A 56,155-nucleotide genomic window follows, 5' to 3' on the forward strand; every position below is an offset into this window, starting at 1 on the left:
CGTCGTGATGACCGGCCCCGTTACGACCGTCCCCGTGAGGATCGTCCGCGTGACGACCGCCGTGACGATCGTGGTGGGTTCCGTCGTGATGACCGGCCCCGTTACGACCGTCCCCGTGAGGATCGTCCGCGTGACGACCGCCGTGACGATCGTGGTGGGTTCCGTCGTGATGACCGGCCGCGCTACGACCGTCCCCGCGACGACCGGCGGGACGACCGGCCCCGTGGGCCGCGGCGGGACGACGACCGTGGCGGCTACCGTCGCGATGACCGCAGGGACGAGCGTCCCCGCGGGCCGCGGCGGGAGGACGAGCGGGGCCAGGGCGGCGGGCGCCGGCCGTACGTGCAGGGGCGTGGGCGGTTCGAGAACACCCGCGGCCGTGACGAGCGCCGTGAGGAGCGGGAGCCCGTCAAGCGGCTGCCGATCCCGGACGACGTCACGGGCCAGGAGATCGACCCCAGCGTGCGTCAGGAGCTCATGAGCCTGCCGAAGACGCTCGCCGAGGACGTGGCGCGCAACCTCGTCATGGTGGCCCGGCTGCTGGACGAGGACCCGGAACTGGCCTACGGCTACTCCAGGGTCGCGCTGCGGCTCGCGTCCCGTGTCGCAGCCGTGCGTGAGGCGGCCGGGTTCGCCTCGTACGCCACGGAGCGGTACGCCGAGGCGCTGGCCGAGTTCCGTGCCTGCCGGCGGATGACGGGCACGGTCGACCTGTGGCCGGTCATGGCGGACTGTGAGCGCGGCATGGGCCGTCCGGAGCGTGCGCTGGAGATGGCGGGTGCGCCGGAGGTGCACAAGCTGGACCGCGCGGGCCAGGTGGAGATGCGGCTGGTGGCCGCCGGTGCCCGGCGTGACATGGGCCAGAACGACGCGGCCGTCGTCACCCTGCAGAGCCCCGAGCTGGCGTCCAACGCCGTGCACCCGTGGACGGCGCGGCTGCGTTACGCGTACGCCGACGCGCTGCTCGCGGCGGGTCGCGAGGACGAGGCCCGCGAGTGGTTCGCCAAGTCGCTGGAGGCGGACCAGAGCGGCACCACGGACGCCTCCGACCGGCTGGCGCAGCTGGACGGCGTGGCCTTCGTGGACGTGCTGGACGAGGAGTCGGCGGCGGATCGCGACGGCGTCGTCGCCGCGGACGCCCCGGAGGCCGCGGACTCCGACGCGACCGACGACGAGGACGACGAGGACGACGAGGACGACGACGCCCACCGGGGCGGCGAGGCGCGCGAGGCCGCCGGGGCCGGTGACGCCGGCGAGCCGGACGTCGATCTGACCGACGAGGCGGACCCGACGGCGTTCCTCGACGACCCGTTCAAGTCGCCCTCCGAGCGCACCGAGGGCTGATCGCCGGAACGAAGGGCGGCATCCGCGTCATGCGGATGCCGCCCTTCGTGGTGTCCGGGGCCGGGATCAGTCGCAGGTGCCGTCGAGTTCCAGGCTTCGCAGCACCAGGCCGGTCGCCGGCTTCGGGCCGAACGAGGTCGACTTGCGCGGCATCGTCACACCCTGCCTGGCGAGGTCGTGGACGACGCTCTCGCGCACCGGGTGGATGAGCACGGCCGTGCCGCCGAACTGCTCGGCCCGCTCGACCGCGGCCTCCGTGTCGTGGATGTAGTGGATGTGCTCGGGGGCGTCGGGCACTTCCCAGATCCGGTCCAGGAGCAGGCTGTGCAGCACGGTGGCGTCCAGCTGCCGCCACGCGTCGGGCCGGTCGCGCGGGATGGCCCGGTCGAGGGCACCGGGGTCCGGGCGGTCCAGGAGGTGGAAGCGGCCGTCGCCGGTGAGCAGGAACGCGTTGCCCTCGGCCGCGGCGGCCGCCAGGGCGGCCAGGGCCTCCGGCAGGGGGCCGGGCAGCTCCCGTACGCGGAAGGAGTCGCGGGCGGCCTCGACGGCCCGTGCGACGGGCAGTTGCGGCAGCACGCGGTGGATGGCGCGGACCCGCAGCGGGTAGCGGGTGGTGTCGACGAGCAGCACCAGGCCGTAGTCCCACGGGCTCGGGGCCTCGTGCTCGGCCTGCAGCAGCAGGTAGGTGGCCCAGCGGTGGTGGCCGTCGGCGATGACGGCCTGGTGGCGGGACAGGTCGGCATCGACCGCCGCGATCGCCGGCGGGTCGGTGATCGCCCACAGCCGGTGCTGTATGCCGTCCTCGGTCGTCGTCGCGAGCAAGGGCGGCTCCGCCACGGCGCGTTCGACGACCTCGGCCGCCTCCCCGTCGTTGCCCTGGTACGCCAGCAGCAGCGGCTCGAGGTTGGCGGCGGTGGCGCGCATGAGGGCCGCGCGGTCGGCGACCGGGCCCGGCATCACGTCCTCGTGCGGCAGCACGATCCGCTCCTCGGGCGGGGTCAGTCGCAGGGCGCCGATCAGGCCGCGTTGCACCTGATCGCCCTCGCGCTGCTCGTACACGTACAGGGCGGGCTTGGGGTCGAGGGCCAGGACGCCCTCCTCCTGCCATTGGAACAGCGCCCAGGCGGCCTTGCGGTGCCGCCCGTCCGGGGGCTCGGCGGTGGGCAGGATGAGCCGCACGACGTTGTGCGGGTCGGCTGTCTCCAGGTGCCGCTGTCCCTCGGGCCGGACGACGACGTCGTACGGTGGCGAGGTGACCGCGGCCAGGCTGCCGACCCGCTCGGGGACGTAGCGGAGCGCGCGGAACGGCGCCAGCCGCAGGCCCCGTACAGCGGGTCCGGAATCGTTCATCCGGGCATGCTACGCGGGTCATGTCCGCGAAGTGTGCCGAGTGATCGACGACATACGAGGAGAGACCGCCCGATGAACCACCGGACCGGCCCGGCCGGCAGCGAAAGCCCGCTTGATCAGGCGTACGACACGGCCCTGCTCGACCTCGACGGAGTGGTCTATGCGGGTGGTGACGCGATCGCGCACGCCGTCGAGTCGCTCGGCGCGGCGCGGGCGCACGGCATGCGGCTGGCGTACGTCACCAACAACGCTGCCCGCACGCCGCAGACCGTCGCCGAGCACCTGACGCGGCTCGGCGTGCCGGCCGAGGCCGGAGAGGTCGTCACCTCCGCGCAGGCGGTGGCGCGACTGATCGCGGATCAGGTCCCGGAGGGCGCGCGGGTGCTCGCGATCGGCGGTGAGGGACTCGTGGACGCGCTGCGCGAACGCGGGCTCCAGCCGGTCGACTCGGCCGACGACGACCCCGCCGCGGTGGTGCAGGGCTACTCGCCCGAGGTGGGCTGGGGGCAGCTCGCCGAGGCCGCGTACGCGGTCAACCGCGGTGTGCCGTGGTTCGCGTCCAACACCGATCTGACGATCCCGACCGCGCGCGGCACGGCACCGGGGAACGGCGCGCTCGTCGAGGTCGTGCGGATCGCGACCGGCGGCGACCCGCAGGTCGCGGGCAAGCCGCTGCCGCCCATGCACCGCGAGACGGTCATCAGGACCGGTGCGCGGCGGCCGCTGGTGGTCGGCGACCGCCTCGACACGGACATCGAGGGCGCCCACGCGGGCGGCGTCGACTCGCTGCTGGTGCTGACCGGGGTCACCACCCCGGCCCTGCTGCTCGCGGCCCCGCCGCAGCACCGGCCCACCTACGTGGACGCGGACCTGCGAGGGCTGCTCACCCCGCAGCCCGAGGTCACGGACGCCGGCGGGGGCGCGTACCGCTGCGGGGGCTGGACCGCCTCGGTGCGCGACGGGGCGCTGCTGCTCGACCGTGCCGGCGAGGGCGAGGGCGAGCGCCCGGGCGAACCCATGGACGGGCTGCGGGCGCTGTGCGCGGTGGCCTGGACCCGGGCCGGGGACGGCTCCTGCGACCTGGACGCGGGGAAGGCGCTGGACCGGCTGGGGCTCTAGGGGCAGGCCCTAGAGGAGCTTGCGCAGCCGCAGCAGGTCGCGGAAGCCCGCCTCCAGCTTGACCCGGCCGCTGCCCCAGGCCTTCGCGAAGTGCAGCCTGCCGTCGACGAGCGCGACTAGGTCGTCACCGGCCATGGTGAGCCTTATCTCGGCGCGTTCGGCCGGCGGGCCCTGCACGGTGACCACGTCCTGGATGCTGCCGTCCACCAGACGTCCCACGAAGGTGACGTCGAGGTCGGTGATGCGGCAGCTGAGCGACCGGTCGAGCGCGGCCGCGCTGCGCAGGTCCCCCTCGGTCCTGGCGAGGTTCTCGGACAGCCGCTCGAGCGCGCTGCGGCACTCCTCGATGGTCGCCATGGGCGGTGCGTCTCCCGTTCGGACGTCGGGTGGTGCTGGTGCTGATCGACGGTACCGCAGCCCACCGTCGGGGAGATGCGGCGCCATAGGCGGTAGCGTCGTGACCGACGAAGTCTGGGAACTGGCGAAGGCGAGGAGTGAGGCGTATGCGGGACGCGTTGCGGACCTGTCTGCAGATCGCGGGCGGCCTGACCGAGGCCACCCGGCGACGGGCGGTCGGAGCGGCGAGGGAACTGCTCGACCAGACCGGGATAGACGTCGACGCGGTCCAGCGGAGCATCGGCGAGCGCATCCCGCCCGAGGTGCAGTCGCTCGCGGACGAGCTGATGGCGTCGGGACGGGCCAACCGCGACCTGCTCGTGGGGCTCATCCGCGAGGAGATCGACAAGGCCATGAGCCGGGTCGGCCGGCTGGCGGACGAGGTCACCAAGGTCGGTGTCGTCCTGGAGGCCCTGGAGCGCCGCATCCGCAACCTGGAGGACGACGACCGGGAGCCGGCCGTAAAGGACCTGGCGGACGAGGAGCCGGACCCCGGTCTGTACGTGCCGCCGCAGCCGCCGGTGGAGCACGTGCCGGTCGACGGGTACGCGGCCGCGCCCGCGCCGGTCGCCCGTAAGAACGCCGCCCCGGGGAAGGCGCCCGCGACGCCTGAGGCCCCCGCGACTCCCGCGACTCCCGCGGCTCCGGAGGCGGCCGAGGCCGCGCCCGCCGTGCCCGTCGCCCGGAAGAACGCCGCTCCGGCGAAGGCACCTGCGGCGAAGAAGGCGGCGCCTGCCGCGAGGAAGACCGCCACCGCGAAGAAGACGGCCCCAGCGAAGAAGGCGACCGCCTCCGGCGGGGCGTCCACGGCGAAGAAGACCGCCCCGGCCGCGAAGAGCACGACCGCGGCCGCGCCCGCGAAGAAGACGACGGCCGCCAGGAAGGCCACCCCGGCCAAGAAGGCGGTCCCCGCGAAGAAGACGGCCGCGGCGTCCGGCACCGCTGCCGCCACCCCGGCCAAGAAGACGGCGGCCGCCAAGAAGGCCACCCCGGCCAAGAACGCGGCCCCGGCCAAGAAGGCCACCCCCGCCAAGAAGGCCGCGACCGCGAAGAAGGCCGCGACCGCGAAGAAGACGGCGGCCCCCCGCACGCAGGAGGCGAAGGGCCGTGACTGAGACGGGGCCCGAGGGCGCGGCACCCGCGCCCGGACCGGAGGTCGGGCCCGCGCCGGCGGCCCTCGCGGCGGAGGCCGCCGAAACGGGGCCGCGTCCGCTGGGGGTCGTGCTGGAGGCGACGGGGAATACCGAGGTGGACGCCGTCCTTGTCCGCCTGCAGGACGCCGACCTGCTTCCCACCGAGGACCACGTCGAGGTGTACGAGGATGTACACCGTGGGCTGCGCGACACGCTCACGAGACTCGACGACGACAACAGGAGCTGAACCTCACGTGGCACGACGCCGACTCGACGCCGAGCTGGTGCGCCGGAACCTCGCCCGCTCGCGGGAACACGCCGGGCAGCTGATCGCCGCCGGCCGGGTGACCGTGGGCGGGACGACCGCGACGAAGTCCGCCACGCAGGTGGAGACCAGCGCCGCGCTCGTCGTGACCAAGGACGAATCGGACCCGGACTACGTCTCCCGCGGCGGCCACAAGCTGGCCGGCGCGCTGGCGGCGTTCGTGCCCCGTGGGCTGCTCGTGGAGGGGCGCCGCGCGCTGGACGCCGGGGCCTCCACGGGCGGTTTCACCGACGTCCTGCTGCGCGGTGGCGCGGCGCGCGTCGTCGCCGTCGACGTCGGCTACGGGCAGCTCGCGTGGTCGCTGCAGAGCGATGAACGCGTCACCGTGAAGGACCGTACCAACGTGCGCGAGTTGACGCTCGAGCAGATCGACGACGAGCCGGTGGACCTTGTCGTCGGCGACCTGTCCTTCATCCCGCTCGGGCTCGTCCTGCCCGCCCTCGTACGCTGCGCCGCGCCCGACGCGGACCTGGTCCTGATGGTCAAGCCGCAGTTCGAGGTGGGCAAGGAGCGACTGGGCAGCGGCGGGGTCGTCCGCAGCCCCGAACTGCGCGCAGAGGCCGTACGACAGGTCGCCGGGCAGGCGGCCGGACTGGGACTGGGGGTGCTGGGCGTGACCGCGAGCCCGTTGCCGGGACCGTCGGGGAATGTGGAGTACTTTCTGTGGCTGCGCGCCGGGGCGCCCGAACTGGACCCGGCGGATGTCGACCGCGCTGTGGCGGAGGGGCCCCGTTGAGCGAGACGAACGAGACGCACGAGGTGCACGGGACGTCCGGACGCACCGTCTTCCTGCTGGCGCACACCGGGCGGCCGGCGGCCATCCGCAGCGCCGAGCGGGTGGTCCAGGGACTCAGGCGCTGCGGCATCGGCGTCCGCGTGCTGGCCGAGGAGGCCGAGGAGCTGACGCTGCCGGGGAACGGCGCGGTGCAGCGGGTGCAGGAGATCGGACCGGACACCGTCGCGGACTGCGAGCTGATCGTCGTCCTGGGCGGTGACGGCACGCTGCTGCGCGGCGCGGAGTTCGCCCGCGCCTCCGGGGTGCCGATGCTCGGGGTCAACCTGGGCCGGGTCGGCTTCCTCGCGGAGGCCGAGCGCGACGACCTGGACAAGGTCGTCGACCGGGTGGTCACCCGCGACTACGAGGTCGAGGAGCGCATGACGATCGACGTCCTGGTACGCAACGACGGCCGGGTCGTCCACACCGACTGGGCGCTGAACGAGGCGTCGGTGGAGAAGCAGGCGCGCGAGCGGCTGCTGGAGGTCGTGACGGAGGTCGACGGCCGCCCGGTCTCCCGCTTCGGCGGCGACGGGGTGGTGATGGCGACCCCGACGGGGTCGACCGCGTACGCCTTCTCGGCCGGCGGGCCGGTGGTCTGGCCCGAGGTCGAGGCGCTGCTGATGGTGCCGATCAGCGCGCACGCGCTCTTCGCGAAGCCGCTGGTGACCTCGCCGCGTTCGGTGCTGGCGGTGGAGGTGCAGCCGAAGACCCCGCACGGCGTGCTGTGGTGCGACGGGCGGCGCTCGGTGGACCTGCCGGCCGGGGCCCGCGTGGAGGTCCGGAAGGGGGCGGTGCCGGTCCGGCTGGCACGGCTCCACCACGCCTCCTTCACCGATCGGCTGGTCGCGAAGTTCGCGCTGCCGGTGGCGGGCTGGCGGGGCGCGCCGCACTGAGTTTCCCCTCAGGGGTGAGGCCCGTCGCGCGGCGGCCCGCAAACCTCGTATGGTCGTATCCGTGTTGGAGGAGATGCGGATCCGGTCGCTGGGAGTCATCGAGGACGCCGTGGTGGAGCTGTCGCCCGGCTTCACCGCGGTGACCGGTGAGACCGGCGCGGGCAAGACCATGGTCGTCACGAGCCTCGGGCTGCTGCTGGGCGGCCGTGCCGATCCCGGCCTGGTCCGGATCGGGACGAAATCGGCGTCCGTCGAAGGACGGATCACGCTGGACGCGGGCGCGCCCGCCGCGGTGCGGGCCGAGGAGGCCGGCGCCGAGCTGGACGACGGAGCACTGCTGCTCAGCCGTACCGTCTCGGCGGAGGGGCGTTCCAGGGCCTTCGTGGGCGGGCGCTCGGTCCCCGTGGGGCTGCTGGGCGAGCTGGCGGACGAGCTGGTGGCCGTCCACGGCCAGACCGACCAGCAGGGCCTGCTGCGGCCGGCCCGCCAGCGCGAGGCGCTGGACCGGTACGCGGGCGACGCCGTGGCCGTGCCGCTGGCCAAGTACGCGGCCGCCTACCGGCGGGTGCGCGAGGTCGCGGGCGAGCTGGACGAGCTGACCACGCGGGCCCGCGAGCGGGCCCAGGAGGCGGACCTGCTGCGCTTCGGCCTGGAGGAGGTCGCCGCCGCCGAGCCGCTGCCCGGCGAGGACGCCGACCTGGCCGCCGAGGCGGAGCGGCTGGGCCACGCCGAGGCGCTCGCCTCGGCCGCGACCCTGGCGCACGCCGCGCTCGCGGGGAACCCCGAGGACCCCGAGGGCGTCGACGCGGGCATGCTCGTCGCGGGCGCCCAGCGCGCGCTCGACGCCGTCCGCTCGCACGACCCGGCGCTGGCCGCGCTCGCGGACCGGATCGGGGAGATCGGCATCCTCCTCGGCGACGTCGCCGGGGAACTCGCCGGGTACGCCGACGACCTGGACGCCGATCCGCGGCGCCTCGCGGCGGTGGAGGAGCGGCGGGCCGTCCTCGCCCACCTCACCCGCAAGTACGGGGAGACGATCGACGCCGTCCTGGCCTGGGCCGAGCAGGGCGCGGCCCGGCTCGGCGAGCTGGACGGCGACGACGAGCGGATCGATGAGCTCACGGCCGAACGCGACGCGCTGCGCGCCGAGCTCGGCGACCTCGCCCAGGCCCTCACCGACGCGCGGACGGAGGCGGCGGAACGCTTCGCCGCGGCCGTCACGGCGGAGCTCGCGCAGCTCGCCATGCCGCACGCCCGCGTCAGCGTCGCCCTCCGGCAGACGGCGGACGAGGAGGGCATCGAGGTCGGCGGCCGGCGGGTGGCCTTCGGCGCGACCGGCGCGGACGAGGTCGAGCTGCAGCTCGCGCCGCACCCCGGCGCCCCGCCGCGGCCCATCGCCAAGGGCGCGTCCGGCGGTGAGCTATCCCGCGTGATGCTCGCCGTGGAGGTCGTCTTCGCGGGGTCGGACCCGGTGCCGACGTACCTGTTCGACGAGGTCGACGCGGGCGTCGGCGGCAAGGCGGCGGTCGAGGTCGGCCGGCGCCTGGCGAAGCTGGCGCGCAGCGCGCAGGTCGTGGTCGTCACGCACCTTCCGCAGGTGGCCGCGTTCGCGGACCGGCAGTTGCTGGTGGAGAAAACCAATGACGGGTCGGTGACGCGGAGCGGGGTGCGCGTGCTGGAGGGCGAGGAACGGGTGCGCGAGCTGTCGCGGATGCTCGCCGGCCTGGAGGACTCGGAACTCGGCCGCGCCCACGCGGAGGAACTGCTGGCGGCGGCCCGCGAAGCGCGCTGACGCGCGCTGCCGCGCCCCAGGACGGGGGTACGCCGCATCGTGCTCAGCCTCTGTGCCCTGAAGGCGTGCGCGGGCCGCGGTGCGGCTCCGTCGTCGGCGACGGGTGGGCGACCGCCGTCCCCGGTGTGACGGGGTGCCCGTCTGGTCGTCCGGGGGCTGCCGGAGGGGGTCCGGGTGCCGTCGTTGCCGGTCGGTCCGTGGCCGGTCCGCGGTAGGCCTCGCCGTTCTGAGGCGCGGCCGGGTGCGCGTGGATGCCGGGCCCGGTGACGGGTGGGCGACCGCCGTCCTCGGTTGTGACGGGGTGCCCGTCCGGGGTGCCGGAGGGGGTTCCGAGTGTCACCGTCGCCGGTCGGTCCAGTGGCCGGTCCGCGGTGGGCCTCGCCGTTCTGTGGTGCGGCCGCCGTGCCCCGGAGGGGGTTCCGGGTGCCACGGTCGCCGGGGTCCCGGGGATTGCGGGGGAGGCGGGCGTCGGCGTCGGCGGCCGGCCTGCGGTGGGCCTCGCCGTCCTGGGGTGCGCGCGGTGGCGGGTGGGTGGCCGCCGTGCCCGGAGGGGGTTCCGGGTGTCCGCGTGGGCGGGTGCGCCGGAGGCGCCGCCCCGGCGCGCGCGGATGCCACGGCCGACGGCGGGTACCCCGGCTTACGGGTGCGGGGTCGGCGTGATGGGGGAGCCGAGGGCACTCGTAAGGGTGGTCCCGCGTACGTGTGGCCGGGTGGGGGCGGGGCATCGCTCCCTGGATGGCCTATCGGCCTGGCATCCTTGAGGGAGCGGACCCGCCGCCCTTCCCACGATGCCCAGTCAGGAGTCCTACCCCGCGTGAGCAGTTCACCGAGCCCCTTGCACGGGCAGCTGCACGCCGTCCACGTGCTGGGCGAGACGGCGCGGGCCCATGTCGCCTCCGTGGCGGGTGGTTTGGTGGCGCGCGGTGTGCAGGTGACCGTCTGCGGGCCGGGCGAGGCCGAGGAGCGGTACGGATTCGGCGCGGCGGGCGCGAGGTTCGCCCCGGTCGAGATCACGCGGCGCTCGCAGCCGAGGGCGGACGCGGCCGTGGTGACGGCCCTGCGGGCGGCGTGCGCCGGAGCGGACGTGGTGCACGCGCACGGGCTGCGGGCCGGGCTGCTGGCCACGATGGCGCTGAGCGGGCGCCGTACGCCGCTGGTGGTGACCTGGCACGGCGCGGTGCTGGCCGAGGGCGCGCGCGGGCGGGTGCTGCGGCTGCTGGAGCGCCGGGTGGCGCGGGCGGCGGCGGTGGTGCTGGGCGCCTCCTCGGACCTGGTGGACCGGGCCCGTTCGGCGGGGGCCCGCGACGCCCGGCTCGGGCCGATCGGGGTGCCGGCTCCACCGAGGGTCGCGCCGTCCGCGGAGGCGGCGGCGGAGGCGGAGCGGCGCCGGCAGAAGTCCCGGGACGAATTCGCCGTGGGGGAGCGTCCGTTGCTGCTCGCGGTGGGCCGCCTGGAGCCGCGCAAGGGCTACCACCTGCTGCTGGACGCGGCCCACGGCTGGGCGGGGCTGGAGCCGGCGCCCCTGCTGATCGTCGCGGGCGAGGGCTCGCTGCGTACGGAGCTGCAGGAGCGGATCGACGCCGAGGAACTGCCGGTGCGGCTGCTCGGCCGCCGTGACGACGTGCCCGAACTCCTCGCCGCCGCCGACGTGGTGGTGCTGCCGTCGCGGTGGGAGGCGCGCTCGCTGACCGCGCAGGAGGCGCTGCACGCGGGGGCGCCGCTGGTGGCGACCTCCGTCGGCGGTACGGCCGAACTCGTCGGCGAGGCCGCGGTGCTGGTGCCGTACGGCAATCCGAAGACGCTCGCCGACACCGTCACGCGTCTGCTGGCGGACCCGGCGCGGCGTGCGGTGCTCGCCGTCGCCGGTCCCGCGCAGGCCGCCACCTGGCCGACCGAGGATGACACGGTCGCCCAAGTGCTCAGCATCTACGACGAGTTGACCTCCCGCTGAGGGCCGCCGGGGGCGGCGGCCCCGCCGTCAGCCGCCGTACGCGCCGCTCGCGGTGAGCCGCAGGGCCGTGTCGATCAGCGGCACATGGCTGAACGCCTGAGGGAAGTTGCCGACCTGCCGCTGCAGTCGCGGGTCCCACTCCTCGGCGAGCAGGCCGAGGTCGTTGCGGAGCGCGAGCAGCTTCTCGAAGAGCCTGCGGGCCTCGTCGACCCGGCCGATCATGGCGAGGTCGTCGGCGAGCCAGAACGAGCACGCGAGGAAGGCGCCCTCGTCACCGGGGAGGCCGTCGAGGTTCTCGCCGCCGGGAGGGGCGTCGGTCGGGTAACGCAGCACGAAGCCGTCCTCGGTGGACAGCTCCCGCTGGATCGCCTCGATGGTGCCGATCACGCGCTTGTCGTCCGGCGGCAGGAAGCCCACCTGGGGGATGAGCAGCAGGGAGGCGTCCAGCTCGCGCGAGCCGTAGGACTGCGTGAAGGTGTTGCGTTCCTTGTCGTAGCCCTTCTCGCACACGTCGCGGTGGATCTCGTCGCGCAGTTCGCGCCAGCGCTCCAGCGGCCCGTCGACCTCGCCGGACTCGATGAGCTTGACGGTGCGGTCGACGGCGACCCAGGCCATGACCTTGGAGTGGACGAAGTGCCGGCGCGGGCCGCGGACCTCCCAGATGCCCTCGTCCGGCTCGTCCCAGTGGTCCTCCAGGTACTGGATGAGCCGGATCTGCAGCAGCGAGGCGTAGTCGTTGCGGGCCAGGCCCGTCATGTGCGCCAGGTGCAGGGCCTCGGTGACCTCGCCGTAGACGTCGAGCTGCAGCTGGTGGGCCGCGCCGTTGCCGACCCGGACCGGGATCGAACCCTCGTAGCCGGGCAGCCAGTCCAGCTCGGTCTCGCCGAGCTCGCGCTCGCCGGCGATGCCGTACATGATCTGCAGGTTCTCGGGGTCGCCGGCGACCGCCCGCAGCAGCCACTCGCGCCAGGCGCGGGCCTCGTCCCGGTAGCCGGTGCGCAGCAGGGAGGACAGGGTGATCGCCGCGTCGCGGAGCCAGGTGAAGCGGTAGTCCCAGTTGCGGACGCCGCCGATGTCCTCCGGGAGGGAGGTGGTGGGGGCGGCGACGATGCCGCCGGTCGGCCCGTACGTCAGGGCCTTGAGCGTGATCAGGGAGCGGACCACGGCGTCCCGGTAGGGGCCGTGGTAGGTGCACTGGGCGACCCACTCGCGCCAGAAGTCCTCGGTGGCCTCCAGCGAGGCCTCGGGCTCGGCCAGCGGGGGCGGCTCCTTGTGCGAGGGCTGCCAGCTGATGGTGAAGGCGATGCGGTCGCCGGGCGACACCGTGAAGTCCGCGTAGGTGGTGAGGTCCTTGCCGTACGTCTCGACGTCGGTGTCGTGCCAGACGGAGTCGGGGCCGGCGACGGCGACGGTGCGCTCGCCCACCTTGTGCACCCAGGGCACGACCCAGCCGTAGCTGAAGCGCATGCGCAGCGCGGAGCGCATCGGCACCCGGCCGCTGACGCCCTCGACGATCCGGATCAGCTGGGGGGCGCCGTCACGCGGCGGCATGAAGTCGATCACACGGACCGTGCCGCGGGGGGTGTCCCACTCGGACTCCAGCACCAGGGAGTCGCCCCGGTAGCGGCGGCGGGTGGCGGCCGGGGGCCGGGTGCCGTTCGCGTGGGCGGGACCGAGCCGCCAGTACCCGTGCTCCTCCGTGCCGAGCAGGCCCGCGAAGATCGCGGGGGAGTCGAAGCGGGGCAGGCACAGCCAGTCGACCGTGCCGTCCCGGCACACCAGGGCGGCGGTCTGCATATCGCCGATGAGTGCGTAATCCTCGATACGCCCGGCCACGTAGGTCTCCCAGTCGAACGACGGCGGCGCCCCGTGGGACTGGGGCGGTGATTGCGGTCTGTGGATCTGTCGACGAGCTCTTTCCCGGGAGCGGGCGGGGTAGTGCCGTGCCGGTTCACTCGCATCGAATCGATGTGTCCGAGCAGGATACGACGTCAACGCGGGCTGTGCGGAAGCGACGACCGCACCCGCTGGGCCGGTCGGGTGCATTTTGTCGTACCAAAGTCCCGGTGGCCTCGTTTTTCGTCAGAGAGCCGCCCGCACCGTCTGGTGCGCGTCACTGATACCCTGGTAGCCCGTGGGCCGGTGGGCTGAACCACTGAACCGCCGCGACGACACCCCTCTTCACCACCATGGTGCCGTCCCGACCACCACCTCGCGACCACGGGAGCCCCCTGTTGGCACTGCCGCCCAAATCCACGACGACCAAGCACCTCTTCGTCACGGGGGGTGTCGCCTCCTCGCTCGGCAAGGGCCTGACCGCCTCCAGCCTCGGCGCGCTGCTGAAGGCCCGCGGTCTGCGCGTCACCATGCAGAAGCTCGACCCGTACCTCAACGTGGACCCGGGCACGATGAACCCCTTCCAGCACGGTGAGGTGTTCGTCACGGACGACGGCGCCGAGACCGACCTGGACATCGGCCACTACGAGCGCTTCCTGGACGTGAACCTCGCCGGCTCGGCCAACGTCACCACCGGCCAGATCTACTCCTCGGTGATCGCCAAGGAGCGGCGCGGCGAGTACCTGGGCGACACCGTGCAGGTCATCCCGCACATCACCAACGAGATCAAGTCCCGCATCCGGCGCATGGCGACCGAGGACGTGGACGTGGTGATCACCGAGGTCGGCGGCACCGTGGGCGACATCGAGTCGCTGCCCTTCCTTGAGTCCGTCCGCCAGGTCCGGCACGAGGTGGGCCGGGACAACGTCTTCGTGATGCACATCTCACTGCTGCCGTACATCGGCCCCTCCGGCGAGCTGAAGACCAAGCCGACGCAGCACTCGGTGGCGGCGCTGCGCAGCATCGGCATCCAGCCCGACGCGATCGTGCTGCGCGCCGACCGCGACGTGCCGACGTCCATCAAGCGCAAGATCTCGCTGATGTGCGACGTGGACGAGGAGGCGGTGGTCGCCGCCATCGACGCCCCGTCGATCTACGACATCCCCAAGGTGCTGCACACCGAGGGCCTGGACGCCTACGTCGTCCGCAAGCTGAACCTGCCGTTCCGCGACGTCGACTGGACGGAGTGGGACGACCTGCTCGGCCGGGTCCACCAGCCCGAGCACGAGGTGAAGGTCGCGCTCGTCGGCAAGTACATCGACCTGCCCGACGCCTACCTGTCGGTGACCGAGGCGCTGCGCGCCGGCGGCTTCGCCAACAACGCCAAGGTCAACATCAAGTGGGTGACCTCGGACGAGTGCAAGACCCCGGCGGGTGCCGCCCGTCAGCTCGGCGACGTGGACGCGGTCTGCATCCCCGGCGGCTTCGGCGACCGCGGCGTGGAGGGCAAGGTCTCGGCGATCACCTACGCCCGGGAGAACCGCATCCCGCTGCTCGGCCTGTGCCTGGGCCTGCAGTGCGTGGTCATCGAGGCGGCCCGCGGCCTGGCCGGCATCCCGGACGCCAACTCGACCGAGTTCGACCCCGCCACCGCGCACCCGGTGATCTCCACCATGGCCGAGCAGCTCGACATCGTGGCCGGCCAGGGCGACCTCGGCGGCACCATGCGGCTGGGCCTGTACCCGGCGAAGCTCGCCGAGGGCTCCATCGTCCGCGAGGTCTACGGCGGCGAGCCCTACGTCGAGGAGCGGCACCGCCACCGCTACGAGGTGAACAACGCCTACCGCGGCGAGCTGGAGAAGAAGGCCGGCCTGCTGTTCTCCGGCACCTCCCCGGACAACACCCTGGTCGAGTACGTCGAGTACCCCCGCGACGTGCACCCGTACCTGGTGGCCACCCAGGCGCACCCCGAGCTCAAGTCCCGCCCGACCCGTCCGCACCCCCTGTTCGCGGGACTGGTCGCGGCCGCCGTCGAGCGCCTCAAGGGTTGATCGGTACGGTTGCGGGGGCGGGCCGGCGAACGGGCCGCCCCCTGCACCGCGTACGGAGGGCACCATGCTGAAGGACACCCCCGAGGAGTGGCGGGTCACCGCCACCGCCACCCCCTTCGCCGGGAAGAAGACCGGCGTCCGCACCGACGACGTCGTCATGCCCGACGGCAGCGTCGCCCGGCGCGACTACCAGGTCCACCCGGGCTCGGTGGCCGTGCTCGCCCTCGACGACCAGGACCGGGTCCTGGTCCTCAAGCAGTACCGCCACCCCGTGCGGATGAAGCTGTGGGAGATCCCCGCCGGGCTCCTCGACGTCCCCGGCGAGAACCCGCTGCACGCCGCCCAGCGCGAGCTGTACGAGGAGGCGCACGTCAAGGCCGAGGACTGGCGGGTGCTCACGGACGTGTACACCACGCCCGGCGGCTGCGACGAGGCCGTGCGGATCTTCCTGGCCCGGGGCCTGTCCGAGGTGGAGGGCGAGCGCTTCGAGGTGTCGGAGGAAGAGGCCGACATGGAGTCCGCGCGCGTGCCGGTGCAGGAGCTGGTCCGCGGGGTCCTCGCGGGCGAGCTGCACAACAACTGCCTCGTGGTCGGAGTGCTGTCGTTGCAGGCCGCCCGGGCCGGGGACGGCCTGGAGGCGCTGCGCCCGGCCGAGGCCGAGTGGCCCGCGCGACCGTTCTCCGCGTGATTGGTTCGGTCTGACCATCCGATCGTCCGAGAGGGTGATCATTGGCCGGATCCGCCGCGTCGCGTACGGGGGTTGGACCCCCACCGTGAACTAGGCTCTTGCCGTTCGTAGGAGAACGGGAGTGGGCCCGTGGCGGATCACGTGCTGGACGCCGACGCATCGGCGGCGGCCTCTGACGACGGCCCGTGGGAGCCGGCGTCACAGACCCCGGCACACGGCACGCTGCCCCCCGGCCTGCCGGGTTTCGTCGGCCGCCGCCGCGAGCTCGAGGAACTGCGCGCCGACATCGACCGGCCGGGCCTGGCCGCCCTGCGCGGCCAGACGCCCGACGGCAGTCGTGTCCTGCTCGTGGCCGGCCGGCCGGGCTCGGGACGCACGGCGCTGGCCGTGCGGCTCGCCCACGAGGTGGCCGACCGCTACCCCGGCGGTCAGTTCTACGTACGGCTCAGCGAGAACGACGGCCGTCCGGTGCCGCCCGAGCAGTCCGCCCGCGACCTGCTGCGCGCGATGGACGTGGAGGTCGAGCCGGCCGCGGAGCCCGAGGAGCTGCTCGCCGCGCTGCGCACCGCCCTGAACGGGCGCAAGGCCGTCCTCGTCCTGGACGACGTCGTCGACTCCCGGCAGCTGCTCGACCTGTTGCCCAGGGGATCGGGGAACCTGCTGGTGGCCACCGCCGAGGGGCCGCTGCCCGGCGTCCACGACGTACGCCCGTGCACCCTGGGCGGGCTCGACCCGGCGGCCTGCGTGGACCTGCTGACCGAGGCGATCGGGCGGGTGCGGATCACCAACGACCCGCGGGCCGCGGAGGGCCTGGTCCAGGAGTGCGGCGGGCACCCCGGGGCGCTGCGGCTCGTCGCCGCCTGGCTCGCCGCGCAGCCGCGTACCCCCGTCGCCGAGGCCACCCGCAGGCTGCACGCCGACGCCGGCGAGCCGGCGGCCGCGAACGCGGCGTCCGACGGCGGCGCGGCCACCCGCGGCAACGGCACGCTCCGCGCGGACGTCGGGCACCGCACGGGCAGCGGCCCGCTGCCGGAGGCGTTGCGCGGTCTGGCCGCGGACGGGCAGGCACGGGTGCTGCGCCGGGCGGGCGCTCCGGGCGAGCCCGCGGCGAAGGCGGCCGGCGGCGCACGGGAGGCCGACGGGACCGGGACGGCGAAGGAGAAGGGGAGCGCCGCCGCGGCGTCCACCCCGCGTGCCACTCCTGCGCCGGAGCTGCTGCGCGCCTTCCGTTTCGTGTACGGGGCGCTCTCGCCCGCCGTGTCCCGGATGCTGCGACTGCTCGCGCTCGCCCCCTCGGGCCTGACCGACGCGCACACCGCCTCCGCGCTGGGCGGCTGCTCGGTCGAGGCCGCGCAGGCCACGCTGGCGGACCTGGCCGCCTGCGGACTGCTGCACCCCGAGCCGGTCCTCGGCGAACTGCCGGCGCAGTACCGGGTGCCGGGCTGGCTCACCCCGCCGCTGCGGGCGCTGCTGGAGGGCACGGAGAAACCGTCCGAGGTGCAGCTCGCCCGCGCCCGGATGCTGGAGCGCACGGTACGGCTGCTGCACGCGTGCCGGATGTGCCTGGAGGGCGAGGAGGAGCCCGACGGGCTGCCCAAGTCCCTGCGCTTCCCCGGCCGTCCGGTCGCGGCGGGGTGGCTGCGGATGCGGCTGCCGGTCCTGCTGGCCGCCGCGCGGCTGGCGGTCGCGGACGGCGACCTGGACACCCTGGCCCGCCGCCTGATGGCCGCGCTCGTGCGCGCCCTGGCCGCGGACCCCGACGGCGGGGCGACGGCGCCGGAGCGCTACCGGCTCCACCACCTGGTGCTGGACGTCGCCGAGCGGCGCGGACTGCACCGGGAGAAGGCGGCGGCCCTGCTGAACATCGGCGACCTGGACGTCGAGGCGGTCCGCCCGCTGGACGCCCTCGACCGCTACCGGGCCGCGCTGGTCGCCTCCCGGGAGGCGTACGACGGGGACGCCGAGGGCCGCGCGCTGGAGGCCATCGCCGGGACCTACCTGGAGCTGGACGACCCGCAGCGGGCCTCCGACTGGTACGGCCGGGCGCTGGCCCTGCGGCAGGCCCGCGGCGAGCTCGTCCACCAGGCGCGGCTGCACGCCCGGCTCGGCGCCCTGTTCACCTACGCCGGCCACTACGGCAACGCATTGCGCGAGTGGCGTGCCGCGGCCGCCGCGCACCGGCGGCTGAAGGACCTGCCCGCGCAGGCCCGGGCGCTCAGCGAGGTGGCCCGGGTCCAGGAGTACGCGGGGCACCCGGAGGACGCGCTGCGGACCTGCCGTGACGCCCTGTACTGGGCCCGGCAGGCCAAGGAGCGGCGACTGGAGGGCGCGGTGCTGCTGCGGATGGCCGACACCCTGGACCGGCTGGGGGACCCAGCGGGCGCCCGGTTGCAGCGGGCCGCCGCGCGGCGGCTGCTGCCGGCCGAGGAGATTCCGCAGCCGGAGGAGGACTGAGGGCCCCTGTTTCCGGGGCCGAGGGCCCGCTGGGGCCCCTCAGATCGCGCCGAGAGCGAGCTGTACCTACGAAACTGCCAATGCCTTCGCTGAAAGTAGTCACTTTGTAAGGCTGGACAGTGACTCTTCCTTCACTACACTTGGTCGCACCGCAGAACATCGCGGTCAGGTCCGATGTACCCCGTCATCGGGCGACATGTCCGGAGACCTGCTAGAAACCCTCCACTCCCGTGAACAGGACCGTGATCGACGTGAAGGTCGGCATCCCCCGCGAGGTCAAGAACAACGAGTTCCGCGTGGCCATCACCCCCGCCGGCGTGCACGAGCTCGTCCGCGGCGGCCACGAGGTGTTCGTCGAGCAGGACGCCGGCGTCGGCTCGTCCATCCCGGACGGGGAGTACGTCTCCGCCGGCGCGACGATCCTCCCGACCGCCGACGAGGTGTGGGCCGTCGCCGACCTGGTGCTGAAGGTCAAGGAGCCGATCGCGGAGGAGTACCACCGGCTCCGCAAGGACCAGACCCTCTTCACCTACCTGCACCTGGCCGCGTCCCGCGAGTGCACCGACGCGCTGCTGGAGTCCGGCACCACCGCGATCGCCTACGAGACCGTCGAGCTCGCCAACCGCCAGCTGCCGCTGCTCGCCCCGATGTCCGAGGTGGCCGGCCGGCTCGCCCCGCAGGTCGGCGCGTACCACCTGATGCGCTCGGCCGGCGGCCGCGGCGTGCTCCCCGGCGGCGTCCCGGGTGTGGCCCCGGCCAAGGCCGTCGTCATCGGCGGCGGCGTCTCCGGCTGGAACGCCACGCAGATCGCCGTCGGCATGGGCTTCCACGTCACCCTGCTCGACCGGGACATCAACAAGCTGCGCGAGGCCGACAAGATCTTCGGCACCAAGGTGCAGACCATCGTCTCCAACGCCTTCGAGCTGGAGAAGGCCGTCCTCGAGGCCGACCTCGTCATCGGTGCGGTCCTCATCCCGGGTGCCAAGGCCCCCAAGCTCGTCACCAACGAGCTGGTCTCGCGCATGAAGCCGGGCTCGGTGCTCGTCGACATCGCCATCGACCAGGGCGGCTGCTTCGAGGACTCCCGTCCCACCACGCACGCCGAGCCGACCTTCGCGGTGCACGACTCGGTCTTCTACTGCGTCGCCAACATGCCGGGCGCGGTGCCGAACACCTCCACCTACGCGCTCACCAACGCGACGCTGCCCTACATCGTCGAACTCGCCAACCGCGGCTGGCGCGAGGCGCTGCGCCGGGACGCCGCGCTCGCCAAGGGCCTCAACACCCACGAGGGCCAGGTCGTCTACGGCCCGGTCGCCGAGGCGCACGGCCTGGACGCGGTGGACCTCGGCACCGTCCTCGGCTGACGGCCGCCTCATCGATTGATCGATTTTTCGCGTTGGCGTCAACTTGTCGCCAATCCGGTACGCACGGCCGGGTCTTGAGTCCCAAGGCCCGGCCGTTCGCGTGGAACCATACTGTTTTGCCGATTCGTCCCCCCGCGAAACATCCCCGGCGTCGTCGTTACACCCTTGACAGCGAGACGTTCGGTTGCCGACACATCGTGCCGTGTCCGGTGGATTGTGTTGCTGTGAACCACCGACACGCCATAGAGTCGCCAACCGTCGGCATGCTGCAACGCTGACCTATTGAGAAGTTTCCTGGTCACCAAGGAGGTAAGACGACTTGTGAATGAGTCGACATTTGCTCCCGGGGGTGGTCAGCCAGGAATGACCGTGCAGACCGACGGTTCCGCACGACTCGGACCGGTGGCCTCCGTGGCCGTCCGGACGTTCGAGGCGCGCAGGGCCGGCACAGACAACGAGACGCGCTACGCGAACCCCATGGCCCAATACGAAGAAGAGCTGCAGGACGGTCAGTTCTACGACCCCGACGCGGAGTACGAACCCGACCCCGAGTACGCGGCCACCCTCGCACCCGACGCGGCGCGCCAGCGCCGTGAGCGCGTGGGCCCCACCGGCCGCCCGTTGCCGTACTTCCCGATCCCCGGCCCGCTGACGGACCACGGCCCGGCGAAGATCATCGCGATGTGCAACCAGAAGGGCGGCGTCGGCAAGACGACCTCGACCATCAACCTGGGTGCCGCGCTCGCCGAGTACGGCCGCCGCGTCCTCCTGGTCGACTTCGACCCGCAGGGCGCGCTCTCCGTCGGCCTCGGCGTCAACCCGATGGAACTGGACGTCACGGTCTACAACTTGCTGATGGAGCGCGGGCTCTCGGCCGACGAGGTGCTGCTGAAGACCGCGGTGCCCGGCATGGACCTGCTGCCCAGCAACATCGACCTGTCCGCCGCGGAAGTCCAGTTGGTCAGCGAGGTGGCCCGGGAGTCGTCGCTGCAACGCGCGTTGAAGCCGCTGCTGCCCGACTACGACTACGTCATCATCGACTGCCAGCCGTCGCTCGGCCTGCTGACGGTCAACGCCCTGACCGCGGCCCACCAGGTGATCGTCCCGCTGGAGTGCGAGTTCTTCGCGCTGCGCGGAGTCGCGCTGCTCACCGAGACCATCGAGAAGGTCAGGGAACGGCTCAACCCCGAGCTGGAGCTGGACGGCATCCTCGCCACGATGTACGACTCGCGGACCGTGCACAGCCGCGAGGTGCTGGCGCGCGTCGTCGAGGCCTTCGACGACCACGTCTACCACACCGTCATCGGACGGACCGTCCGCTTCCCGGAGACCACGGTCGCCGGTGAGCCGATCACCACCTACGCCTCCAACTCGGTGGGCGCCGCCGCCTATCGCCAGCTCGCCAGGGAGGTGCTCGCCCGGTGTCACGCCGAGTGAGTCTCCCGGGGGCCGACGAACTGTTCCGCACGACGGGGGGACGGGGGCTCCAGTCCCCGGCGCCGCGGCAGCACGCCAACGGCGAGACTCCCGGCGCGGGTCCGGGCGGTGGCCCGGGCGCGGACCCCGCGGCCCCCGGCGAACGCCCGCTGCGGCAGGTGCCGGCCCCCGCCGAGGAGCCGGCGGCGGAGGAGGCGCCGGTCAGCGAGTCCGCGACGCCTTCCGAGGCGGCCGAGCACGGCGGACGGGACACCGCCGCCGACCCCGGCGCCCAGCCGGCCCCCGCGGCCCGCTCCGTCCCGGAACAGGCGGGTCCGTCCGGTCCGCCCGTACGGCGCGGCCTGCAGGCCCCCGGAACGGGCTCCACGGGCCCCCAGGCGGCCCCGCAGCCGCCCCAGCCACCGCAGCCGCGCCGCAAGTCCGGACGGGCTCCCAGACGGCCCAGCGGGCGCGAGCGCCACGACGAGAAGATCACCGTCTACGTCTCCGCCGAGGAGCTGATGGACCTCGAGCACGCCCGCCTCGTCCTGCGCGGGGAGCACGGGCTCGCCGTCGACCGCGGGCGGATCGTCCGCGAGGCGGTCGCGGTGGTCCTGGCCGACCTCGAGTCCCGCGGCGACGCGAGCATCCTCGTACGCCGCCTGCGCGGCCGCTGACACGCTCCGCGCGATACGGTGCCGTCCTCCGTACGGCCCCGTCAGCACCACCTGGACCCCCCATGCCCCCCGACGACACCGCCAGCCCGCAGCGCTCCCGCCGCCTCCTCGGCCGCGGCCCCGGCGCGAGCCCCGTGCCGCCCCCTGCCGCGGCCGAGGAGGGCGTGGACGGCCCGGGCGCGGGCGACGGGGCCGGTGATCCCGGCCACACCGCGTCCCCGGTGCCGCCGCCCGCCGTCGCCGAAGCCGTGGCGGAGACCGCCCCGGAACCCGGGGGACCCCCGCACGTCGTCACCCCGCCGCCCGCACCGGAGGCCGGGGAGCCGCCCGCCACCGACGAGCCGGCGGACGAGGGCGAGCCGGTCGACGGGGGCGAGCCCGGGGACGAGGACGGCGGCGCCGCGAACGACGGCCGCTTCACCGTCCGGCTGGCGAACTTCGAGGGCCCCTTCGACCTGCTGCTGCAGCTGATCTCCAAGCACAAGCTCGACGTCACCGAGGTCGCCCTCTCCAAGGTGACGGACGAGTTCATGACGTACATCCGCGCCATGGGACCCGACTGGGACCTGGACCAGACCACGGAGTTCCTGGTCGTCGCGGCCACCCTGCTGGACCTGAAGGCCGCCCGCCTGCTGCCCGCCGCCGAGGTGGAGGACGAGGAGGACCTCGCCCTGCTGGAGGCCCGGGACCTGCTCTTCGCCCGGCTGCTGCAGTACCGCGCGTACAAGCGGATCGCCGCGATCTTCGCCGAGCGCCTGGAGGCCGAGGCGCTGCACCACCCCCGCACCGTGGGGCTGGAGCCGCAGCACGCCGAACTGCTGCCCGAGGTGGTGCTGAGCATCGGGCCGGAGCGCTTCGCGCAGCTCGCCGTCAAGGCGATGCAGCCGAAGCCGAAGCCGCAGGTGTACGTGGACCACATCCACGCGCCGCTGGTGAGCGTCCGCGAGCAGGCCGAGCACGTCGTCGCGATGCTGCGGGAGCGCGGCGAGGCGAGCTTCCAGGAGCTCACCTTCGACGCCCCCGACACCCTGACGGTCGTGGCACGCTTCCTGGCCCTGCTGGAGCTCTACCGGGAGAAGGCCGTGGCGCTCGACCAGGAGGAGGCCCTCGGTACGCTCCGGGTCCGCTGGACGGGCGGCGCGGCGGCGCCGGACCAGCCGCTGGTCACCGACGAATTCGACCAGGCGCCCGCCGCCGCGAAGGACGGGAAGGATGGCTGACGTGACGGAGGTGACCGGAGTGACCGAGCCGGCGTCCCAGGCGCTCGAGACGGTCGAAGGGACCGAAGGGACGGCCGGCGGTGCGCCCGCGGGGTTGCTGTCCGTGGCGGAGCTGGAGCTTCGGCCCGCCCTGGAGGCGGTCCTGATGGTCGTGGACGAGCCCGTCACCGAGGAGACCCTGTCCAAGGTTCTGGAGCGTCCGCGCCGGGAGATCGCCACCGCCCTGCACGACCTCGCGGAGGAGTACGCCGCCCAGGGCCGCGGCTTCGACCTGCGGCTGATCGCCGGCGGCTGGCGCTTCTACACCCGGCCCGCGTACGCCGCGGCCGTGGAGAAGTTCGTCCTGGACGGCCAGCAGGCCCGGCTCACCCAGGCCGCGCTGGAGACGCTGGCGGTCGTCGCGTACCGGCAGCCGGTCAGCCGTTCGCGGGTCTCCGCGGTGCGCGGGGTCAACTGCGACGGCGTGATGCGCACCCTTCTGCAGCGGGGTCTGGTGGAGGAGTGTGGGACGGAAGCCGAGACAGGTGCGATCCTGTACAGGACGACGAACTACTTCCTGGAGCGGATGGGCCTGCGCGGCCTGGACGAGCTGCCCGAGCTCGCCCCGTTCCTCCCGGAGGCGGACGCCGTCGAGGCGGACTCCCTGGAGGGCGTCCCCTCATTCGACCCGGACTCGACGACGGATAGTTGATGCGAAGCAGTAGCGGCAGCGGCAGGAACAGTGGCGGCAACCGGAATCCCCGGGGTGCCGATGGGGGCGGCTCCCGGTCGAGGACCGGGGGACAGCGCGACGACCAGCAGAAGCGCGCGGGCCGGCCCCGTCCGGAGGAGCGCCGCTACGACGTCGGCGGCGGCGCCGGTGGGTCCGGCGGCTCCGGCGGACCGGGGGGAGCCGCCAAGCGCGGCACCGGCGGCAAGCCGGGCGGCGCGTCCGGCAAGCCCCGCAAGTCCGCGCCCGCGCGCCCGCGCGAGCTGGACGCCCAGATCGAGGAGCGCAACCGCGAGCGGCACAGCAAGCCCAAGCTGAACCTGCCCAAGACCTTCCCCGGCGCGGAGCAGGAGGGCGAGCGCCTGCAGAAGGTGCTGGCGAGGGCGGGCATGGGCTCGCGCCGCGCGTGCGAGGAGCTGATCGAGCAGCGCCGCGTCGAGGTGAACGGCAAGATCGTCACCGAGCAGGGCCTGCGGGTGGACCCCGACAAGGACGAGGTGCGCGTCGACGGGCTGACCGTCGCCACGCAGTCGTACCTGTTCTTCGCCCTGAACAAGCCGGCCGGCGTCGTCTCCACGATGGAGGACCCCGAGGGCCGCCAGTGCCTCGGGGACTACGTCACCAACCGTGAGACCCGGCTCTTCCACGTGGGGCGGCTGGACACCGAGACCGAGGGCATCATCCTGCTCACCAACCACGGCGAGCTGGCCCACCGTCTCACCCACCCCCGCTACGGCGTGCAGAAGACCTACCTCGCCGCGATCAACGGTGTGCTGCCGCGCGACATCGGCAAGCAGCTGAAGAACGGCATCCAGCTGGAGGACGGCTACGCCCGCGCCGACAGTTTCCGCGTCGTGCAGCAGACCGGCAAGAACTACCTGGTCGAGGTCACCCTGCACGAGGGCCGCAAGCACATCGTCCGCCGCATGCTCGCCGAGGCGGGCTTCCCGGTCGACAAGCTGGTCCGCACCAGCTTCGGCCCGATCGCGCTCGGCGACCAGAAGTCGGGCTGGCTGCGGCGGCTCACCAACACCGAGGTGGGCATGCTGATGCGCGAGGTCGACCTCTGAGCCGTCCGCACCCCGACGGTACGGGCCCGGTCCGCCTCCCGTGGCGGACCGGCGTCCCGGGCCCGGCGACCAGCCGGCCTCCGGCCGCTCTGCGGCTGCTCCCGGGATAAGGACTTTCCCGGAAGGTGCCGTTCCGGGAAGGATGGCGCCATGACCATCCACGCCGAACGCCTGCGCGGGGCCGGGCTGCCCGAACTCACCCCGGACCTCGCCCAGCAGGGACACCCGTTGCTGTTCGCCACCGTCTCCGGTGCGCACCTGTACGGCTTCCCGTCCCGTGACTCGGACGTGGACCTGCGCGGTGTCCACCTCCTGCCGCTGGCCGACCTGATAGGGCTGCGGGAGGGCGAGGAGACCCAGACCCGCATGTGGGAGCAGGACGGCCTCGAACTCGACCTGGTCACCCACGACCTGCTGAAGTTCGCTCGGCTCATGCTGCGGCGCAACGGCTACGTGCTGGAGCAGTTGCTGTCCCCGCTCGTGGTGCACACCAGCGGCGTCCACGCCCAGCTGGTCGACCTCGCGCCCGGCGTCATCACCGGTCACCACGCCCACCACTACCGGGGCTTCGCCCGTACCCAGTGGGAGCTGTACGAGAAGACCGGCGAACTCAAGCCGCTGCTCTACACCTTCAGGGTGCTGCTGACCGGCATCCACCTGATGCGCACGGGCGCCGTCGAGGCGCACCTGCCGACGCTGCTGGAGCACGTCCCCGCCCCCGGCTACGTCCGCGAACTCATCCACGAGAAGGCCGTCGCCGAGCACGGCCTGGCCATGGACCTCGACCCGCGGCGCGTCCGCGCCGACGTCGACGTCCTCCACACGGTTCTGGACGACGCGCAGCGCGACACCCGGCTGCCCGGCGAGCCGACGGCCTACGACGCCCTCCACGACCTGGTCGTCCGCACCCGGGTGGCCGCCGTATGAGACGCGCCGCATCGGGGGCGATGGCGGGGCTGGCGATCGGCGACGCGCTCGGCTTCCCCACGGAGTTCAACGACGTCCCGTCGATCCTGGCCAAGTGCGGCCCGTGGCGGGAGATGGAACTGCCCCGCCCGGCCTTCGTCACCGACGACACGCAGATGACCCTCGCCCTCGCGCGCGGGCTGCGCACGGCGACGGAACGCGGCCCCCTCACGCCGTCCCGGCTGGCCCGCCCGGTGCGCGAGGAGTACGTCGACTGGTACCACTCGCCCGACAACAACCGCGCCCCCGGCCGCACCTGCCTGGTCGCCTGCGCGAAGCTGGACCACCCGGACCGGCCCTGGCAGGAGGCCAGCCAGACGGGCTCCAAGGGCTGCGGCGCGAACATGCGGGTCGCCCCGATCGGGCTCGTCCCCGGGCTGCGCCCCGACGAGCGGTCCGGGGCGGCGCAGTTGCAGTCCGCGCTCACCCACGGCCACCCCACGGCGCTCGCGGCCTCCGACCTCACGGCGCACGCCGTCCACCTGCTCGCGGGGGGAGCGGAGCCGACGGAACTGACCGGCCTGCTGCGCGGCTACGCGGCGCAGCAGCGCGACACCTACCACGAGTGGTGGCTCGGGGACCTGTGGCTGCGCGCCCACGACCACGGCCCGTTGGCCTTCGTCCGCCGTGGCTGGGACGAGTGCGTCGAGGTGCTCGACCGCCTCGACGCGGCGCTCGCGGCGCCCGACCGCGAGGCCGATCCGTGCCTGGCGACCGGCGCCGGATGGATCGCCGAGGAGGCCCTGGCGACCGGCCTGCTGTGCTTCCTGCTCTTCCCGGACGAGCCCGTCACCGCGGTGCGCCGGGCGGCGTGCTCCTCCGGTGACTCCGATTCCATCGCCTGCCTGGCGGGCGCCTTCGCCGGCGCGCACCACGGCCTGGCGGCCTGGCCGGAGGCCTGGCTGGAGCACCTCGAGCACCGGGACGAACTACTGGCCTTCGGCGCCCTGTGGGACGGTGACGGCGGCTGACGCCCGCCGGACCCGGAACAGGAAGTCCTCGACGCGGGCCCGGTCCGGCTCGTCCGGGAGCGGGCTGTGCGAGGCGGCGGCCGCCGCCTCCTCGTACAGCCGGCGCATCCAGGCCTCCGTCTGGGACCAGCCCACCTCGCCCCGCTTGACCGCCAGCAGCCGCTCGCGGTGCTCGCCGACCTCGATGCGCAGCTCGCCGGTGCGCAGCAGGTCGCGGGCGCTGATCAGCAGCCGCAGCAGGTGCATGGCGTGCTTCCAGCGGGGCGCGCCGTGCGTGCGGACGTCGGCCTCCAGCTTCCGCAGCTGGCCCGTGGCGTAGCGGGCGAAGCTCTCGTGGACGTGCCGGGACAGGAAGGCGCCGCGCAGGGCGAGCAGTTCCCTGCCGGTGTCGTCCACGTGCTCGACCAGGGGGGAGTGCAGGCACTCCAGGATGTTGGGGTTGGCGCGCAGCGCGAGCTCGCAGAACCGCTCCAGCTCCCAGGAGAACTGCTCGCGCTCCGGACCGTCCACGTGACGGGGCGGCTTGTCGAACCGCCAGAAGAGCGGGGTGGGCGCGACGTACACCCCGCGGCGGTCCGTGTCGCTGCCGTCCGTGGCCAGTCCGAAGGCGCGCGAGCCCATCACACAGGCGTAGACGGTGTGGTGGCGTACGAGGTCGTGGTCGCGCATGGACCGGGATGGTACGGGCTAGGCGAGGACGATCTCGCCGTCTTTTTCGACGATCGACTCGGCGGGCAGCGGCTTCGCGGCCGGCCCGGCGACCACCGAGGCGTCGGTGATGCGGAACTTGCTGCCGTGGCAGGGGCAGTTGATGGTGCCGTCGGCGACGCTGTTCACCAGACAGCCCTGGTGGGTGCAGACGGCCGAGAAGGCCTTGAACTCGCCGGCCTCGGGCTGGGTCACCACGATCTTCTTGTCCGTGAGCACCGTGCCGCCGCCCACGGGCACGTCGGCCGTCTTCACCAGCACCTCGCCCGGGGTCGCGGCCGGGGAGGCCGGTGCCGAACCCGGCGGCGACGCCGGCGCCGCGGCCGGCGCGGAGGCGGGCTCCGAGGCCGGTGGCGCCGAGGTCGCCGCGGCCTGCGGCGCGCTCTCCTCGCCGTACTTGCTGCATCCCGCAAGCGCCGCTGTCGACAGCAGCACGATGCGTCGTTTCATGTCGTCACCCCGACCGTTCGGAAGAACCACAACGCGGACGTCAGCCACAGCACCGTCAGCGCCGTGAAGACCAGCCCGCCGACGAACGGCAGCAGCCGGTCCGGCAGTCGCTCGGCCCGCAGCAGGAGCATCTTTGCGGTGAATGTCCCGAAAAAGAAGCACCCGACCAGCGAGTGCCACAACACGCGGCCGCTGTACGTCTGATAGCCCAACGCGTACAGGCAGTGCACGGCGACCGGGACGGTCAGCAGGAACGCGGCCCGGCCCGACCAGCGGTGCAGCCCGCCGGTCCAGGAGGGGGCGCGGACGCCGGGCACCTTGCCGTACATCACCAGCGCCGAGGCCGCCTGCACCAGGGCGAGGGCGAAGGCGGCCGTCGCGAGCCACGCCTTGACCGCGCCCGTGCTGGAGAAGCCGGCCAGGTTGAAGGCGGTGCCCGCCGGGTCGTGGACCCTGCCGTACGCGCCCAGGGCGACGGCGACCGCCGCGGCGGCGAGCGCGGGGACGAGGAGCACGGCCGCCCGCTGCCGGGGCCGCGGCGGCGGTGCGGGGAAGGACGTGGTGGCGGCGTTCGGGTCCACGTTCATGGGGCGCTCCTGCCTGCCTGCGGGCGGACGGTCAGGGGATGGGCCGTGCGGTGAGCTGCGTGCCGTCGACGGTCACGGCGCCGGTGGCGGGGTCGATGGCGGGGGCGGCGGACGGCCGGCCGTCGCGCGAGACGATCCCCACCTGCTTGCCGTTCGGCAGCACGATCCAGCCGCCGACGACCCGTGCGCCGCGCACCGAGGCGGTCGCCCGGTACAGACCGGACGGCTTGACCGCGTGCCCCGCGGTGAAGGGCTGCTCCAGCCCGGTCAGCCGCACCTCGCCGGTGACGCGGCCGCCCTCCACGGTGCCCTCCAGGCGCACGCCCCGGTCACCGGTCAGGCGCATCCGGCCGTCGTCCCGGACCTCGCCGCGCAGCCACGCCTCCTTGGTGCGCCCGTCGCAGACGTACGCGACGGCCTTCCCGTCGCGCAACGCGATCGCGACGCCCGCCGCGCCATCGCCGGTGCGGCCCGCGTAGTCCGCGTCGGGGCGCGGGGCGGCTGTCGTCGCGGCCGTGGGGGAGGGGGTGGGCGCGCGCGACGCCGAGGGCGGCGCGGAGGGGGCCGGGGAGGTCGCCGGAGTGGCCGCCGAGGGCGGCGGGGCGTCCGCGCCCGCCGGCGGCGGTTCCGTCGTCGCGTTGAGCGACAGCATGACCAGGGCGAGCACCAGCCCCGCCAGGAGCGTGTGAAGCGGTCCGGAACGCTGCATGTCCGCCTCCCCCGAGGCCGCGCGGTCAGGCCACCATCGAACCGGACCGGCCCCCCGCCGTCCAGGGGCGTGTCAGGACAAAGCAGCGCTTACGACCACACCGCCAGCGCCACCGCGCGGCCCTCCGCGTCCCGCCGCACCTCCAGCATCCCGACCACCGCGCTGCGGTTGACGCGCCCGTACACGTGCGGGAACCGGGTCTCCGCGGGCACCCCCGGCGGCGGCACCGGATCGGCGTCCTCCCACAGCACACGGGCCTCCAGGGCCTCCTCGTCGATCAGCAGCACCATCAACGGACCCGGGGTGTCCCGGTAGAAGGCGTCGGCGACGGCGAGCGCCACCTCCTCATCGGGCGCGCAGTGCACGAACCCGTCCTCGGCGAGCGACGAGGGCGCGTACGGACGGTCCGGGTCGCGCAGCCAGTCGTCCAGCGGAACCAGGTGGAAGATCATGCTTCATGGTGTACCGCGGCACCCCGTGCGTCTCGCAGGGCGGGCGTGTCCGCCGCACCCCGTCCACCGCGACTACGCTGACCAGGTACGTGCGCGCAGCAACACAGGGAGCGATGACGTGGCGGTACGAGCGGTCCGCGGAGCCGTCCAGCTGGAGCGGGACGAGGCGGAGCACATGCACGAGCAGGTCGCCGGGCTGCTCACCGCCATCCTGGAGCGCAACGGCATCGCGGTGGACGACCTGATCAGCGTCTGGTTCACCTCCACCCCGGACCTGCACAGCGACTTCCCGGCGGTCGCCGCGCGCAAGCTCGGCATCACCGACGTGCCGCTGATCTGCGCGCAGGAGCTCGACATCGCCGGCGCCATGCCCCGGGTCGTGCGCATCCTCGCCCACGTCGAGTCCGGGCTGTCCAAGGGCGAGATCTCCCACGTCTACCTCGGCGCCGCGGCCGCCCTCCGCAAGGACATCGCCCAGTGAGGACCGCCCTCGTCATCGGCACCGGCCTCATCGGCACCTCCGCCGCACTCGCGCTCGCCGCGCGCGGCGTGGTGGTCCACCTGGAGGACCACGACCCCGCCGTGGTGCGGACCGCCGCCGCGCTCGGCGCGGGCACCGACGAGCCCCCGTCCGGCCGGGTCGACCTGGCGGTCATCGCCGTGCCGCCGGCCCACGTGGCCGCGACGGTCGCCGACGCCCAGCGGCGCGGACTGGCCCGCGGCTACCTCGACGTCGCCAGTGTGAAGTCCGGACCGCGCCGCGACCTGGAGGCGCTCGGCTGCGACCTCACCTCGTACATCGGCACCCACCCCATGTCCGGCCGCGAGCGCTCCGGCCCGCTGGCCGCGACGGCCGACCTGTTCGAGGGCAGCCCCTGGGTGCTCACCCCGACGCCGGTCACCGAGACCGAGGTGCTCAACCTCGCCCTGGAGCTGGTCGCGCTCTGCCGCGCCGTCCCGGTCGTCATGGACGCCGACGCCCACGACCGTGCCGTCGCCCTCGTCTCGCACACCCCGCAGCTCGTCTCGAGCATGGTCGCGGCGCGCCTGCAGCACGCCGAGGACAGCACGGTGCGCCTGTGCGGCCAGGGCATCCGCGACGTCACCCGGGTCGCGGGTTCCGAGCCCGGCATGTGGATCGACATCCTCTCCGCCAACCCCGGCCCGGTCGCCGACGTCCTCGCCGACCTCGCCGCCGACCTTACGGAGACCGTCGAGTCCCTGCGGGCCCTGCAGTCCGCGGACGACGCCAAGCGCCGCGACGGCGCCGCCGGCATCGAGGACCTCCTGCGCCGCGGCAACGCCGGCCGGGCCAAGGTCCCCGGGAAGCACGGCTCCGCCCCCAAGGCGTACGAGGTCGTCGCCGTCCTCATCGGCGACCAGCCGGGAGAGCTGGCGCGGCTCTTCGCGGACGCGGGTGCGGCCGGGGTCAACATCGAGGACGTGCGGATCGAGCACTCGACGGGGCAGCAGGCGGGTCTGGTGCAGCTGATGGTCGAGCCGGCGGCGGCGGCACGCCTGTCCGTGGCCCTGCGGGACCGCGGCTGGTCCCTGCGGGCCTGACCCCCGGGGCCCCTCAGGGGCCAGGGGAATCGCGGACGGAGTCCGGTGCGGCCGTCCGAGGACCTGGCCTCACGCGGGTCCGAGCGGTGCGCCGACGGCCCCGCGGGCCCCGGAGCGGGTGGTCCTCGGTGCGGCGGCGGGGCGCCCGGCCGGGGGCCGGGAAATCGTGGTACGGAGCCGAATGGGTGGGCCGGTAACCTTGTGGGGATGGCATTGCGCCAGCCGTGTACCTGCTCCACGCACAAGGAAGGTCCCCCGACTGTGTCGAATCCGGTGATCGTCGCGATCGACGGCCCCTCGGGCACTGGCAAGTCCAGCACTTCGAAGGCGGTCGCGGCCAAGCTCGGCCTGAGCTACCTGGACACCGGGGCGCAGTACCGGGCGATGACCTGGTGGATGCTGAGCAACGGCGTCGACATCGACGACGCCTCCGCCGTGGCGACCGCCGCCGAGAAGCCCGTGATCGTGTCCGGGTCCGACCCGGTGGAGCCCACGATCACGGTGGACGGCCTGGACGCCTCCGGCCCGATCCGCACCCAGGAGGTCACCGCGGCGGTCAGCGCCGTCAGCGCGGTGCCCGAGGTGCGCTCCCGTCTGGTCGGGCTGCAGCGCGACGCGGCCGCCGCCGCACCGGCCGGCATCGTCGTCGAGGGCCGGGACATCGGCACCACGGTGCTGCCCGACGCAACCGTCAAGATCTTCCTCACCGCCTCCCCGGAGGCCCGCGCCGCCCGCCGCGGCGGCGAGCTGACGGCCACCGGCGGCGCCCAGGTCGACCTCGTGGCGACCCGGGAGGCCCTGGTACGGCGCGACGCGGCCGACTCCGGCCGCAAGACCTCCCCGCTGGCGAAGGCGGACGACGCCCTCGAGGTCGACACCAGCGAGCTCACCCTCGACCAGGTCATCGAGTGCGTCGTCACCCTGATCGAGGAGAAGCGGGCCGCTTCGTGAGCGACACCTCAGCGGTTCCGGGGCCGAAGGGCGTGGCGGTCGGCCGCCGCATCGGCATCGGGATCATCCACAGCCTCTGGCGGCCCCGGGTGCTCGGCGCCTGGCGGCTGCCGGCCGCGGGCCCGGTGATCCTGGCCGTGAACCACTCGCACTACGTGGACGGGCCGGTGCTCATGGGCACCTGCCCGCGCCCGGTGCACTTCCTGATCAAGAAGGAGGCGTTCGTCGGGCCGCTGGACCCGTTCCTGCGTGGGATCGGCCAGCTCCCGGTGGACCGCCACAGCACCGACCGCACCGCGGTGACCAGCGCGCTCGGCGTGCTGGAGCGCGGCGGGGTGCTCGGGATCTTCCCCGAGGGCACCCGCGGCGAGGGCGACTTCGCCGACCTGCGGGCGGGCCTTGCGTACTTCGCGGTGCGCTCCGGCGCGCCCATAGTGCCGGTCGCGGTCCTCGGCACGTCCCGGCCGGGACGGCTCATCCGCGGTCTGCCGCCGGTGCGCAGCCGGGTCGACGTCGTCTTCGGCGACCCCTTCGACGCCGGCGACGGCAGCGGCCGCCGTACGCGTACCGCGCTGGACGCCGCCACCGTGCGCATCCAGAAGCACCTGACCGGCCACCTCGAGTACGCCCGGCGTACCACGGGCCGCGCCTCCTAGCGGCGGCCTGATCCACACTGGGGCGTGCAAGCGCCCGCACATTTGACGATCGACGGAGAAGCTTTCATGGACATCGAGAACGAGTACGGCGAAGTCGGCGCGCTCGGCGACGCCGAGTACGCCGAGTTCATGGAGCTCGCCGCCGAGGAGGGCTTCGACCTCGACGAGGTCGCGGGCGACCTCGCCGCGGCGGGTCACGGCCCGCTGCCGGTCGTCGCGGTCGTCGGCCGTCCGAACGTCGGCAAGTCGACTCTGGTGAACCGGATCATCGGCCGCCGAGAGGCGGTCGTCGAGGACCGCCCCGGCGTCACCCGTGACCGCGTCACCTACGAGGCGGACTGGAACGGCCGCCGCTTCAAGATCGTCGACACCGGCGGCTGGGAGCAGGACGTCCTCGGCATCGACGCCTCCGTTGCCGCGCAGGCCGAGTTCGCGATCGACGCCGCCGACGCCGTCGTCTTCGTGGTGGACGCCACGGTCGGCGCGACCGACACCGACGAGGCCGTCGTCAGGCTGCTGCGCAAGGCCGGCAAGCCGGTCGTGCTGGCCGCCAACAAGGTCGACGGCCCCTCGGGCGAGGCGGACGCCGCCATGCTGTGGAACCTCGGCCTGGGCGAGCCCTTCCCCGTCTCGTCGCTGCACGGCCGCGGCACGGGCGACCTGCTGGACGCGATGCTGGAGGCGCTTCCCGAGGCGCCGATGCAGTCCTTCGCCAACGCCATCGGCGGCCCGCGCCGGGTCGCGCTGATCGGCCGCCCGAACGTCGGCAAGTCCTCGCTGCTGAACAAGGTGGCCGGGGAGGAGCGCGTCGTCGTCAACGAGCTGGCCGGCACGACCCGCGACCCGGTCGACGAGCTCATCGACCTCGGCGGCAAGACCTGGAAGTTCGTGGACACCGCGGGCATCCGCCGCCGCGTCCACCTGCAGGAGGGCGCGGACTACTACGCCTCGCTGCGTACCGCGGCCGCCCTGGAGAAGGCCGAGGTCGCGGTCGTCCTGATCGACGCGGGCGAGACGCTGGCCGAGCAGGACACCCGCATCATCTCGCTGGCCGTCGAGGCGGGCCGCGCCATCGTCATCGCCTACAACAAGTGGGACCTGCTGGACGAGGAGCGGCGCTACTACCTCGAGCGCGAGATCGAGAAGGACCTGGTGCAGGTCCAGTGGGCGCCGCGGGTGAACGTCTCCGCCCGCACCGGCCGCCACATGGAGAAGCTGGTCCCGGCCATCGAGACCGCCCTGGCGGGCTGGGAGACCCGGGTCCCCACCGGCCGGCTCAACGCCTTCCTGGGCGAGCTCGTCGCCGCCCACCCGCACCCGATCCGCGGCGGCAAGCAGCCCCGCATCCTCTTCGGCACCCAGGCCGGCACCAAGCCCCCGCGCTTCGTGCTCTTCGCCTCCGGCTTCCTGGAGGCCGGCTACCGCCGCTTCATCGAGCGCCGGCTGCGTGAGGAGTTCGGGTTCGCGGGGACGCCGATCCAGGTGTCGGTGCGGGTGCGGGAGAAGCGCGGCCGCAAGAAGTAGTCCCCGCGAGGGCGCGGCGTTCCGCCGCCCGTCCGGTCGTCCCCGAGGGGACCGACCGGGCGGGCGGTTCTTCGTGGGTCCGGCGGCGCGCGGAGCCCGGCCGCGGCAAGTGGGCCCGCCGGGGCCGGACGTGGCGCCGCCCGCCAGTCGCCTCCTGGAGGGGCGGTCGGGCGGGCGGTTCGTGCGGGGCGGCTCAGAGGCCGCCGTGCATGCGGTTCTCGGCGAGGCCCGGGGGGAGGGCGGGGAGGTCGCCGCGGTGGCGGCCTGCCCGGTACGGGGAGTTGGGGCCACCGCGGTCGCCGAACGCGTTGAACTGCAGGTCCTCCTCACCGGTGCGGTCGCCCGGGAGGGTGCGGAACAGCCTGCGGTACTCGGAGTAGAGCGCGTCGTAGATCGGCGTGCCCTCACTCACGGACGCATCCTGCGCGGTGCGCATGGGAGGAATGGGGCTCCGGTACTGGGCTCGTGAGGAAGCGTCAAAGGTGTGCACGTCGTGGCAACGAGCGGCTCAACTGCGTGGATGCGGGTCGTACGGATGAATCACGCATATGCACTGCCATAGGCCAAAGGCGCGTACGGACAGCCGTACGCGCCTTTGGCCGGAGCCGGGACGATCAGGTGCCGGAGAGGGGCATCGTCGCCGCGACGAGGAGCCCGCGCCCGCAGGCGCGCTCGAGGGCGTCGCGCAGCAGGTCCTCGCGGGGCTGCTGGCCGATGGTGCCGTGCGGGGCGGCGTACACGTACACCTCGTTTGTCTTGTGCACCGCCTGGCGCCAGCCCTCGCTCACCGCGAGCGGCTGGTGCGCCTGCCACCACGCGCCGGCGGAGCCGGGCTGCAGGATGGCGTGCAGCTGCCCCATGGCCAGCAGCACGGACCAGCCGGGCAGCGGGGAGGGCGGCGTGGACAGGTCGTTGACGGGGAGGAAGCCCTGCTCGATGAGGATCGGCAGGAAGTCGTCCTCCGGGCCGTTGTCGCCGGGGCGGGCGATCGGGCCGGTCGGTTCGATGACCAGGGCCGGGCACACCTCCTCCTTGACCAGGACGAGGCCGCAGGTGATGCCGAGCACCGCCTGGCGGGGCACGGCCGGCGTCGCGGCACCGGCCACCTCCTCGCCGGCGATGCTCTGCACCGCGCCCTGCAGTTGCTCCTCCGACACCGGCACGACCTGGGAGGGGATGCAGGTCGCGTGGGCGAAGGCGAGCACGGCGGTCTCCTCGCCGACGAACAGCACCGTGCTGGTGCGCTCCGTGGCGGTGTCCCCGGGGGTGCGGCAGGAGGTGCAGTCGTACGTGCCGGGCGCGCTGGCGCCGGCCAGCAGGCGTGCCGCCTCCTCATCGCCGATCTCGGCTCGTACCTCGTCGCTGACGTCGAGCATGGGCGGCACTGAAGCCTCCTTGGAAATGTACGGCTACGGGCTCCTTTGCCGGGCCTCGCCCGGCACATAGTGACAACGGCCGATCTGTGGCGGGAGTCACGGCCTTCTTGGTGCGTGCTCGTGCGTCCGCGTGCGGAGGGTGAGCGGAGGTGCGGAGCCGGTCACTCCTCGTCCCACCTTTCACCCCCGGAAGCCTCTTCGCCTATGAGACGGGTCACATGGCGCATATGCGCTGTGCGGACATGCCGTAAAAAGCACCATCAATCCGGTGTCCTGAATAGGTCTTTACTCCCGGTAACCCTCAAGTGGCCTGCGACGTAAGGGATTTGTTTGGTGACGGAGCGCGAGCCTGCCTAGATTGGCCCGCCGTGTGCAGGGAGCACCACCCGGGAGGGCCCGTACGGAGGGCGACCGCGGCCAGGACGGCCGGCGGTCGGCGGGCGAAGGGGGCGGGGACCGCGCCGGATGCGCGGGGACCCGTCCGTCGGGTGCCGTACCAGGAGTACGGCGCCATGGGGGAACCCCGGGTCCGTGGAGAGGGATTCCATGGCCGTATCAGCCAAGTACCGCCGGTCCGCAGTCGCAGCCGGCGTCACCGTCCTGACCCCGCTGGCCCTGATGGCCGCCGCGGGGCCCGCGAAGGCCGCCGGAAACGGGGTCTGGGACCGCATCGCGAGTTGCGAGAGCGGCGGGAACTGGCACATCAACACCGGCAACGGGTACTACGGAGGACTTCAGTTCTCGGCCGGTACCTGGCGCGCCTACGGCGGCACCGCGTACGCGGCCACCGCCGACCGGGCGAGCCGTGAGCAGCAGATCGCCGTAGCCACCAAGGTGCAGCGCGCGCAGGGCTGGGGCGCCTGGCCCACCTGCTCCGCCCGCGCCGGCGCCCAGGGGAGCGCGCCCGCCCGCGGCAGCGCCCCGGCAGCGCCCAGGACGGAGCGGCACACCGCCCCGGCGCCGGCGAAGCAGTCGCGCGGTACCGGCGACCACGCCGACCGCGACCGGAGCCGGCCGGCGGGGCACGGTGACTACAGCGTCCGCAGCGGCGACACCCTGAGCGGCATCGCGGCCGCCCACGGGACGACCTGGAAGAAGCTGTACGCCGTCAACCGGTCCGTGATCGGCGCCGACCCCAACCTGATCCTGCCGGGTCAGCGGCTGTCGGTCTGACCTCCCGCGCACCCCGGACCACCCGGCGGCCGTGCGCCGACCGGGTGGGCCCGGGACGCGGCCACGGCGCGGCGGGCGACGACGCCCGCCGCGCCGTGCCTAGCCTGGCCCGCATGTTCCGCCCCCGCCGTCCCGCGGTGACCGCGCTCGCCCTGCTCGCCACCTCGGCGGCCCTCGCCACCGGCGTCGCGCGGGCCGACGGGCACGCCCCCGTCTGGGTGGAGCTCGCGAACTGCGAGAGCAGCAACCGCTGGAAGACCAACACCGGCAACGGCTTCTACGGCGGGCTGCAGATCTTCCAGCCCACCTGGGCCGAGCACGGTGGCCTCGACCTGGCGTCCCGGCCCGACCGTGCCACCCCCGACCAGCAGGTGACCGTCGCCGAGGAGATCCTCCGCGACCAGGGCTGGGAGGCCTGGCCGACCTGTGCGCAGCGCCTGCGGCTGGCCGGCCGTGCGCACGCCGTCCAGTCCGGCGAGACCCTGGACACCGTGGCCCGGCGCTTCGACGTCAGCGGTGGCGCGGCCGAGTTGTACCGGCTCAACCAGGACGTCGTCGGCTCCGATCCGGCCCGCCCGCTCACCCCCGGGACACTGCTGCGCCTGCCGAAGTGAGCCCGGCGGCCACGCCGTGAGCGGCCCGCTGCCCGCCCCGGCCCGCCGTCCCGCGCCCGTGTCGGCGCCCGCTGCCGCCCCCGTCACCCGGTGGGCCCTGGGCGCGTAGCCCGGTGGGGTGACACCGTGGACGGTGGGCCCGGGGGTTCGGGCCATCCGGGGAACGCAGTGTGGGGCGCGATCGCGCCTCCGCGCCGCGACGGGGCTCCGTGCCTGATGGCACGCGATCCGGGGAGGATGCCCCGGGACCTCTCGCGAACGTCACGGCGGGGATACAACGAGGAAACGGGAAGGTGAACGGGGGCAACCTGTGGGTCCTGGGAGCGGTCTTGCCAGCACCAGGACGGACACCGGTCCGTGGGAAGCAGGAGAACGCAGAGACGCATGCGCATTTCCATACTGATCCAAAACGCGTACGGAGTCGGTGGCACCATCCGCACGACGTACAACCTGGCGGGAGCCCTGGCCGAGCGGCACGAGGTCGAGATCGTCTCCGTCTTCCGCCACCGTGACGAACCCACCTTCGCCCTCGACCCGCGCGTCAGCCTGCGCCACCTGGTGGACCTGCGCCCGCACAGCGACGCCTGCGACCTGGCGGACCCGTTGTACAGGCAGCCCTCGGCGGTCTTCCCCAAGGGCGAGAACCGCTACGCGCAGTACAGCGTGCTCAGCGACCGGCGGATCGAGGCCCACCTGTCGTCCCTCGACGCCGACGTCGTCATCGGCACGCGCCCCGGGCTGAACGTCCACATCGCCCTGCTGGCCCCCCGCCACATGGTCCGGATCGCGCAGGAGCACCTGACGCTGGAGACCCACTCCGTACCGCTCATCCTCACGCTGCGCCGGTTGTACCCCCGGCTGGACGCGGTCACCACGACCACCGAGGCCGACGCCGACGCCTACCGGCGCAGGCTGCGGCTGCCCGGGGTGCGGGTGGTCACCGTGCCGAACAGCGTGCCCGACCCGGGCGTGGCCCCCAGCACCCTGGACGCCAAGTACGTCGTCGCGGCCGGCCGGCTGGCCCCGGTGAAACGATACGGAGACCTCATCCGGGCCTTCGTCAAGGTCGCGGCGGAACGGCCGGACTGGGGCCTGCGGCTGTACGGCTCGGGTGCGCAGCAGGAGAAGCTGGAGCGGCTCATCGCGCGCCTGGACATCGGGGACCGGGTGACCATGATGGGCACCGCCTCGCCGATCGAGCCGGAGATGGCCAAGGGGTCGATGCTCGCGGTCTCCTCCAGCATGGAGTCGTTCGGCATGACCATCGTCGAGGCGATGCGCGTCGGTCTGCCGGTGGTGAGCACCGACTGCCCGCTCGGTCCCGGCGAGATCATCAGCGACGGGGTGGACGGCCTGCTGGTGCCCCCGCGGGACGTGGACGCGCTGGCCGCGGCGATGCTCCGGCTGATCAACGACGACGAGTTGCGCCACCGCATGGGCCAGGCGGCCCTGGAGAAGGGTGCCAGGTACGACCCCGCGGAGATCGCCGGCGACTTCGAACGGCTGCTGGAGGAACTCCTCGCCCGGCGGGGCGGCGCCGTGGGCCGGCTGCGTGCGGCCGGCCGCCACGTGGGCGGCCTGGGCGTGGGCGCCGCCTACTCGGGCAAGGACCTCGCCCGCGCGGCCAAGCGGCGGGCCCGCAGGCTCCGCAAGAAGCTGCGGAAGAAGCTCCGCGGCAGCGGGCGCAAGGCCGGGTCCCCGGCGCAGGGCCGGTCCGCGGGATAGCGGGACGGCGGGGTCCGGGCCGCGGGTAGCGCGGGCCGGACGGGGCGGGGCGGTACGGCGTCGTGGCGCCCCCGCCCCGCTCAGCCGTGCTCCCCGTCCCCGGGGTCGACGGCGTCGCGGCGGCCGGTGGACCGTGCCTGGTCGAGGGCGGCGACCTCCGGGTGGTGCAGGTCGAAGGCCGGGGACTCGGAGCGGATCCGCGGCAGCGTCGCGAAGTTGTGCCGCGGCGGCGGACACGAGGTCGCCCATTCCAGTGAACGGCCGAAGCCCCAGGGGTCGTCGACCTCCACCCGCCGGCCGTACCGGGCGGTCCGCCACACGTTGTAGAGGAACGGCAGGGTGGACAGGCCCAGCAGGAACGCCCCGATCGTCGAGATCGTGTTGAGCACCGTGAAGCCGTCCGCCGCCAGGTAGTCGGCGTACCGCCGGGGCATGCCCGCCACGCCCAGCCAGTGCTGGACGAGGAAGGTGGTGTGGAAGCCGACGAAGAGCGTCCAGAAGTGGATCTTCCCCAGCCGCTCGTCGAGCATCTTCCCGGTGAACTTCGGCCACCAGAAGTGGAAGCCGGCGAACATCGCGAACACCACCGTCCCGAAGACCACGTAGTGGAAGTGGGCCACCACGAAGTACGAGTCGCTGACCTGGAAGTCCAGCGGGGGCGAGGCGAGGATCACCCCGGTGAGGCCGCCGAACAGGAAGCTCACCAGGAAGCCGACGGACCACAGCATCGGGGTCTCGAAGGACAGCGAGCCGTGCAGCATCGTGCCGATCCAGTTGAAGAACTTCACCCCGGTCGGCACCGCGATGAGGAACGACAGCAGCGAGAAGAACGGCAGCAGGACGGCGCCGGTGACGAACATGTGGTGCGCCCACACCACCATCGACAGGCCGGTGATGGCCATCGTCGCGCCGACCAGCGTCGTGTAGCCGAAGACCGGCTTGCGCGAGAACACCGGGATGACCTCGGTGACGATGCCGAAGAACGGCAGCGCGATGATGTACACCTCGGGATGGCCGAAGAACCAGAACAGGTGCTGCCACAGCAGCGCCCCGCCGTTCCCCGGCTCGAAGACGACCGAGCCGAAGCGCCGGTCCGCCTCCAGCACCAGCAGCGTCGCCGCCAGCACCGGGAAGGCCATCAGCACCAGCACCGAGGTGAAGAGAACGTTCCAGGTGAAGATCGGCATCCGGAACATGGTCATGCCGGGGGCGCGCATCCCCAGGATCGTCGTGACGAAGTTGACCGCGCCGAGGATGGTGCCGAAGCCCGACAGCGCCAGCCCCATGATCCACATGTCGGCGCCGATCCCCGGCGAACGGGTCAGGCTGTTCAGCGGCGCGTAGGCGAACCAGCCGAAGGAGGCGCCGCCGGTCGGCGTCAGGAAACTGCCGAGCACGATCAGGCCGCCGAAGAGGAAGAGCCAGTACGACAGCATGTTCAGCCGGGGGAAGGCGACGTCCGGCGAACCGATCTGCAAGGGCATGATCTCGTTGGCGAACCCGGCGAAGGTCGGGGTGGCGAAGAGCAGCAGCATGATCGTGCCGTGGACGGTGAACAACTGGTTGTAGCGGTCGTTCGTCATCAGCTGCAGACCGGGGCGGGCGAGTTCGGCGCGCATCAGCAGGGCCATGAACCCGGCGGCGAGGAAGAAGCCGAAGGACGTGATCAGGTAGAGGTGGCCGATCTTCTTGTGGTCGGTGGTGGTCAGCCAGTCCACCATCAGCCGCCCGGGCCGCCGGGGTGCCTTCGGCCGTCCGGTCGTGGTCCGTGCTGCGTACGTCCCCATCGGCGCGTTCCCTCGCGGTAGGAGATCCTGCCGGTACCCGCGGTCCTGCGTACTCGAGCCTCCGTACAGTCTCGGGCAGACGGCCCGTCATGCGACGGACCGGGACGGGACGGCCGTGCCGCGTCGTCGACGGGTGTCGGTCCGGAGCGTCACCATGGGGGTGACCGGCCCGGCGGGAACGGGTGCGTGAGGGCTCGTCAGGCACCCGGTGCCGGGCGGGCCGGCGGCTCGTAGGGGCTGTTCGGCGCGCCATTGAGTGGGCGGTCGAACGAAAGTACGATAAAGAGGCCATGCCGTAGCGCATCGAGGGGGCACCCCGTGACGCATCCGGACCACGACCGCGCGCTGGAGTGCGCGCTCGCCGCCGCGCGGCGCGGCTTCCCGGTCATCCCGCTGTCGCGGACCAAGCTCCCGGCGGTCCGTTCGCCGCACCGGGGGGAGACCGGCCGCGGGATGTGCCGCGGCCAGTGCGGACGGCTCGGCCACGGTGTGCACGACGCCGCCACCGAGCCCGCCCGGATAGCCGAGCTGTTCGCCGCCGCCCCCTGGGCCGGCGGGTACGGGATCGCCTGCGGGCGCGCGCCGCACTACCTGATCGGCCTCGACCTGGACCGCAAGGACGGCGTCGACGGCGTGACCGACCTGGTGGACCTGGCCGCCCGGTGGGGCTTCGCCGTGCCGTGGACGCGCACGGTGATCACCCCGAGCGGCGGCCGGCACCTGTGGCTGCGCGGGCCGGCCGAGGTGATCGTGCCCAACTCCGTGCGCCGGCTCGGCAACGGGATAGACGTGCGCGGCAGCGGCGGCTACCTCGTGGGGCCCGGCTCGGTCACCACGGCCGGCTTCTACCGCTGGGACCCGCCGACGGCCTCGATGCCGCCGGCCGCCGTGCCCAGGAGGCTGTTGCGGCTGCTGCTGGCGACCCCGCAGCGCCGGGCCGTGCGGGCCGCGGCGGGTGGTGCGGGTGCGGGCGGCGGTGGGGGCGGCGGGGGCGGAGGCACGGCCGAGCCGCTGATCCGCTTCGTCCTCGGCTCGCCGGTGGGGGAGCGCAACGAGCGGCTCTTCTGGGCCGCCTGCCGGGCGTTCGAGAACGGGCACGGCGACCGGGTCGCCGCGGAGATGGTCGCAGCGGCCGTCAGCACCGGCCTGCCGGAACGCGAGGCGGAGTCGACCGTGGGCTCCGCCCGCCGGCATGTCCTGCGGGGGTCTGGCGGGCGGCGCCCGGCGGGAGCACTCTGACCCCATGACCTCAACCGCACCGAGGGCCCGCCGGGTCGACGTCACCGAGGAGGCCGCGGGGCTGCTGCGGCTGCTCGCCGACCAGCACGGCCCGTTGATGTTCCACCAGTCCGGCGGCTGCTGCGACGGCAGTTCGCCCATGTGCTACCTGCTGGGGGAGTTCCTCACCGGGGACTCCGACGTGCACCTCGGCGACCTCGACGTCCCGGGCGTCGACCCGGTGCCCGTGTGGATGTCGCGCGACCAGTTCGCCTACTGGAGCCACACGCATCTGACGATCGACGTGGTGCCGGGGCGCGGCAGCGGCTTCTCGCTCGAAGCACCCACGGGCAACCGGTTTCTGATTCGGTCCCGGCTGCTGACGGACGACGAGCTGTCGTCGCTGGGGATGTGATGTGAGGGAAGTGTGTGGACCGTTTCCCGGAATTCCGCCGGGACCGGTCCGGCCGGTTTTCGGCGGTCCGGACCGCGAATTCGGCGGCCGATTGGAAAAGTCGCCCCCAAAGAGTGAACGGTGCACGCCAAACGCTGCCCGGGATTCTGTGACAGAAGTGTGACGATCAAGTCGGTCGCGCCTTCCGTCACGGCTCGTGTGCGCCTACGGTTGCTCACATGGCAACCGATCCGACCGCCGCACGGCAACCGCAGGACGAACCGGAGACCTACGTCGGCCTCCCCGCCGACGAGGCCGAGCGCCGGGCCACCGAGCGCGGCTGGAGCGCGGTGCGCGCCCTGCCGCCGGGCGCCGTCATCACCATGGAGTACCGGGTGGGCCGGCTCAACTTCACCGTCGAGGGCGGCCGGGTGACCCGCTGCTGGAGCGGCTGAGGCCCCCGTACCGCCCCGCACCACGGCGAAGGCCCCGGGCGCCCCTGTGAGGGGCGGCCGGGGCCTTCGTACGGGCGGCGCGGGCGGGGCTGAGGCGTGCGTACCGGCCCCGCCGGCGGTCAGCCGGTGGCGTTGCGGCCGCGGGCCACGCCGGCCTGGCCGACGGGAGCCGGGCGGCCCGGCCGGTCCGCGGGCGGGCGGCGGCTGCCGGCCGGGGTGACCGGGGTGCGCTCGTGCCGGTTGGTGTGCGGGCGGGCCGGGTGGTGCGCCACCCCCGGGGTGGGCGCCGTCGCGCGGCCGCTGAGAACGACGGGCTCGAGTAGGCCGTCCGGGTTGTCGGCGCGCTGCGCGGAGGCCATCGACGCGTTCGCGACGGGGGCCGCGGCCGGAGCCGGCGCGGTGCGGCGGCGGCGCGCCCAGGCGGCGGTCATCCGCTGCTCGGCGGAGGCCATCAGGGGCTCGAACCAGGGCAGTGCCAGCAGGATCAGCAGGCCGGCCGCCCAGCCGAGCAGGACGTCGCTGACCCAGTGGGTGCCGAGGTAGATGGTGGTCATGCCGACGCCCAGCGCCAGCAGCGCCGCGATCACGGAGGTGACCCGGCGGACCCACGGGGTGGTGGCCAGATAGGCCAGGACCCCCCAGGTCACCACCGCGTTCGCGGTGTGACCGGAGGGAAATATATCGCCGCCGGCGAAGAGTTCGGCCGATCCGGCGCTGGTCGCGTAGTGCGGGCCGAGCCTGCCGAGGCCGTACTTCACCGAACCCACGGTGACGTTCAGCAGCAGGAGCGACGTGCCCAGCACGAGCAGCGGGTGCAGGGTGCGCTGGCGCCATGCGCGCCAGCCCAGCCAGGAGGCCACGATCACGGCCGTCGGGCCGCGCTGGCCCAGGACCACGAAGTAGTCCAGGAAGGCGTGGATCTGCGGCCATTGCTTGTACGGCCGCCACATCATGACCTGCCAGTCCAGGGTCACGAGCTTTGACGTGGTCAGGACGCCTACGACGATGGCCACGTAGGCCACGAGCGTCGAGCCGAACAGCAGTACGCGTGTCCGGCTCATACCCGGGGGCGCCTGGGCCGTCTCGGGCTCCTCCATGAGGCGAAGCTTGTCATCGGTACGCACTCAATCGACGTTACAGCGTGTGATGGCGGAGTTCGGCCGGAGGGACGGGTTCGTAATGACGATGTGATGTGGACTCCGTCTCACTCCACCCATTGGCCGTAGTGCTGACGTGCGCATTGAGCCGAATGCGGGAACTCCTTGATTTTATGTTTCGAAGTGCTTCCGGAGGGTCTTGTGAAATAGTGCGTTCGATTTTCTTATGCCTTGTTTATCTTTGATTGGCCGTCACTTCTCCTGGAGTTCGCCCGGCCTTGGCCCGGGCCGCCCCCGTGCCGTCCGGACCGGCCGCCGCGGGCCGGAGGCGGGCCGGCGATCCGGGCGGATTCCCCGTCGGCGGGTGCGTGAACGCATGTGAAGGGCGTGTGCGTTGGCTCGCGCGCCCCCGGACCGTGGTGCGTGCGACGGGAACCGACGGGTACACGAGACCGCGTGGACACCCCGGTGGACGGCCCGCCGGCACCGGAAACGACCGGCAGGCCGCCGGCGGATGACCTTCACGTGACGACGGCCACGGGGCAACGTGACCTGCGCCACCCACCATCGGCGCGGACTCGCGTAGTCTGACGACTTCACTCGCCCTCGTCACTGGGTTCCCCCGGGACCGTCCCCCTCGTCCTGCCCAGGGACACCGCGAGAGCACCGCTGGGAGGTACGTACATGACAGGGACGTCCTCGGCCGGCATTCCCGCGCGGGCCGCCGTCCCACGGCACGATCGACCGGTCAACCGCTGGACCGTGCTGATCGTCCTCTGCGTCAGCCTGCTGCTCGTCGCCCTCGACGCGACCGTGCTGCACGTCGCCGTTCCCGCGGTGAGCGAGGACCTGCGCCCCGGCGCGATCGAGCTGCTGTGGATCGTCGACGCCTATCCGCTGGTCGCCGCGTCCTTGCTGATCCTCTTCGGCACCCTCGGGGACCGGGTCGGAAGACGCCGGATCCTGCTGATCGGCTACACGATCTTCGCGGCCGCGTCGGCGGTGGCCGCCTTCGCGCCCGACCCGCACGTGCTGATCGCGGCCCGCGCCCTGCTCGGCGTCGGCGGCGCGATGATCATGCCGGCGACGCTGTCGATCCTCCGGCAGGTCTTCCCCGACCGCCGTGAGCGGGCCGTCGCCATCGGCGTGTGGAGCGCCGTCGCGGCCGTCGGCGCCGCCGTCGGGCCGGTCCTCGGCGGTTTCCTCGTCGAGCACTTCTGGTGGGGCTCGGTCTTCCTGATCAACATCCCGCTGATGGCCGTCATCCTTCCGGTGGCCCGCTGGCTGCTGCCGGAGTCCCGAGGGGAGCTGGACGGGCCCTGGGACGTCCTGGGCGCGGTGATGGCCGCGCTGGGCATCCTCGGCGCCATCCTCGGCGTCAAGCGGATCGGCGGCGGCGCGGCCCCGTACGGGCCCTCCGTGCTGGTCCCGCTGCTCGTGGGCCTGGGCCTGCTGGTGCTGTTCGTGCGCCGGCAGCGGCGGCGCGAGCACCCGCTCATCGACATACGCATGTTCGCCAGGCCCGCCTTCGGCACCTCCGTGGGCTGCATCGTGCTGGCGCTGCTCGCCCTCGTCGGCCTGGAACTGATCGCCGTCCAGTACCTGCAGCTGGTCCTCGGCCTGAGCCCCCTGCAGACCGGGCTGCGGCTGCTGCCGCTCACCCTCGCCGCCATGGGCGCCGGCCTGCTCGGCTCCCGGATGCTCGGCGGCCTCGGGCCGCGTGTCATGGTCAGCTCCGGCTTCGTCCTCACCGCGTGCGCGGTGCTCGTGCTCACCCTGATGGGCCAGCACGACCGGCCGGGAGTGCTGGCCACGGGCTTCGTCCTGCTCGGCTTCGGGCTGGAGACCACGCTCTTCGGCGCGTACGAGTCCATGCTCAGCGACGCCCCCGCCGAGCAGGCGGGCGGCGCCGCCGCGATCGGCGAGACGTCCTACCAGATGGGCGCCGGCCTCGGCATCGCCCTGCTGGGCAGCGTCATGAACGCCGCCTACGCCCCCGGCGTCGCCCGGGTCCCCGGCGTGCCCGCCGAGGCCGGCGCCTCGGCCGGGAAGTCGCTCGGCGAGGCCTACGAGGTCTCCGACCACCTCGGCGGCTCCGCCGGGGCCTCCCTGCGGCACGCCGCACGGCACGCCTTCGTCCACGGGATGCACCTCACCCTGGTGGTCAGCGCCGGGCTGCTGCTGCTCGGCGCGGTCGCCGCGCTGCGGCTGCCCCGCCGGATGGAATGCGGGACGGCGGCCCAGCGGGCCGCCACCCCCGGCATCCCCTCCCCGCGCGAGCACGCCCTGGCCGGGGCCGACGTGTCGCGCTGAGCACACCGCCGGGGGCTTTACCCGCCCCCGCCGCGGAAGTAGCTTCGTCGGCGAAGCGCAGTGATCACCGGAGAGGACGACGATGTCCGCTGGAAGGCCGCAGTTCGACCCGTACGACCCGCTCGGCCTCGACGACCTGCTGGACGACGAGGACCGCGCGGTACGGGACACCGTCCGGGTCTGGGCCGCCGACCGCGTGCTGCCGCACGTGGCCGAGTGGTACGAGCGCGGCGAGCTGCCCGGGATCCGCGAGCTGGCCCGGGAACTCGGCTCGATCGGCGCGCTGGGCATGTCGCTCACCGGGTACGGCTGCGCGGGTGCCACCGCCGTCCAGTACGGCCTGGCCTGCCTGGAGCTGGAGGCCGCCGACTCCGGCATCCGCTCGCTCGTCTCCGTCCAGGGCTCGCTGGCGATGTACGCGATCCACCGCTACGGCTCCGAGGAGCAGAAGCAGCGGTGGCTGCCGCGGATGGCGGCCGGCGAGGTCATCGGCTGCTTCGGGCTCACCGAGCCCGACCACGGCTCCGACCCGGCGGGCATGCGCACCCACGCCAAGCGGGACGGCTCCGACTGGATCCTGAACGGCCGCAAGATGTGGATCACCAACGGCTCGGTCGCCGGCGTCGCCGTGGTGTGGGCCCAGACCGACGAGGGCATCCGCGGCTTCGCCGTGCCCACCGACACCCCCGGGTTCTCCGCCCCCGAGATCAAGCACAAGTGGTCGCTGCGCGCCTCCGTCACCAGCGAGCTGGTCATGGACGACGTCCGCCTGCCCGCCGACGCGGTCCTGCCCGGGGTCACCGGCCTGCGCGGCCCGCTCAGCTGCCTGAACCACGCCCGCTACGGCATCGTCTGGGGCGCCATGGGCGCCGCGCGCAGCAGCTTCGAGGCCGCCCTGGAGTACTCCCGCACCCGTGAGCAGTTCGGCCGGCCCATCGGCGGCTTCCAGCTGACCCAGGCCAAGCTCGCCGACATGGCGCTCGAACTGCACAAGGGCATCCTCCTCGCGCACCATCTCGGGCGGCGCATGGACGCGGGCACGCTCCGTCCCGAACAGGTCAGCTTCGGCAAGCTCAACAACGTGCGCGAGGCGATCGAGATCTGCCGCACGGCCCGGACCGTGCTGGGCGCGAACGGGATCTCGCTGGAGTACCCCGTCATGCGGCACGCGACCAACCTGGAGTCCGTGCTGACCTACGAGGGCACCGTCGAGATGCACCAGCTCGTGCTCGGCAAGGCGCTCACCGGGATCGACGCCTTCCGGTAGCCGCGAGGACGGTGCCGGGTCCCGGGACCCGGCGCCGTCCCCCCGCGGTCAGTTCTGGTTGAAGAAGCCGTCGCCCCCGCGCTTGCTGTCGGCGTTGACGACCAGGTAGTCGGGCGGGGTCAGCAGGAAGACGCGGTTCGCCACGCGGTCGATGGAACCGCGCAGGCCGAAGGTGAGTCCGGCCGCGAAGTCGACGACGCGCTTGGCGTCGGCGGGGTCCATGGCCGTCAGGTTGACGATGACCGGGACGCCGTCCCGGAACAGCTCGCCGATGCCGCGGGCGTCCCGGAAGCCGTCCGGGGTGACCGTCGCGATCCGGCGTCCCTGCTCCTCGGCCGAGTCGGACGCCACGCGCACGCGGGGGTCGGTGACCCAGGAGTCGGGGGAGGACGTCTCGGCGCCGTCGCCGTAATCGGCGTAGTCCTCGTCGTAGTACTCCTCGGCGCTGTTGTCGTCGACGAGTCCCAGCCAGGCGCTCGCCCGTCGTACCGATCCCATGGACGCCTCCTCTCGCACGCGGTTCAGTTTGCCGTCCGCACCCCTATGGTCGTCCATGATGCGGATGATGCGCCAAGCGGATACCCACCGTGGGGTGGATTCGTGACAGACCTGGTGCATAAATCGCACTAGTGGCCCCCAGTCACCCCACGGAATACGGATCCTGACGGATCATCGGAAAGGGTCCCGCTCGGTAGAGTGATGCCGCACCGCCGGACAGCCGAACGGGTGGCGTACCGAACGACCAGCCGATGACGTGCTCCATTGCTGCGAATGACGTACGGGGGATTGCGATGTTCGGAATCGTCAGACCGTGCAGACACCGTCTGCCGGAGAAGCTGGCCATATCGTGGACGGCCCATCTGTGCGGCCTCTGCCTCGCCCTGAGGGACGATCACGGGCAACTGGCCAGGGTCGCCACGAATTACGACGGGCTCATCGTCTCGGTGCTGGTCGAGGCCCAGGCCGGGCGGGCGCGGGACGCCCGCCGCACCGCCGGGCCGTGCCCGCTGCGCGCGATGCGGACGGCGCCGGTCGCCCAGGGGGAGGGCGCACGGCTGGCGGCGACGGTCTCGCTGGTGCTGGCCTCCGCGAAGGTGCGCGACCACATGGCGGACGGCGACGGGCTGCTGGCGCGCCGTCCGGTCGCCGCGGCGGCGCGCACGGTGGCCCGGCGCTGGGACCGGGCGGGCGCCGTGACCGGTTCGGGGCTCGGGTTCGACACCGCGGTGCTGCTGGACGCCGTCGGCCGGCAGACGGCCGTCGAGGCGGCCGCCGGTCCCGGCACGTCCCTGCTGACCGTCACCGAGCCCACCGAGACGGCCACCGCCGCCGCGTTCGGCCACACGGCGGTGCTCGCCGGGCGCCCGGCCAACCGCGCCCCGCTGGAGGAGGCGGGCCGCCTCTTCGGCCGCCTCGCCCACCTGCTGGACGCCGTGGAGGACCTGGAGGCCGACGCCGCGGCGGGCGCGTGGAACCCGCTGACCGCCACCGGCGCGAGCCTGGACGAGGCGCGCCGGCTGTGCGACGACGCCGTGCACGGGGTCCGGCTGGCGCTGCGGGACGTCGAGTTCGCCGACGGCGCGCTCGCCCACCTCCTGCTCGCCCATGAGCTGCGGCGCTCCGTGGACCGCGCGTTCGGCGCCTCGTGCGCCCACCAACCGGGCCCGGGCGGGCCCGGGCAGCCGGTGCAGTCGCCCTGGCTGACCCCCGGCCCCCCGCACCAGCAGGGCCCCCGCCGCGGCCTGCTCGCCGGGTGCGCGGTGTTCGCGGGGCTCTGCTGCACCTGCCAGATCTGCTGCCGGGACCACTACGAAGACCCCTGGAGCGGCAAGCGGCGCGAGGGCTGGTGCTCCAACTGCGACTGCTCCTCCTGCGACTGCGGCTGCGGTGACGGCTGTTGCTGTGACTGCGACTGCTGCGGCTGCGACTGCTGAGGGGGCGTGCGGCCCGTTCCCGGCGTGGGCGTCCGGTCTCGTGCGCTCGCCGGGCGGGTGAGGCGGTTCAACGGGCCTTGTGCGGCGGGGGACCCCGCGGTGGCTGACGGCCGCGGGCGGCGTACGGCGGGGCGCTGAGGTGCGCGGGCCCGGTATCACCACGGTGGCGGGGCTGGGTACGGGGCGGCCGCACAGCGGAGTTGCGTGCGGCGTTCCGCGGAAGGGGCGGGGCGGAGACGCCCGTTCGCGCCAAACCGGGGGTGGGGTGGGGCGGTGGCGCCCGGGTGGCGGGAGCGGCGGTCCCATCAGGTGATACACCGTCACCCCGGCACACCCCCGGGGCGCCGCCGCGGCGCCCCGGGGGTGTGCCGCGGCCGAAACCTGCCCTTGTGCGCTTGTGCGTGACTCTGAATACTCCCGTGTGCGCAGCACTTGTCAGGGGCACGCCATCCCCACAGTACGGCGGCGTCCTGGCTGCGCCTCACCGGCCCGCGCTACGCGGGTCAACTTCCGTTCCCCCACAGGAGGAAAAAGCGTGAGGATCAAGCGCACCACCCACACCCCCGTCCCGAGACGCGCTCGGCTGATCGCCGTGGCGTCCGGTCTGCTGGCGGCCACCGCGCTCACCCTGCCCGCCGCCCAGGCCGCCCCCGCGCCCAAGGCCTCCCCCGAGGCCGCGGCCGCGCTCACCACGTCCCTCGGCACCGCCTCCACCGCCGGTTCGTACTACGACGCCAAGGCCAAGGCCATGGTCGTCAACGTCACCAGCGACAAGGCGGCCCAGGCCGTCAGCGCGGCCGGCGCGGTCCCGAAGTTCGTGGCGCACAGCACCGCCCAGCTGGAGAAGGCCGGCAAGGCCACCCTCGCCGCGGACGTCGCGGGCACCTCGTGGGTCGTCGACCCGAAGTCCAACCGGCTGGAGGTCACCGCCGACAGCACGGTCTCCGGTGCCGAACTCGCCAAGCTGCAGGAGGCCACGGCCTCCTACGGCGACGCGGTCACCTTCCGCCGTACGGCCGGCACCTTCAAGCGGCTGATCGCCGGCGGCGACGCCATCTACGGCGGCGGCTACCGCTGCTCGCTCGGCTTCAACGTGCGCAGCGGCAGCACCAACTACTTCCTGACCGCCGGGCACTGCGCCGAGGTCGCCTCGACCTGGTACTCCAACTCCAGCCAGACCACCGTGCTGGGCTCGAACGCCGGCTACAGCTTCCCGACCAACGACTACGCGCTGGTCCGGTACAGCAACACCTCCGTGACCAAGAGCGGCACGGCCGGCAACACCGACATCACCAGCGCCGGCAACGCCTTCGTGGGCCAGGCCGTCCTGCGTGACGGCTCCACCACCGGCATCCACAGCGGTTCGGTCACCGGCCTCAACGCCACCGTCAACTACGGCGGCGGCGACGTGGTCTACCAGATGATCCGCACCAACGTGTGCGCCGAGGGCGGCGACTCCGGTGGCGCGCTGTACACCTCCGGCGGCATCGCGCTGGGTCTGACCTCCGGCGGCAGCGGCAACTGCAGCTCCGGCGGCACGACCTTCTTCCAGCCGGTGACGGAGGCGCTCAGCGTCTACGGCGTCAGCGTCTTCTGACCTTCCGGGAGGTCCACGCCCTCCCTTCCGTCACGGACGTGCCCGGCGGCCCCACGGCCGCCGGGCACGTCCCGTATGGCCCTCTTGTCCGCAGGGCTGATCGTCGCAATACTCCGCGAGGCACCGCATAACCTCGTAGGGGGGAACATATGAGGAACAAGCGCACCACTCCGCGCCGCGGCCTCGCCAGAGGCGCCGCACTGCCCGGAGCGGCGCTGCTCGGCCTGCTGGCCGCGACCGCGGTCGCCGTGCCGGACGCACGGGCCGCCACCTCCGCGACCGCCGCCCGCACCGTCTCGGCCGCGCAACTGGCCGCCGCGGGGCTGGCGGCCGAGTCGGCGGACGTCGCGGGCAGCGCCTGGACGGTCGACCCGCGGAGCGGCGCGCTGGTCATCGCCACCGACGACACCGTCTCGCGCAGCGGGCTCAGCGCGCTGAGGCGGGCCGCCGGACGCCACGGCGGCGCGGTCCGCTTCGAGCGCGTCGGCGGCTCCTTCAAGCGGATGGTCGCCGGCGGCGACGCCGTCCACGGCGGCGGCTTCCGCTGCTCGGTCGGCTTCAACGTCCGCGCCGCGGGCACCTACTACTTCCTGACCGCGGGGCACTGCGGACGCGCCGCCACGACCTGGTACGCCGATCCCGGCCGGACCAGGACGCTGGGCACCACCACCGCCTTCAGCTTCCCGTACGACGACTACGCCCTGGTCCGCTACAGCGGCTCCGTCGCCCGGCCCGGCAAGGCCGGCCGCCAGGACATCAAGAAGGCCGCGCGGGCCCGGGTCGGGGAGGCGGTGAAACGGGACGGCTCCACCACGGGCGTCCGCAGCGGCACCGTCACCGGGCTCGGCTACACCGTCAACTACGGCGACGGCGACATCGTCCGCGACCTCATCCGCACCGACCTCTGCGCCGAACCCGGGGACTCCGGCGGGCCGTTGTACGACGGGACCAGGGCACTGGGGCTGCTCTCCGGCGGCAGCGGCGACTGCACCGAGGGCGGCACCACCTTCTTCCAGCCGCTGCCCGAGGTCCTCACGGCGTACGGGGTCAGCGTGTACTGAGCCGGCCCCGCCGCCGCCCGGGAACGCTCCGCGGTCACCCCGCGAAGCGCACCTCCCGGGCGGCGGCCTCCGGCACCGCGAACGCCAGCAGCCGCCCGCCCTCCGCCGCGACCGCCTCCCGGGCCCGGGCGCCCAGCGGCGCGCACGGCCGGACGTGGAGCACGGCGGCGTCGCGGGCGGCCTGGATCCGCCACAGCCCGTGGACGAAGCCGTCGTGCAGGAAGAAGCCGCGGTTGCTGCCGCTGCCGGGCAGCGGCAGGTCGGTGCCGGGGTCGCGCGGCATGATCCGTGCCCGGTCGGCGTGCGAGAGGGCGATGTTGTCGTACTGCGGCAGGAAGCGCGGCGGCGCCGGTGTCCCGGGGTCGGGGAAGGGCGCTCCCGGGACGTCGTACAACGTGGTGCCCTTCTCGTCGCGGTAGACCCGCAGCCGCGGGCGGAGCCGGTCGACGACCGCGCCGAGCCCGGTCAGCCCCGACCAGACGGCGACGTCCCGGGGTGAGGCGGGCCCGAAGGCGGCGAGGTAGCGCAGGACGGCCGCGTCGGGCGCGGCGCCGTCCGCGAGGTCGAAGTCCCGGCCCAGCCAGCGGTCGGCCGGGGTCTGCAGTGCCGCGCCCGAGGTGCGCCACAGGCCGCGCGGCGGCGGCTGCACCGTCGGCACCCGGGCCGTGACGGCCAGGCTGAGCGGCAGCCGCTCCCGGTCCGGCCAGCGCTCGCGCAGGGCGTCCCCGAGCCGGCTCGCCGGCAGCGGGCCGGCCGCGAGCAGCGCCCGGCCCGCCGCGGCCACCTCCGCCAGGTCCAGCCCCGCCAGCTGCCGCCGGAACTGCCCGAGCAGGCGGCGTTCGATCACGTCCTGCACCACCGGGCGCAGCGCCATGCAGTCCCGCGCCGTCACCAGATGCACCGTCCACCGCAGCAGCGACATCCGCACCGCCCGCCGGTCCTCCAGCAGCGCGGACAGCTCGCGGGGCGCGAAGTCCTCGATCCGGGACCACAGCGCCACGTACGGGTCCTGCGGCTCCTGCGCCTGCAGGCCAACCAGCCGCTCGACCGTCTCCGCGACGCCGGTGCGCTCCCGGCCCAGCAGCGACTGCCGCGCGAGAAGGGAGCGGTTGAGCGTCCGGCGGTCGAGGACGGTGCCCTCGGGGATCGTCTCCATGGACGTGACGGTAGGGCGGAACGCGGTCAGGAACCGTCCGCGACGACTGCCAGACTGATGCCGTGCTGGAAACCTCCGCCCGTCTGCTGCGTCTGCTGTCCCTGCTCCAGTCCCGGCGCGACTGGCCGGGGCCCGAACTCGCCGAGCGCCTCGAGGTCGCCGCCCGGACGGTGCGCCGCGACGTGGAGCGCCTGCGCGCCCTGGGCTACCCGGTGCACGCCACCCCCGGCACTGCCGGCGGCTACCGGCTGGGCGCGGGTGCCGCGCTGCCCCCGCTGCTGCTCGACGACGAGGAGGCGATCGCGGTCGCGCTGTGCCTGCGCACCGGCGCCGGCGGCACCGTCGAGGGCATCGAGGAGACCTCGCTGCGCGCCCTGGCCAAGCTGGAGCAGGTGCTGCCCTCCCGGCTGCGCCACCGGGCGCAGGCCATGGAGGCCGTCGCGGTCGCCCGGCCCGCCGTCCTGCGGAGCGCCGTCGCCCAGGACGTGCTGACCGCGATCGGCACCGCCTGCCGCGACCACGAACGGCTGCGCTTCGACTACCGGGCGCACGGCGGCACCGCCAGCCGCCGCACCGTCGAGCCGCACGGCCTGGTCCACCACGGCCGCCGCTGGTACCTGCTCGCCTGGGACACCGACCGGCAGGACTGGCGCACCTTCCGGGTGGACCGGATGGAACCCAAGTCCCCGACCGGCCCCCGTTTCGCGCCCCGGCGGCCCCCGGCGGACGCCGCGACGTACGTCGCCCGCGGCGTCACCTCGCGGGCCTACCGCCACCAGGCGGTCGTCGCCGTGCACGCCCCCGCCGAGGCGGTGGCGGAGTACGCCGGCTACGCGACCGTGGAGTCCACCGGGCCGGACAGCTGCGTGCTGCGCACCGGTTCCGACTCCCTGGACGCGCTCGCCGTCTACATCGGCATGATCGGCGTCGACTTCGAGGTGCGGGAGCCCCCTGAGCTGGTGGAACGGCTGCGGGTCGTCGCGGACCGGCTCGCCCGGGCGGCGGGCGAGCCGGGCGCGCCGCGGTAGGGCGCCGCCCGGGGCGCGCCCGGCCGGCGACCGGGCACCGTAACGGGGCATCCCGGGCCGTATCCGGCGGGTTACCCGCGAGGTACCGTGGAAGTACTGCGATTCCGGACCCCAGGGGGCCGTGATGGTCGTCGAGTTGATAGCCGCCGTGCTCTCGGCGGGAGCGCTGTACTTCGTTGCCGGGGCCCGTGTGGTGCAGCAGTTCGAGCGGGGCGTGGTGTTCCGGCTCGGCCGGGTCAGGGGCGGGGTGCGTACGCCCGGATTCACCATGATCGTGCCGGTCGTCGACCGGATGCGGAAGGTGAACCTGCAGATCGTGACGATGCCGGTGCCCGCCCAGGAGGGCATCACCCGCGACAACGTCACGGTCAGGGTGGACGCGGTGGTGTACTTCAAGGTCGTCAACGCCACCGACGCGATCATCAACGTCGAGGACTACCGGTTCGCCGTCTCGCAGATGGCGCAGACCTCGCTGCGGTCGATCATCGGCAAGAGCGACCTGGACGACCTGCTCTCCAACCGCGAGAAGCTCAACCAGGGGCTGGAGCTGATGATCGACAGTCCGGCGATCGGCTGGGGCGTGCAGATCGACCGGGTCGAGATCAAGGACGTCTCGCTGCCGGAGACGATGAAGCGCTCGATGGCCCGCCAGGCCGAGTCCGAGCGGGAGCGCCGGGCCCGGATCATCAACGCGGACGCCGAGTTCCAGGCCTCCAAGAAGCTCGCCGACGCCGCGGCGGTCATGAGCGACACCCCCGCCGCGCTCCAGCTGCGCCTGCTGCAGACGGTCGTCGCCGTCGCCGCGGAGAAGAACTCCACGCTCGTGCTGCCGTTCCCGGTGGAGCTGCTGCGCTTCCTCGAACGTGCCCAGCCGGGCCCGTACCCCGCGGTCGAAGCGCAGCCCGCGCCGGCCCCCCGCGCGGCGGCCCCCCGCGGGCCCGCGCCACGGGCCGAAGCCGACCCGCCGGAGTCCGGCGTGCCGCTGGAGGAGCCCGCCGAGGAGCTCCCCGCCGACCTGCGCGAGACGCTTTCGGCGGACCCGCTGCTGGACACCGTCCGGCCGCAGCGGCCCCCCGACGTCAGCTGACCCCGTCGCCCGCGGGCGGCACGTCCGGCCGCCACACGTACGGCACCGTCACCGCCACCGGCAGCAGCCCCAGCCGGGCCAGGATCGGGGCGCTGTCCGGGGAGGCGTCGACCTGCACGAAGCGGTGCCCCGCGGCGACCGCCAGCCGGGCCCGGTGCGCCACCGTCGCCCGGTAGGCGCCCCGCCCCCGCCACTGCGGCAGGGTGGAGCCGCCCCACAGCGACACGAAGTCGGTGCCGTCGTGGAAGCGGGCCCAGCCGGCGCAGACCACCGTGCCGTCGGAGGTCTCGGCGACGACCACGGTGCAGGGGTCGCCGGGCCCCGACACCTCGCTCTCCAGCATCCCCGGCAGCCAGTCGTGGGGGACGCCCCAGACCGCCTCCTCCATCTCCCTGACGCGCTCGAAGTCCGCCCGTGACGTGACCTCCCGCAGCGCGAGACCCGCCGGCAGCACCGGCGCGGCCGTCAGCGCCGCCGCCTCGCCGACCAGCACCGTCTCCGGTTCCTCCGGCACGAAGCCGGCCGCGACCAGCCGGTCGGGCAGCCCCGGCGGCAGGTCGTGGGCGTGGTACTTCCACTCCACCGGCATGCCCAGCGCCGCGTAGTGGTCCCGCTGCCGGGCGATCAGGGCGTCCAGCCCGGGGCCGTCCAGTCCGCCGAGGTCGCGGTAGTCCAGGAACCCCGTCTCCCCGTGCTCGTAGGTCTTGCGCAGCAGCGGGCCGTCGCGTTCCACCGAGCGGAACCGCGAGAGGTCGGCGGGCACACGG

52 protein-coding genes (1 of these 52 only partly in view) are annotated in these 56,155 nt (G+C 73.6%); 37 read left to right on the plus strand and 15 right to left on the minus strand.

What is annotated here, in order from left to right; translation table 11 throughout:
- The first annotated feature begins 462 nt into the window (after positions 1 to 462).
- Positions 463 to 1,344, plus strand: a complete 882-nt coding sequence (locus tag ACFZAU_RS34355; protein ID WP_500555486.1) for a hypothetical protein — start codon at positions 463 to 465, stop codon at positions 1,342 to 1,344.
- A 66-nt stretch (positions 1,345 to 1,410) separates the two neighbouring features.
- Here the strand turns inward: ACFZAU_RS34355 and ACFZAU_RS34360 are convergent, their stop codons facing one another.
- A complete protein-coding gene (locus ACFZAU_RS34360; protein ID WP_499603872.1) occupies positions 1,411 to 2,694 on the minus strand; it encodes a DUF1015 domain-containing protein in 1,284 nt (427 codons plus the stop codon).
- Positions 2,695 to 2,766: 72 nt separating this feature from the next.
- Here ACFZAU_RS34360 and ACFZAU_RS34365 point away from each other — a divergent pair, with 72 nt between their 5' ends.
- Positions 2,767 to 3,813: an HAD-IIA family hydrolase gene (locus ACFZAU_RS34365; protein ID WP_500555423.1), complete on the plus strand. Its 1,047-nt coding sequence runs from the start codon at positions 2,767 to 2,769 to the stop codon at positions 3,811 to 3,813.
- Positions 3,814 to 3,822: 9 nt separating this feature from the next.
- Here the strand turns inward: ACFZAU_RS34365 and ACFZAU_RS34370 are convergent, their stop codons facing one another.
- Entirely contained in the window at positions 3,823 to 4,170 is a 348-nt protein-coding gene (locus ACFZAU_RS34370; protein ID WP_499603868.1) for a sterol-binding protein, read from the minus strand.
- A gap of 146 nt (positions 4,171 to 4,316) precedes the next feature.
- On the opposite strand from ACFZAU_RS34370, the gene ACFZAU_RS34375 reads away from it, so the two are divergent.
- From ACFZAU_RS34375 to ACFZAU_RS34400, 6 genes are all read left to right on the plus strand, one after another.
- Complete coding sequence (locus tag ACFZAU_RS34375) at positions 4,317 to 5,324, plus strand: histone (protein ID WP_500555424.1); 1,008 nt, start codon at positions 4,317 to 4,319, stop codon at positions 5,322 to 5,324.
- The gene (locus tag ACFZAU_RS34380) at positions 5,317 to 5,589 is read left to right on the plus strand and encodes a hypothetical protein (RefSeq protein ID WP_500555425.1); all 273 of its coding nucleotides are present in this window, start codon (positions 5,317 to 5,319) and stop codon (positions 5,587 to 5,589) included. Before ACFZAU_RS34375 ends, ACFZAU_RS34380 begins: the two co-directional genes overlap by 8 nt.
- Positions 5,590 to 5,596: 7 nt before the next feature.
- Positions 5,597 to 6,403, plus strand: coding sequence for a TlyA family RNA methyltransferase (locus tag ACFZAU_RS34385; RefSeq protein WP_499603864.1), 807 nt, complete (start codon positions 5,597 to 5,599; stop codon positions 6,401 to 6,403).
- The gene (locus ACFZAU_RS34390) at positions 6,400 to 7,338 is read left to right on the plus strand and encodes an NAD kinase (protein ID WP_500555426.1); all 939 of its coding nucleotides are present in this window, start codon (positions 6,400 to 6,402) and stop codon (positions 7,336 to 7,338) included. The genes ACFZAU_RS34385 and ACFZAU_RS34390 overlap by 4 nt, the downstream gene beginning before the upstream one ends.
- A 49-nt stretch (positions 7,339 to 7,387) precedes the next feature.
- A complete protein-coding gene (recN, locus tag ACFZAU_RS34395) occupies positions 7,388 to 9,130 on the plus strand; it encodes a DNA repair protein RecN (protein ID WP_499603860.1) in 1,743 nt (580 codons plus the stop codon).
- An 814-nt stretch (positions 9,131 to 9,944) separates the two neighbouring features.
- Entirely contained in the window at positions 9,945 to 11,081 is a 1,137-nt protein-coding gene (locus ACFZAU_RS34400; RefSeq protein WP_500555427.1) for a glycosyltransferase family 4 protein, read from the plus strand.
- A gap of 27 nt (positions 11,082 to 11,108) precedes the next feature.
- On the opposite strand, the gene ACFZAU_RS34405 is transcribed toward ACFZAU_RS34400, so the two are convergent.
- Positions 11,109 to 12,917, minus strand: a complete 1,809-nt coding sequence (locus ACFZAU_RS34405; protein WP_431967844.1) for a glycoside hydrolase family 15 protein — start codon at positions 12,915 to 12,917, stop codon at positions 11,109 to 11,111.
- Positions 12,918 to 13,315: 398 nt separating this feature from the next.
- Between ACFZAU_RS34405 and pyrG the strand changes: the two genes are divergently transcribed.
- The 11 genes from pyrG to ACFZAU_RS34460 all read left to right on the plus strand — a co-directional run bounded on the left by pyrG (position 13,316) and on the right by ACFZAU_RS34460 (position 26,506).
- Positions 13,316 to 14,968, plus strand: a complete 1,653-nt coding sequence (gene pyrG, locus ACFZAU_RS34410) for a CTP synthase (protein ID WP_499603855.1) — start codon at positions 13,316 to 13,318, stop codon at positions 14,966 to 14,968.
- A 64-nt stretch (positions 14,969 to 15,032) separates the two neighbouring features.
- Positions 15,033 to 15,656: an NUDIX domain-containing protein gene (locus ACFZAU_RS34415; RefSeq protein ID WP_500555428.1), complete on the plus strand. Its 624-nt coding sequence runs from the start codon at positions 15,033 to 15,035 to the stop codon at positions 15,654 to 15,656.
- Positions 15,657 to 15,785: 129 nt separating this feature from the next.
- Positions 15,786 to 18,110, plus strand: coding sequence for an AAA family ATPase (locus tag ACFZAU_RS34420; RefSeq protein ID WP_500555429.1), 2,325 nt, complete (start codon positions 15,786 to 15,788; stop codon positions 18,108 to 18,110).
- A 251-nt stretch (positions 18,111 to 18,361) separates the two neighbouring features.
- Positions 18,362 to 19,477, plus strand: a complete 1,116-nt coding sequence (gene ald / locus ACFZAU_RS34425) for an alanine dehydrogenase (RefSeq protein ID WP_499603903.1) — start codon at positions 18,362 to 18,364, stop codon at positions 19,475 to 19,477.
- A gap of 363 nt (positions 19,478 to 19,840) precedes the next feature.
- Positions 19,841 to 20,914: a ParA family protein gene (locus ACFZAU_RS34430; protein WP_500464543.1), complete on the plus strand. Its 1,074-nt coding sequence runs from the start codon at positions 19,841 to 19,843 to the stop codon at positions 20,912 to 20,914.
- Positions 20,911 to 21,570 (plus strand): hypothetical protein, encoded by a 660-nt coding sequence (locus ACFZAU_RS34435; protein ID WP_500555430.1) that lies wholly within the window; start codon positions 20,911 to 20,913, stop codon positions 21,568 to 21,570. The genes ACFZAU_RS34430 and ACFZAU_RS34435 overlap by 4 nt, the downstream gene beginning before the upstream one ends.
- 62 nt (positions 21,571 to 21,632) lie before the next feature.
- Positions 21,633 to 22,790 (plus strand): segregation and condensation protein A, encoded by a 1,158-nt coding sequence (locus ACFZAU_RS34440; RefSeq protein ID WP_500555431.1) that lies wholly within the window; start codon positions 21,633 to 21,635, stop codon positions 22,788 to 22,790.
- Complete coding sequence (gene scpB, locus ACFZAU_RS34445; protein ID WP_500555432.1) at positions 22,783 to 23,481, plus strand: SMC-Scp complex subunit ScpB; 699 nt, start codon at positions 22,783 to 22,785, stop codon at positions 23,479 to 23,481. The genes ACFZAU_RS34440 and scpB overlap by 8 nt, the downstream gene beginning before the upstream one ends.
- A complete protein-coding gene (locus ACFZAU_RS34450; RefSeq protein ID WP_500555433.1) occupies positions 23,481 to 24,569 on the plus strand; it encodes a pseudouridine synthase in 1,089 nt (362 codons plus the stop codon). The genes scpB and ACFZAU_RS34450 overlap by 1 nt, the downstream gene beginning before the upstream one ends.
- Positions 24,570 to 24,719: 150 nt before the next feature.
- Entirely contained in the window at positions 24,720 to 25,496 is a 777-nt protein-coding gene (locus tag ACFZAU_RS34455; protein WP_500555434.1) for a nucleotidyltransferase domain-containing protein, read from the plus strand.
- Entirely contained in the window at positions 25,493 to 26,506 is a 1,014-nt protein-coding gene (locus ACFZAU_RS34460; RefSeq protein WP_500555435.1) for an ADP-ribosylglycohydrolase family protein, read from the plus strand. The genes ACFZAU_RS34455 and ACFZAU_RS34460 overlap by 4 nt, the downstream gene beginning before the upstream one ends.
- Here ACFZAU_RS34460 and ACFZAU_RS34465 read toward each other — a convergent pair.
- The 5 genes from ACFZAU_RS34465 to ACFZAU_RS34485 all read right to left on the minus strand — a co-directional run bounded on the left by ACFZAU_RS34465 (position 26,465) and on the right by ACFZAU_RS34485 (position 29,412).
- Positions 26,465 to 27,175: a nucleotidyltransferase domain-containing protein gene (locus tag ACFZAU_RS34465; RefSeq protein ID WP_500555436.1), complete on the minus strand. Its 711-nt coding sequence runs from the start codon at positions 27,173 to 27,175 to the stop codon at positions 26,465 to 26,467. The two genes, ACFZAU_RS34460 and ACFZAU_RS34465, sit on opposite strands and share 42 nt — an antisense overlap.
- Before the next feature lie 18 nt (positions 27,176 to 27,193).
- Positions 27,194 to 27,664, minus strand: coding sequence for a Rieske (2Fe-2S) protein (locus tag ACFZAU_RS34470; protein ID WP_500555437.1), 471 nt, complete (start codon positions 27,662 to 27,664; stop codon positions 27,194 to 27,196).
- The gene (locus tag ACFZAU_RS34475) at positions 27,661 to 28,251 is read right to left on the minus strand and encodes a DUF6529 family protein (RefSeq protein ID WP_500555438.1); all 591 of its coding nucleotides are present in this window, start codon (positions 28,249 to 28,251) and stop codon (positions 27,661 to 27,663) included. The genes ACFZAU_RS34470 and ACFZAU_RS34475 overlap by 4 nt, the downstream gene beginning before the upstream one ends.
- Positions 28,252 to 28,282: 31 nt before the next feature.
- Entirely contained in the window at positions 28,283 to 28,960 is a 678-nt protein-coding gene (locus tag ACFZAU_RS34480; protein ID WP_500555439.1) for a hypothetical protein, read from the minus strand.
- Positions 28,961 to 29,049: 89 nt separating this feature from the next.
- Complete coding sequence (locus ACFZAU_RS34485; protein ID WP_499603832.1) at positions 29,050 to 29,412, minus strand: DUF952 domain-containing protein; 363 nt, start codon at positions 29,410 to 29,412, stop codon at positions 29,050 to 29,052.
- A 118-nt stretch (positions 29,413 to 29,530) separates the two neighbouring features.
- Between ACFZAU_RS34485 and aroH the strand changes: the two genes are divergently transcribed.
- The 5 genes from aroH (at position 29,531) to der (ending at position 34,106) form a co-directional block, all read left to right on the plus strand.
- Positions 29,531 to 29,893 (plus strand): chorismate mutase, encoded by a 363-nt coding sequence (gene aroH, locus ACFZAU_RS34490; protein ID WP_500555440.1) that lies wholly within the window; start codon positions 29,531 to 29,533, stop codon positions 29,891 to 29,893.
- Positions 29,890 to 30,975: a prephenate dehydrogenase gene (locus ACFZAU_RS34495; protein ID WP_499603828.1), complete on the plus strand. Its 1,086-nt coding sequence runs from the start codon at positions 29,890 to 29,892 to the stop codon at positions 30,973 to 30,975. Before aroH ends, ACFZAU_RS34495 begins: the two co-directional genes overlap by 4 nt.
- A 207-nt stretch (positions 30,976 to 31,182) precedes the next feature.
- A complete protein-coding gene (cmk, locus tag ACFZAU_RS34500; protein ID WP_500464533.1) occupies positions 31,183 to 31,926 on the plus strand; it encodes a (d)CMP kinase in 744 nt (247 codons plus the stop codon).
- The gene (locus ACFZAU_RS34505; protein ID WP_500555441.1) at positions 31,923 to 32,582 is read left to right on the plus strand and encodes a lysophospholipid acyltransferase family protein; all 660 of its coding nucleotides are present in this window, start codon (positions 31,923 to 31,925) and stop codon (positions 32,580 to 32,582) included. Before cmk ends, ACFZAU_RS34505 begins: the two co-directional genes overlap by 4 nt.
- A 66-nt stretch (positions 32,583 to 32,648) precedes the next feature.
- The gene (gene der / locus ACFZAU_RS34510) at positions 32,649 to 34,106 is read left to right on the plus strand and encodes a ribosome biogenesis GTPase Der (protein WP_499603823.1); all 1,458 of its coding nucleotides are present in this window, start codon (positions 32,649 to 32,651) and stop codon (positions 34,104 to 34,106) included.
- 193 nt (positions 34,107 to 34,299) lie between these two features.
- Here der and ACFZAU_RS34515 read toward each other — a convergent pair whose 3' ends face one another.
- Both ACFZAU_RS34515 and ACFZAU_RS34520 read right to left on the minus strand, forming a co-directional pair.
- The gene (locus ACFZAU_RS34515) at positions 34,300 to 34,518 is read right to left on the minus strand and encodes a hypothetical protein (RefSeq protein ID WP_499603822.1); all 219 of its coding nucleotides are present in this window, start codon (positions 34,516 to 34,518) and stop codon (positions 34,300 to 34,302) included.
- Positions 34,519 to 34,720: 202 nt separating this feature from the next.
- Positions 34,721 to 35,491: a DUF8842 C-terminal domain-containing protein gene (locus tag ACFZAU_RS34520; RefSeq protein WP_500555442.1), complete on the minus strand. Its 771-nt coding sequence runs from the start codon at positions 35,489 to 35,491 to the stop codon at positions 34,721 to 34,723.
- A 537-nt stretch (positions 35,492 to 36,028) separates the two neighbouring features.
- Here ACFZAU_RS34520 and ACFZAU_RS34525 point away from each other — a divergent pair.
- The 3 genes from ACFZAU_RS34525 (at position 36,029) to ACFZAU_RS34535 (ending at position 38,994) form a co-directional block, all read left to right on the plus strand.
- Complete coding sequence (locus ACFZAU_RS34525) at positions 36,029 to 36,655, plus strand: LysM peptidoglycan-binding domain-containing protein (protein ID WP_500555443.1); 627 nt, start codon at positions 36,029 to 36,031, stop codon at positions 36,653 to 36,655.
- 113 nt (positions 36,656 to 36,768) lie between these two features.
- Positions 36,769 to 37,269, plus strand: a complete 501-nt coding sequence (locus ACFZAU_RS34530; protein ID WP_500555444.1) for a LysM peptidoglycan-binding domain-containing protein — start codon at positions 36,769 to 36,771, stop codon at positions 37,267 to 37,269.
- A gap of 384 nt (positions 37,270 to 37,653) precedes the next feature.
- Positions 37,654 to 38,994: a glycosyltransferase family 4 protein gene (locus ACFZAU_RS34535; RefSeq protein WP_500555445.1), complete on the plus strand. Its 1,341-nt coding sequence runs from the start codon at positions 37,654 to 37,656 to the stop codon at positions 38,992 to 38,994.
- A gap of 80 nt (positions 38,995 to 39,074) precedes the next feature.
- On the opposite strand, the gene ctaD is transcribed toward ACFZAU_RS34535, so the two are convergent.
- A complete protein-coding gene (ctaD, locus tag ACFZAU_RS34540; RefSeq protein ID WP_500555446.1) occupies positions 39,075 to 40,781 on the minus strand; it encodes an aa3-type cytochrome oxidase subunit I in 1,707 nt (568 codons plus the stop codon).
- Positions 40,782 to 41,099: 318 nt separating this feature from the next.
- Here ctaD and ACFZAU_RS34545 point away from each other — a divergent pair, with 318 nt between their 5' ends.
- From ACFZAU_RS34545 to ACFZAU_RS34555, 3 genes are all read left to right on the plus strand, one after another.
- Entirely contained in the window at positions 41,100 to 42,020 is a 921-nt protein-coding gene (locus ACFZAU_RS34545; RefSeq protein WP_500555447.1) for a bifunctional DNA primase/polymerase, read from the plus strand.
- Between the two features lie 4 nt (positions 42,021 to 42,024).
- A complete protein-coding gene (locus tag ACFZAU_RS34550) occupies positions 42,025 to 42,414 on the plus strand; it encodes a DUF779 domain-containing protein (RefSeq protein ID WP_499603810.1) in 390 nt (129 codons plus the stop codon).
- Positions 42,415 to 42,632: 218 nt separating this feature from the next.
- Positions 42,633 to 42,848, plus strand: a complete 216-nt coding sequence (locus ACFZAU_RS34555; RefSeq protein WP_500464524.1) for an I78 family peptidase inhibitor — start codon at positions 42,633 to 42,635, stop codon at positions 42,846 to 42,848.
- A gap of 119 nt (positions 42,849 to 42,967) precedes the next feature.
- Here the strand turns inward: ACFZAU_RS34555 and ACFZAU_RS34560 are convergent, their stop codons facing one another.
- The gene (locus ACFZAU_RS34560) at positions 42,968 to 43,972 is read right to left on the minus strand and encodes a phosphatase PAP2 family protein (protein ID WP_500555448.1); all 1,005 of its coding nucleotides are present in this window, start codon (positions 43,970 to 43,972) and stop codon (positions 42,968 to 42,970) included.
- Positions 43,973 to 44,629: 657 nt separating this feature from the next.
- On the opposite strand from ACFZAU_RS34560, the gene ACFZAU_RS34565 reads away from it, so the two are divergent.
- Positions 44,630 to 46,258, plus strand: coding sequence for an MFS transporter (locus ACFZAU_RS34565; protein ID WP_500555449.1), 1,629 nt, complete (start codon positions 44,630 to 44,632; stop codon positions 46,256 to 46,258).
- A gap of 82 nt (positions 46,259 to 46,340) precedes the next feature.
- On the plus strand, positions 46,341 to 47,525 hold the full coding sequence (locus ACFZAU_RS34570) for an acyl-CoA dehydrogenase family protein (protein WP_500555450.1): 1,185 nt from the start codon (positions 46,341 to 46,343) through the stop codon (positions 47,523 to 47,525).
- A 48-nt stretch (positions 47,526 to 47,573) separates the two neighbouring features.
- Here the strand turns inward: ACFZAU_RS34570 and ACFZAU_RS34575 are convergent, their stop codons facing one another.
- Complete coding sequence (locus ACFZAU_RS34575; protein WP_499603801.1) at positions 47,574 to 48,023, minus strand: cell division protein SepF; 450 nt, start codon at positions 48,021 to 48,023, stop codon at positions 47,574 to 47,576.
- Between the two features lie 293 nt (positions 48,024 to 48,316).
- Between ACFZAU_RS34575 and ACFZAU_RS34580 the strand changes: the two genes are divergently transcribed.
- The 3 genes from ACFZAU_RS34580 (at position 48,317) to ACFZAU_RS34590 (ending at position 52,117) form a co-directional block, all read left to right on the plus strand.
- Positions 48,317 to 49,459, plus strand: coding sequence for a DUF5685 family protein (locus tag ACFZAU_RS34580; protein ID WP_500555451.1), 1,143 nt, complete (start codon positions 48,317 to 48,319; stop codon positions 49,457 to 49,459).
- A gap of 535 nt (positions 49,460 to 49,994) precedes the next feature.
- Positions 49,995 to 51,056 (plus strand): S1 family peptidase, encoded by a 1,062-nt coding sequence (locus ACFZAU_RS34585; protein WP_500555452.1) that lies wholly within the window; start codon positions 49,995 to 49,997, stop codon positions 51,054 to 51,056.
- A gap of 149 nt (positions 51,057 to 51,205) precedes the next feature.
- Positions 51,206 to 52,117 carry a S1 family peptidase gene (locus ACFZAU_RS34590; RefSeq protein ID WP_500555453.1) on the plus strand — a complete coding sequence of 304 codons (912 nt, stop codon included), beginning with the start codon at positions 51,206 to 51,208 and terminating at the stop codon, positions 52,115 to 52,117.
- A gap of 34 nt (positions 52,118 to 52,151) precedes the next feature.
- On the opposite strand, the gene ACFZAU_RS34595 is transcribed toward ACFZAU_RS34590, so the two are convergent.
- Positions 52,152 to 53,273, minus strand: a complete 1,122-nt coding sequence (locus ACFZAU_RS34595; RefSeq protein WP_500555454.1) for a winged helix DNA-binding domain-containing protein — start codon at positions 53,271 to 53,273, stop codon at positions 52,152 to 52,154.
- 62 nt (positions 53,274 to 53,335) lie between these two features.
- On the opposite strand from ACFZAU_RS34595, the gene ACFZAU_RS34600 reads away from it, so the two are divergent.
- On the plus strand, positions 53,336 to 54,301 hold the full coding sequence (locus tag ACFZAU_RS34600) for a helix-turn-helix transcriptional regulator (RefSeq protein ID WP_500555455.1): 966 nt from the start codon (positions 53,336 to 53,338) through the stop codon (positions 54,299 to 54,301).
- Positions 54,302 to 54,425: 124 nt separating this feature from the next.
- Positions 54,426 to 55,388, plus strand: coding sequence for a slipin family protein (locus tag ACFZAU_RS34605; RefSeq protein ID WP_500464516.1), 963 nt, complete (start codon positions 54,426 to 54,428; stop codon positions 55,386 to 55,388).
- On the opposite strand, the gene ACFZAU_RS34610 is transcribed toward ACFZAU_RS34605, so the two are convergent.
- On the minus strand, positions 55,381 to 56,155 hold the 3' portion of the coding sequence (locus ACFZAU_RS34610) for a GNAT family N-acetyltransferase (RefSeq protein WP_500555456.1). The gene runs 68 nt beyond the window's last position; only the last 775 of its 843 coding nucleotides appear in the window; its start codon lies beyond the right edge, outside the window; its stop codon occupies positions 55,381 to 55,383. The genes ACFZAU_RS34605 and ACFZAU_RS34610 overlap by 8 nt on opposite strands.

The sequence above is a fragment of the Streptomyces sp. NPDC008238 genome (assembly GCF_042956445.1).
Lineage (GTDB): Bacteria > Actinomycetota > Actinomycetes > Streptomycetales > Streptomycetaceae > Actinacidiphila.

Bases quoted from the DNA above. Each gene is read 5' to 3' on its own strand.
- ACFZAU_RS34595 (WP_500555454.1), bottom strand. From the start codon at position 53,273: ATGGAGACGATCCCCGAGGGCACCGTCCTCGACCGCCGGACGCTCAAC.
- ACFZAU_RS34440 (WP_500555431.1), top strand. From the start codon at position 21,633: ATGCCCCCCGACGACACCGCCAGCCCGCAGCGCTCCCGCCGCCTCCTC.
- ACFZAU_RS34570 (WP_500555450.1), top strand. From the start codon at position 46,341: ATGTCCGCTGGAAGGCCGCAGTTCGACCCGTACGACCCGCTCGGCCTC.
- ACFZAU_RS34460 (WP_500555435.1), top strand. From the start codon at position 25,493: ATGAGACGCGCCGCATCGGGGGCGATGGCGGGGCTGGCGATCGGCGAC.
- ACFZAU_RS34455 (WP_500555434.1), top strand. From the start codon at position 24,720: ATGACCATCCACGCCGAACGCCTGCGCGGGGCCGGGCTGCCCGAACTC.
- ACFZAU_RS34525 (WP_500555443.1), top strand. From the start codon at position 36,029: ATGGCCGTATCAGCCAAGTACCGCCGGTCCGCAGTCGCAGCCGGCGTC.
- scpB (WP_500555432.1), top strand. From the start codon at position 22,783: ATGGCTGACGTGACGGAGGTGACCGGAGTGACCGAGCCGGCGTCCCAG.
- ACFZAU_RS34530 (WP_500555444.1), top strand. From the start codon at position 36,769: ATGTTCCGCCCCCGCCGTCCCGCGGTGACCGCGCTCGCCCTGCTCGCC.
- ACFZAU_RS34485 (WP_499603832.1), bottom strand. From the start codon at position 29,412: ATGATCTTCCACCTGGTTCCGCTGGACGACTGGCTGCGCGACCCGGAC.
- ACFZAU_RS34565 (WP_500555449.1), top strand. From the start codon at position 44,630: ATGACAGGGACGTCCTCGGCCGGCATTCCCGCGCGGGCCGCCGTCCCA.
- ACFZAU_RS34550 (WP_499603810.1), top strand. From the start codon at position 42,025: ATGACCTCAACCGCACCGAGGGCCCGCCGGGTCGACGTCACCGAGGAG.
- ACFZAU_RS34430 (WP_500464543.1), top strand. From the start codon at position 19,841: ATGACCGTGCAGACCGACGGTTCCGCACGACTCGGACCGGTGGCCTCC.
- ACFZAU_RS34370 (WP_499603868.1), bottom strand. From the start codon at position 4,170: ATGGCGACCATCGAGGAGTGCCGCAGCGCGCTCGAGCGGCTGTCCGAG.
- ctaD (WP_500555446.1), bottom strand. From the start codon at position 40,781: ATGGGGACGTACGCAGCACGGACCACGACCGGACGGCCGAAGGCACCC.
- ACFZAU_RS34590 (WP_500555453.1), top strand. From the start codon at position 51,206: ATGAGGAACAAGCGCACCACTCCGCGCCGCGGCCTCGCCAGAGGCGCC.
- ACFZAU_RS34475 (WP_500555438.1), bottom strand. From the start codon at position 28,251: ATGAACGTGGACCCGAACGCCGCCACCACGTCCTTCCCCGCACCGCCG.
- ACFZAU_RS34365 (WP_500555423.1), top strand. From the start codon at position 2,767: ATGAACCACCGGACCGGCCCGGCCGGCAGCGAAAGCCCGCTTGATCAG.
- ACFZAU_RS34470 (WP_500555437.1), bottom strand. From the start codon at position 27,664: ATGAAACGACGCATCGTGCTGCTGTCGACAGCGGCGCTTGCGGGATGC.
- der (WP_499603823.1), top strand. From the start codon at position 32,649: ATGGACATCGAGAACGAGTACGGCGAAGTCGGCGCGCTCGGCGACGCC.
- ACFZAU_RS34360 (WP_499603872.1), bottom strand. From the start codon at position 2,694: ATGAACGATTCCGGACCCGCTGTACGGGGCCTGCGGCTGGCGCCGTTC.
- ACFZAU_RS34465 (WP_500555436.1), bottom strand. From the start codon at position 27,175: ATGCGCGACCACGACCTCGTACGCCACCACACCGTCTACGCCTGTGTG.
- ACFZAU_RS34415 (WP_500555428.1), top strand. From the start codon at position 15,033: ATGCTGAAGGACACCCCCGAGGAGTGGCGGGTCACCGCCACCGCCACC.
- recN (WP_499603860.1), top strand. From the start codon at position 7,388: ATGGTCGTATCCGTGTTGGAGGAGATGCGGATCCGGTCGCTGGGAGTC.
- ACFZAU_RS34535 (WP_500555445.1), top strand. From the start codon at position 37,654: ATGCGCATTTCCATACTGATCCAAAACGCGTACGGAGTCGGTGGCACC.
- ACFZAU_RS34555 (WP_500464524.1), top strand. From the start codon at position 42,633: ATGGCAACCGATCCGACCGCCGCACGGCAACCGCAGGACGAACCGGAG.
- ACFZAU_RS34605 (WP_500464516.1), top strand. From the start codon at position 54,426: ATGGTCGTCGAGTTGATAGCCGCCGTGCTCTCGGCGGGAGCGCTGTAC.
- ACFZAU_RS34480 (WP_500555439.1), bottom strand. From the start codon at position 28,960: ATGCAGCGTTCCGGACCGCTTCACACGCTCCTGGCGGGGCTGGTGCTC.
- ACFZAU_RS34580 (WP_500555451.1), top strand. From the start codon at position 48,317: ATGTTCGGAATCGTCAGACCGTGCAGACACCGTCTGCCGGAGAAGCTG.
- ACFZAU_RS34450 (WP_500555433.1), top strand. From the start codon at position 23,481: ATGCGAAGCAGTAGCGGCAGCGGCAGGAACAGTGGCGGCAACCGGAAT.
- cmk (WP_500464533.1), top strand. From the start codon at position 31,183: ATGGCATTGCGCCAGCCGTGTACCTGCTCCACGCACAAGGAAGGTCCC.
- ACFZAU_RS34575 (WP_499603801.1), bottom strand. From the start codon at position 48,023: ATGGGATCGGTACGACGGGCGAGCGCCTGGCTGGGACTCGTCGACGAC.
- ACFZAU_RS34375 (WP_500555424.1), top strand. From the start codon at position 4,317: ATGCGGGACGCGTTGCGGACCTGTCTGCAGATCGCGGGCGGCCTGACC.